General features: G+C 40.8%; 56 protein-coding genes, 1 tRNA gene and 3 pseudogenes (1 of these 60 running past the window's edge). 30 read left to right on the forward strand and 30 right to left on the reverse strand.

The window, feature by feature from the left end:
• Positions 1–436: 436 nt before the first annotated feature.
• Together V7K73_RS14500 and V7K73_RS14505 are read left to right on the forward strand one after the other, a co-directional pair.
• Positions 437–2110 (forward strand): alpha-amylase family glycosyl hydrolase, encoded by a 1674-nt coding sequence (locus V7K73_RS14500; protein WP_334881174.1) that lies wholly within the window; start codon positions 437–439, stop codon positions 2108–2110.
• A gap of 199 nt (positions 2111–2309) precedes the next feature.
• Positions 2310–3386, forward strand: coding sequence for a 3-deoxy-7-phosphoheptulonate synthase (locus V7K73_RS14505; RefSeq protein WP_334881045.1), 1077 nt, complete (start codon positions 2310–2312; stop codon positions 3384–3386).
• A 221-nt stretch (positions 3387–3607) separates the two neighbouring features.
• On the opposite strand, the pseudogene V7K73_RS14510 reads toward V7K73_RS14505, so the two are convergent.
• Positions 3608–3841 (reverse strand): annotated as a pseudogene (locus tag V7K73_RS14510) (BrnT family toxin); the annotation flags it as partial.
• Positions 3842–3977: 136 nt separating this feature from the next.
• Positions 3978–4481, reverse strand: coding sequence for a 2TM domain-containing protein (locus V7K73_RS14515; RefSeq protein ID WP_334881047.1), 504 nt, complete (start codon positions 4479–4481; stop codon positions 3978–3980).
• A gap of 267 nt (positions 4482–4748) precedes the next feature.
• Between V7K73_RS14515 and V7K73_RS14520 the strand changes: the two genes are divergently transcribed.
• Both V7K73_RS14520 and V7K73_RS14525 read left to right on the forward strand, forming a co-directional pair.
• The gene (locus tag V7K73_RS14520) at positions 4749–5465 is read left to right on the forward strand and encodes an ROK family protein (protein WP_334881049.1); all 717 of its coding nucleotides are present in this window, start codon (positions 4749–4751) and stop codon (positions 5463–5465) included.
• Positions 5466–5762: 297 nt separating this feature from the next.
• Positions 5763–6317 carry a peptidoglycan-binding domain-containing protein gene (locus tag V7K73_RS14525; RefSeq protein ID WP_334881051.1) on the forward strand — a complete coding sequence of 185 codons (555 nt, stop codon included), beginning with the start codon at positions 5763–5765 and terminating at the stop codon, positions 6315–6317.
• Between the two features lie 359 nt (positions 6318–6676).
• Here the strand turns inward: V7K73_RS14525 and V7K73_RS14530 are convergent, their stop codons facing one another.
• The 4 genes from V7K73_RS14530 to V7K73_RS14545 all read right to left on the reverse strand — a co-directional run bounded on the left by V7K73_RS14530 (position 6677) and on the right by V7K73_RS14545 (position 10738).
• On the reverse strand, positions 6677–9097 hold the full coding sequence (locus tag V7K73_RS14530) for a sucrose synthase (protein WP_334881176.1): 2421 nt from the start codon (positions 9095–9097) through the stop codon (positions 6677–6679).
• Between the two features lie 589 nt (positions 9098–9686).
• Positions 9687–9890, reverse strand: coding sequence for a type II toxin-antitoxin system RelE/ParE family toxin (locus V7K73_RS14535; RefSeq protein WP_334881053.1), 204 nt, complete (start codon positions 9888–9890; stop codon positions 9687–9689).
• 74 nt (positions 9891–9964) lie between these two features.
• Positions 9965–10099 carry a hypothetical protein gene (locus V7K73_RS14540; RefSeq protein WP_334881055.1) on the reverse strand — a complete coding sequence of 45 codons (135 nt, stop codon included), beginning with the start codon at positions 10097–10099 and terminating at the stop codon, positions 9965–9967.
• A 566-nt stretch (positions 10100–10665) separates the two neighbouring features.
• Positions 10666–10738: transfer RNA gene (locus tag V7K73_RS14545), tRNA-His, on the reverse strand.
• Positions 10739–10862: 124 nt separating this feature from the next.
• Here V7K73_RS14545 and V7K73_RS14550 point away from each other — a divergent pair.
• The 3 genes from V7K73_RS14550 (at position 10863) to cobA (V7K73_RS14560) (ending at position 12958) form a co-directional block, all read left to right on the forward strand.
• Positions 10863–11246 carry a DUF4359 domain-containing protein gene (locus V7K73_RS14550; protein ID WP_334881057.1) on the forward strand — a complete coding sequence of 128 codons (384 nt, stop codon included), beginning with the start codon at positions 10863–10865 and terminating at the stop codon, positions 11244–11246.
• Positions 11247–11431: 185 nt separating this feature from the next.
• On the forward strand, positions 11432–12178 hold the full coding sequence (locus V7K73_RS14555; protein ID WP_334881059.1) for a sirohydrochlorin chelatase: 747 nt from the start codon (positions 11432–11434) through the stop codon (positions 12176–12178).
• Positions 12179–12958 (forward strand): uroporphyrinogen-III C-methyltransferase, encoded by a 780-nt coding sequence (gene cobA, locus V7K73_RS14560; protein WP_334881061.1) that lies wholly within the window; start codon positions 12179–12181, stop codon positions 12956–12958.
• Between the two features lie 30 nt (positions 12959–12988).
• Here the strand turns inward: cobA (V7K73_RS14560) and V7K73_RS14565 are convergent, their stop codons facing one another.
• Complete coding sequence (locus V7K73_RS14565) at positions 12989–13609, reverse strand: hypothetical protein (protein WP_334881063.1); 621 nt, start codon at positions 13607–13609, stop codon at positions 12989–12991.
• Positions 13610–14016: 407 nt separating this feature from the next.
• On the opposite strand from V7K73_RS14565, the gene V7K73_RS14570 reads away from it, so the two are divergent.
• From V7K73_RS14570 to V7K73_RS14600, 7 genes are all read left to right on the forward strand, one after another.
• Positions 14017–15009: a homogentisate phytyltransferase gene (locus V7K73_RS14570; RefSeq protein ID WP_334881065.1), complete on the forward strand. Its 993-nt coding sequence runs from the start codon at positions 14017–14019 to the stop codon at positions 15007–15009.
• A 3-nt stretch (positions 15010–15012) separates the two neighbouring features.
• Complete coding sequence (locus V7K73_RS14575; protein WP_334881067.1) at positions 15013–15486, forward strand: tetratricopeptide repeat protein; 474 nt, start codon at positions 15013–15015, stop codon at positions 15484–15486.
• 273 nt (positions 15487–15759) lie between these two features.
• Positions 15760–17913: a hybrid sensor histidine kinase/response regulator gene (locus V7K73_RS14580; protein WP_334881069.1), complete on the forward strand. Its 2154-nt coding sequence runs from the start codon at positions 15760–15762 to the stop codon at positions 17911–17913.
• A 504-nt stretch (positions 17914–18417) separates the two neighbouring features.
• Positions 18418–19626 (forward strand): tetratricopeptide repeat protein, encoded by a 1209-nt coding sequence (locus V7K73_RS14585; protein ID WP_334881071.1) that lies wholly within the window; start codon positions 18418–18420, stop codon positions 19624–19626.
• 60 nt (positions 19627–19686) lie between these two features.
• Positions 19687–21324, forward strand: coding sequence for a uroporphyrinogen-III C-methyltransferase (cobA, locus tag V7K73_RS14590; RefSeq protein WP_334881073.1), 1638 nt, complete (start codon positions 19687–19689; stop codon positions 21322–21324).
• Between the two features lie 47 nt (positions 21325–21371).
• Positions 21372–21968 (forward strand): dephospho-CoA kinase, encoded by a 597-nt coding sequence (gene coaE, locus V7K73_RS14595; RefSeq protein WP_334881075.1) that lies wholly within the window; start codon positions 21372–21374, stop codon positions 21966–21968.
• 534 nt (positions 21969–22502) lie between these two features.
• Entirely contained in the window at positions 22503–22808 is a 306-nt protein-coding gene (locus V7K73_RS14600; protein WP_334881077.1) for a hypothetical protein, read from the forward strand.
• Positions 22809–22956: 148 nt separating this feature from the next.
• Here the strand turns inward: V7K73_RS14600 and V7K73_RS14605 are convergent, their stop codons facing one another.
• The 11 genes and pseudogenes from V7K73_RS14605 to V7K73_RS14655 form a co-directional block, all read right to left on the reverse strand.
• Positions 22957–23322, reverse strand: a complete 366-nt coding sequence (locus tag V7K73_RS14605) for a DOPA 4,5-dioxygenase family protein (RefSeq protein ID WP_334881079.1) — start codon at positions 23320–23322, stop codon at positions 22957–22959.
• Between the two features lie 208 nt (positions 23323–23530).
• A complete protein-coding gene (locus V7K73_RS14610) occupies positions 23531–24067 on the reverse strand; it encodes a universal stress protein (RefSeq protein ID WP_334881178.1) in 537 nt (178 codons plus the stop codon).
• 447 nt (positions 24068–24514) lie between these two features.
• Positions 24515–24742 carry a type II toxin-antitoxin system HicB family antitoxin gene (locus V7K73_RS14615; protein ID WP_334881081.1) on the reverse strand — a complete coding sequence of 76 codons (228 nt, stop codon included), beginning with the start codon at positions 24740–24742 and terminating at the stop codon, positions 24515–24517.
• 53 nt (positions 24743–24795) lie between these two features.
• Complete coding sequence (locus V7K73_RS14620) at positions 24796–25026, reverse strand: type II toxin-antitoxin system MqsA family antitoxin (protein ID WP_334881083.1); 231 nt, start codon at positions 25024–25026, stop codon at positions 24796–24798.
• Between the two features lie 17 nt (positions 25027–25043).
• Entirely contained in the window at positions 25044–25301 is a 258-nt protein-coding gene (locus V7K73_RS14625; RefSeq protein ID WP_334881084.1) for a DUF4258 domain-containing protein, read from the reverse strand.
• 233 nt (positions 25302–25534) lie between these two features.
• A complete protein-coding gene (locus tag V7K73_RS14630) occupies positions 25535–25777 on the reverse strand; it encodes an HNH endonuclease family protein (protein ID WP_334881085.1) in 243 nt (80 codons plus the stop codon).
• 26 nt (positions 25778–25803) lie between these two features.
• The gene (locus tag V7K73_RS14635) at positions 25804–26250 is read right to left on the reverse strand and encodes a DUF29 domain-containing protein (protein WP_334881087.1); all 447 of its coding nucleotides are present in this window, start codon (positions 26248–26250) and stop codon (positions 25804–25806) included.
• Positions 26251–26300: 50 nt separating this feature from the next.
• Entirely contained in the window at positions 26301–26654 is a 354-nt protein-coding gene (locus V7K73_RS14640; protein WP_334881089.1) for a hypothetical protein, read from the reverse strand.
• A gap of 88 nt (positions 26655–26742) precedes the next feature.
• Positions 26743–29373, reverse strand: a complete 2631-nt coding sequence (gene acnB, locus V7K73_RS14645) for a bifunctional aconitate hydratase 2/2-methylisocitrate dehydratase (RefSeq protein ID WP_334881180.1) — start codon at positions 29371–29373, stop codon at positions 26743–26745.
• A 322-nt stretch (positions 29374–29695) separates the two neighbouring features.
• Positions 29696–30181: pseudogene (locus tag V7K73_RS14650) on the reverse strand (DUF4351 domain-containing protein); the annotation flags it as partial.
• Positions 30182–30279: 98 nt separating this feature from the next.
• Complete coding sequence (locus tag V7K73_RS14655; protein ID WP_334881091.1) at positions 30280–30675, reverse strand: hypothetical protein; 396 nt, start codon at positions 30673–30675, stop codon at positions 30280–30282.
• 681 nt (positions 30676–31356) lie between these two features.
• Here V7K73_RS14655 and V7K73_RS14660 point away from each other — a divergent pair.
• The 3 genes from V7K73_RS14660 (at position 31357) to V7K73_RS14670 (ending at position 32358) form a co-directional block, all read left to right on the forward strand.
• Positions 31357–31677: a type II toxin-antitoxin system RelE/ParE family toxin gene (locus V7K73_RS14660; RefSeq protein ID WP_334881093.1), complete on the forward strand. Its 321-nt coding sequence runs from the start codon at positions 31357–31359 to the stop codon at positions 31675–31677.
• On the forward strand, positions 31670–31963 hold the full coding sequence (locus V7K73_RS14665) for a helix-turn-helix domain-containing transcriptional regulator (RefSeq protein ID WP_334881184.1): 294 nt from the start codon (positions 31670–31672) through the stop codon (positions 31961–31963). Before V7K73_RS14660 ends, V7K73_RS14665 begins: the two co-directional genes overlap by 8 nt.
• Before the next feature lie 140 nt (positions 31964–32103).
• Positions 32104–32358: a DUF433 domain-containing protein gene (locus V7K73_RS14670; RefSeq protein WP_334881095.1), complete on the forward strand. Its 255-nt coding sequence runs from the start codon at positions 32104–32106 to the stop codon at positions 32356–32358.
• Here V7K73_RS14670 and V7K73_RS14675 read toward each other — a convergent pair.
• The 3 genes from V7K73_RS14675 to V7K73_RS14685 all read right to left on the reverse strand — a co-directional run bounded on the left by V7K73_RS14675 (position 32355) and on the right by V7K73_RS14685 (position 34599).
• On the reverse strand, positions 32355–32732 hold the full coding sequence (locus tag V7K73_RS14675) for a four helix bundle protein (RefSeq protein ID WP_229462544.1): 378 nt from the start codon (positions 32730–32732) through the stop codon (positions 32355–32357). The two genes, V7K73_RS14670 and V7K73_RS14675, sit on opposite strands and share 4 nt — an antisense overlap.
• A gap of 305 nt (positions 32733–33037) precedes the next feature.
• Entirely contained in the window at positions 33038–33958 is a 921-nt protein-coding gene (locus V7K73_RS14680; protein WP_334881097.1) for a GUN4 domain-containing protein, read from the reverse strand.
• 107 nt (positions 33959–34065) lie between these two features.
• Positions 34066–34599: a hypothetical protein gene (locus V7K73_RS14685; protein ID WP_334881099.1), complete on the reverse strand. Its 534-nt coding sequence runs from the start codon at positions 34597–34599 to the stop codon at positions 34066–34068.
• Between the two features lie 192 nt (positions 34600–34791).
• On the opposite strand from V7K73_RS14685, the gene V7K73_RS14690 reads away from it, so the two are divergent.
• The 5 genes from V7K73_RS14690 (at position 34792) to V7K73_RS14710 (ending at position 40724) form a co-directional block, all read left to right on the forward strand.
• A complete protein-coding gene (locus V7K73_RS14690; RefSeq protein WP_334881101.1) occupies positions 34792–35109 on the forward strand; it encodes a 2Fe-2S iron-sulfur cluster-binding protein in 318 nt (105 codons plus the stop codon).
• 262 nt (positions 35110–35371) lie between these two features.
• On the forward strand, positions 35372–35548 hold the full coding sequence (locus V7K73_RS14695) for a hypothetical protein (protein ID WP_334881103.1): 177 nt from the start codon (positions 35372–35374) through the stop codon (positions 35546–35548).
• 67 nt (positions 35549–35615) lie between these two features.
• Positions 35616–36683 (forward strand): DUF3326 domain-containing protein, encoded by a 1068-nt coding sequence (locus V7K73_RS14700; RefSeq protein ID WP_334881105.1) that lies wholly within the window; start codon positions 35616–35618, stop codon positions 36681–36683.
• Positions 36684–37020: 337 nt separating this feature from the next.
• Complete coding sequence (locus V7K73_RS14705; protein ID WP_334881107.1) at positions 37021–37623, forward strand: CPBP family intramembrane glutamic endopeptidase; 603 nt, start codon at positions 37021–37023, stop codon at positions 37621–37623.
• Positions 37624–38138: 515 nt separating this feature from the next.
• Complete coding sequence (locus tag V7K73_RS14710; RefSeq protein WP_334881108.1) at positions 38139–40724, forward strand: GAF domain-containing protein; 2586 nt, start codon at positions 38139–38141, stop codon at positions 40722–40724.
• A 251-nt stretch (positions 40725–40975) separates the two neighbouring features.
• On the opposite strand, the gene purN is transcribed toward V7K73_RS14710, so the two are convergent.
• Positions 40976–41641, reverse strand: coding sequence for a phosphoribosylglycinamide formyltransferase (gene purN, locus V7K73_RS14715; RefSeq protein WP_334881110.1), 666 nt, complete (start codon positions 41639–41641; stop codon positions 40976–40978).
• A 24-nt stretch (positions 41642–41665) separates the two neighbouring features.
• Between purN and V7K73_RS14720 the strand changes: the two genes are divergently transcribed.
• The gene (locus V7K73_RS14720; RefSeq protein WP_334881112.1) at positions 41666–42547 is read left to right on the forward strand and encodes a carbohydrate ABC transporter permease; all 882 of its coding nucleotides are present in this window, start codon (positions 41666–41668) and stop codon (positions 42545–42547) included.
• 223 nt (positions 42548–42770) lie between these two features.
• Here the strand turns inward: V7K73_RS14720 and V7K73_RS14725 are convergent, their stop codons facing one another.
• On the reverse strand, positions 42771–43340 hold the full coding sequence (locus tag V7K73_RS14725) for a thermonuclease family protein (RefSeq protein ID WP_334881114.1): 570 nt from the start codon (positions 43338–43340) through the stop codon (positions 42771–42773).
• Between the two features lie 114 nt (positions 43341–43454).
• Between V7K73_RS14725 and V7K73_RS14730 the strand changes: the two genes are divergently transcribed.
• Both V7K73_RS14730 and V7K73_RS14735 read left to right on the forward strand, forming a co-directional pair.
• Positions 43455–44198, forward strand: coding sequence for a ferritin-like domain-containing protein (locus V7K73_RS14730; protein ID WP_334881116.1), 744 nt, complete (start codon positions 43455–43457; stop codon positions 44196–44198).
• 172 nt (positions 44199–44370) lie between these two features.
• On the forward strand, positions 44371–44712 hold the full coding sequence (locus V7K73_RS14735; protein WP_334881118.1) for a winged helix-turn-helix transcriptional regulator: 342 nt from the start codon (positions 44371–44373) through the stop codon (positions 44710–44712).
• Positions 44713–44755: 43 nt separating this feature from the next.
• Here V7K73_RS14735 and V7K73_RS14740 read toward each other — a convergent pair whose 3' ends face one another.
• A complete protein-coding gene (locus tag V7K73_RS14740) occupies positions 44756–45211 on the reverse strand; it encodes a cupin domain-containing protein (protein WP_334881119.1) in 456 nt (151 codons plus the stop codon).
• A gap of 295 nt (positions 45212–45506) precedes the next feature.
• Positions 45507–46286, reverse strand: coding sequence for a cysteine hydrolase family protein (locus V7K73_RS14745; RefSeq protein WP_334881121.1), 780 nt, complete (start codon positions 46284–46286; stop codon positions 45507–45509).
• A gap of 82 nt (positions 46287–46368) precedes the next feature.
• Between V7K73_RS14745 and V7K73_RS14750 the strand changes: the two are divergent.
• The 3 genes and pseudogenes from V7K73_RS14750 to V7K73_RS14760 all read left to right on the forward strand — a co-directional run bounded on the left by V7K73_RS14750 (position 46369) and on the right by V7K73_RS14760 (position 48872).
• Positions 46369–47790 (forward strand): annotated as a pseudogene (locus V7K73_RS14750) (amidohydrolase).
• A 186-nt stretch (positions 47791–47976) separates the two neighbouring features.
• Positions 47977–48303: a hypothetical protein gene (locus tag V7K73_RS14755; RefSeq protein WP_334881123.1), complete on the forward strand. Its 327-nt coding sequence runs from the start codon at positions 47977–47979 to the stop codon at positions 48301–48303.
• 350 nt (positions 48304–48653) lie between these two features.
• The gene (locus V7K73_RS14760) at positions 48654–48872 is read left to right on the forward strand and encodes a hypothetical protein (RefSeq protein WP_334881125.1); all 219 of its coding nucleotides are present in this window, start codon (positions 48654–48656) and stop codon (positions 48870–48872) included.
• Between the two features lie 42 nt (positions 48873–48914).
• Here the strand turns inward: V7K73_RS14760 and ribD are convergent, their stop codons facing one another.
• The 5 genes from ribD to V7K73_RS14785 form a co-directional block, all read right to left on the reverse strand.
• On the reverse strand, positions 48915–50126 hold the full coding sequence (gene ribD, locus V7K73_RS14765; RefSeq protein WP_334881127.1) for a bifunctional diaminohydroxyphosphoribosylaminopyrimidine deaminase/5-amino-6-(5-phosphoribosylamino)uracil reductase RibD: 1212 nt from the start codon (positions 50124–50126) through the stop codon (positions 48915–48917).
• A 216-nt stretch (positions 50127–50342) separates the two neighbouring features.
• Positions 50343–50942, reverse strand: a complete 600-nt coding sequence (locus V7K73_RS14770; RefSeq protein WP_334881130.1) for an MBL fold metallo-hydrolase — start codon at positions 50940–50942, stop codon at positions 50343–50345.
• 188 nt (positions 50943–51130) lie between these two features.
• Complete coding sequence (locus V7K73_RS14775) at positions 51131–51532, reverse strand: endonuclease domain-containing protein (protein WP_334881132.1); 402 nt, start codon at positions 51530–51532, stop codon at positions 51131–51133.
• Positions 51533–52635: 1103 nt separating this feature from the next.
• A complete protein-coding gene (gene modB, locus V7K73_RS14780; protein ID WP_334881134.1) occupies positions 52636–54438 on the reverse strand; it encodes a molybdate ABC transporter permease subunit in 1803 nt (600 codons plus the stop codon).
• Between the two features lie 337 nt (positions 54439–54775).
• On the reverse strand, positions 54776–55678 hold the full coding sequence (locus V7K73_RS14785) for a class I SAM-dependent methyltransferase (RefSeq protein ID WP_334881136.1): 903 nt from the start codon (positions 55676–55678) through the stop codon (positions 54776–54778).
• Between the two features lie 184 nt (positions 55679–55862).
• Between V7K73_RS14785 and V7K73_RS14790 the strand changes: the two genes are divergently transcribed.
• Both V7K73_RS14790 and V7K73_RS14795 read left to right on the forward strand, forming a co-directional pair.
• Positions 55863–57473 carry a hydroxysqualene dehydroxylase gene (locus V7K73_RS14790; RefSeq protein WP_334881186.1) on the forward strand — a complete coding sequence of 537 codons (1611 nt, stop codon included), beginning with the start codon at positions 55863–55865 and terminating at the stop codon, positions 57471–57473.
• Positions 57474–57580: 107 nt separating this feature from the next.
• Positions 57581–57671 carry the start of a DUF6464 family protein gene (locus V7K73_RS14795; RefSeq protein ID WP_334881138.1) on the forward strand. Its footprint extends 272 nt past the window's final position, so the window shows 91 of its 363 coding nt (coding positions 1–91); its start codon is at positions 57581–57583; its stop codon lies beyond the right edge, outside the window.

Below are 57671 nucleotides of genomic sequence, written 5' to 3' on the forward strand. Positions count from 1 at the left end.
AACTATCTTTTCTCGAAGCTCGACAGAGTATGACTTCATTTAAAGGTATTTATATTTTAATTTAGTGTACCTCATAACAGACGCAAGTGCTGTAAATCCCCCGAAGCAATGCGAGTCAGAAACCGTCCCCACAAAAGCACTCTTCATTACAAAACAAAATTTACGAATTACGAATTACGAATTAAGAATTACGAATTACGAATTACGTCTACCTACTTCTTATAGGCAGTAAGTGTACTAAATATAATCTGGATATTAGTTAAAAAATAAATTCTAGAAACAGTCAAAAATAGCCAAAAAGTAGTTATTTTTAGAAAATTTTTATAAGTTTTCATAAAATCATCCTTAAGATAGAAGCGCTAGTTAGAGAATTATTTCTCTAGAGTGATTTGTAAATTTAATTGAGTATCCGAAAATACTTATATCAACCCTTGGTATTACAAACAGTTCTATGGCAAAGCCGATTGAATTTAATTTATTTGCACCTTACAACAAAGGAGCCGCATTAATTGGTTCTTTTTCTGATTGGCAAGAAATTCCAATGGAGAAAGGTGATGATGGTTATTTTCGTACAAGTGTTGAACTAGAAGACGGCGCTTATAATTATAAATTTCGCATCCAGTCAAATTCATGGTTTTTTGAACCAGAACAATGGGTTGATGTTACAGACCCTTATGTAACTGATATAGATGAACAGAGTGGAAAAGATGATGGTGTTATCCGGGTAAAAAATGGTGAAAGGATTACCGATACTTATGTTTGGCGACATGATGATAAACCTTTACCTGCTGACCATGAATTAGTAATTTATGAATTGCATGTGGGTGATTTTTCTGGTGGAGAGGATGACCCTTATGCACGAGGCAAATATAAACACGTCATTGAAAAGTTAGATTATCTATGCGAACTAGGAATCAACGCCATTGAGTTGATGCCACTTAAAGAATATCCTGGTGATTATAGTTGGGGTTATAACCCTCGGCACTTCTTTGCAACAGAATCTAGTTATGGTTCTACTGCTGAGTTAAAAAAATTGATTGATGAGTGTCATGGTAAAGGTATTCGTGTAATTCTGGACGGTATTTATAACCACTCAGAAGCATCTGCTCCTTTAACACAAATTGACCACGATTATTGGTATCATCACGAACCTCGTGACCCTGATAATAACTGGGGACCTGAGTTTAATTATGAACATTATGACGAAAAATTAGATATTCATCCAGCGTGGAAATTTATTGGTGAAACAATCCGTTTTTGGATATCAGAATATCATCTTGATGGTATTCGCTATGATGCGGCGCGGCAAATTGCTAACTACGACTTCATGCACTGGATTGTTCAGGAAGCCAAAAAAACTGCTAGCATGAAGCCTTTTTACAACGTTGCCGAACACATTCCTGAAACTACCAGCATTACCAATGTAGACGGGCCAATGGATGGTTGCTGGCATGATAGTTTCTATCATTGCATTCTAGAACATATCTGCGGTGATATATTTGATTTAGAGCGTCTCAAAGATGTCATTGACTGCAAGCGCCAAGGCTTCTTGGGTGCCACCAATGTAGTAAATTACCTCACCAACCACGACCATAACCATGTCATGGTAGAACTAGGAAACCGTGAGATTTTTAACGAAGAAGCCTTTAGGCGGGCTAAATTAGGAGTAGCTATCCTAATGACTGCTGTTGGCGTACCTTTGATTTGGATGGGAGAGGAATTTGGTGAGTACAAACCTAAACAACCTGAATCATCCAAAATCGATTGGACGCTGTTAGGTAATGATTTAAATCGTAGTTTATTTGATTCATACAAAGGCTTAACCAACCTGCGTAAAAGCAATCATGCCCTTTACACAGAAAATATTGATTTTATCCACGAAAATCCAGAGGCAAAAGTATTAGCTTATACTCGTTGGAATGATGAAGGTTCTCGTGTAGTTGTAATTGCAAATTTCTCAGAAAACTTCCTAGCTGACTATCATGTTCCTAACTTTCCTAGCTCTGGTACATGGCACGAGTGGACAGGCAATTATGATGTCGAAGCTGGTGACGATGGCATCATAACTGACTTAGGACCCTACGAAGCCAAAGTGTTTGTATGGCAGTAATTATATACACTACTACTGAGGCGGTAGCCCAATAGTAAATCAAAAAGGGGAAAATATTTCCCCTTTTTCAGTTATTACCTTATTCATATACAATTGAGTGAGAAATTTGTCAAGCAAAAAATATAGCTATTTTAAATTTTCATCGGTTTGTGCTACACTTTTGATTTGAAGTGCGTAGTAAAATTGCTAGAGTATATCCATGCACAACAAATTATTTAATAGTAATATCGACAACGCTAAGATTGATATCGACAACGTTAACATTGAGAACGATCGCATCTTATTAACTCCTAATGAAGTTAAATCAAAATTACCTTTAACACAATTAGCCGAGCAAAGAGTTTTAGCATATAGGCAGGAAATAGAACAGATCCTAGATTTTCCGGATCGCCGAAAATTTATAGTAGTTGGGCCATGCTCAATCCACGACCCAAAAGCAGCGCTCGAATATTCCCAAAGGTTGAAAAAATTGGCCGAGCAAGTCCAGGATAAGCTGCTACTAATTATGCGAGTGTATTTTGAAAAACCAAGAACAACCGTAGGCTGGAAAGGATTAATTAACGATCCAGATATGGATGATTCTTTTAATGTAGAGAATGGTTTATTAATTGCACGGGATCTATTATTAAAAATTACAGAATTGGGATTACCTGCTGGTACAGAAGCACTAGATCCAATTATACCTCAGTATATAAGTGAACTAATTTCATGGTCTGCCATTGGCGCACGTACCACCGAATCACAAACTCACCGCGAAATGGCAAGTGGACTTTCCATGCCTGTGGGTTTTAAAAATGGTACTGACGGCAATATTCAAGTAGCTTTGAATGCCCTACAATCAGCTAGAAACCCGCATAATTTTATCGGAATTAATCAAAACGGACAGGTCAGCGTCTTTCAAACTAAAGGTAATGGCTACGGTCACGTAATTTTAAGGGGTGGTAGTCAGCCTAACTTTGATCCGGCAAATGTCAAACTGGTAGAACATAAATTAAAACAGGCAGATTTACCACCCAGAATTGTTATTGACTGTAGCCACGGCAATACCAATAAAGATTACAAATTACAAGGTGCTGTCTTAGAAAATATTATTCAGCAAATAGTAGATGGTAATACATCAATAGTTGGCATGATGCTGGAATCACATTTGTATGAAGGTAGTCAACCAATTACTGCTAAAGAAGAATTAAAATATGGGATTTCTGTAACTGATAAATGTATTAGCTGGGAAGAAACCGAAAAAATTATTTTGGCTGCTCACGAAAAACTTAAATAAATACCATAGTCTAGGTTTTTAGAGGCTTTGAATCTTACTCCCCAACGCTAGTCGGGCTTTGTCATTACCTATATATGACAATCCCCGCTTCGTTTTTATCCCCCCTCGCAATACAATTCCAAGGCTAATATATAGGCCGATCGCAGATTGGGAAGCTTGGTTATAGAATGAGTTGGGGTGAGCAAGCGATCGCTATTACCTAAAGGAAAGGCGATCGCATGTCAGTTAATTCGCTCTATTTTTGTCGCTTTTCTCGCGCTTATTATCCTGATCTGTTCGCCGCGCATTGTAAAGACAACCACGATCATTGAGCCATTTTCCGCTTCTCCAATTGCCCATTCTCTTTCTTCTTGCTCGGAATGCTTGGAGTCTTCCGTAAACAGGAGATAGGGATCGGCAAAAACTGTTACGGCTTCCTCAAATGTAATACCATGCTTAAGAAAATTAGACTCAGCTTTGTTGCCGTCTCACTCAAAGCGCATTTGATAGTATATACCAAAAATCTGTCCTCCAGTTATTTTATACTGGCTGATTGCCCAACTGAATTCTGACTGCTTCTGGGTGGGGGTAGTCTAAAGCCAAGCAAATCTATTAAGCCTGTAATGCCTTAAACCACTTATTTAAAACTGTGCTGATGGTTTTCTTAATCTGATGATTACGGCTCCACTTTTGGAATGCGATTTCATACTCTTCGCCTTTCATTTGAAAGGTATTCCAGATATCTAGTCCTACAGGCAATCCGCAGAATAGCAAAATGTACACCGACCAAGAAATTCCGCCACCAGTGATTAAATTTAGCAGTATAAAAAAGCCACTAAAAACTGCATAATTTCCTAGACGCTTTTGAAATCTTCTGATGCGGTAAGCGTCAAAAGCCTTTCGTTGTTGAACTTGTCCCTGTTGTACTAGCCAATCGCTTTCTGCTAATTTTAAAGACTCAGGTGAAATTTCTAACTCAGCAGCAATTTCTAATATCTGCTCATAAGAAAATTCTGTATCTTTGTCGTCAGCTTGACGAGCGATCGCTAATTGCAGAATTTGTTGGACATCATCTTGGCTATAAGAGCGAAGGCTCTTGGGTTCAAATGTCGTCATAATTCTTTATCTTATATTACTTTTAATAGAAATTTGCTGCCCGATAGATTTTAAGCACCTACTCCAGTACTATTTCCATTATTCTTAGATTAGCAAATCTATTAGTCATTGGTCATTAGTCATTAGTCATTAGTTATTCTCCCCCTGCTCCCTCATCTCCCCACTCCCCACTCCCCACCAATATAAAGACTCTCCAAACATCCAGATATTATAAAATGCAGCAGAGGATAATAACGAAGTAACAAGCACTAAGAAGGATGTAACTCAATGGTTGACGAAAATGGATCGATTCGTACCCTATCGGTAGATATTGGCGGTAGTGGCGTTAAGGCGATGGTTTTGGATATTACGGGGAATCCTGTAACGGAAAGGGCGCGTTTAGATACACCCCAACCTGCTACACCGGAGGTTGTAATTAATGCAATTGTTGTCTTAGCAGCCGCTCAAGGTGAATTTCATCGCGTTTCGGTAGGTTTTCCCGGTGTGGTGCGATCTGGAGTCACTGAAACTGCGGTAAACTTACATCCAGATTGGATCGGATTTGATTTGGAAACAGCATTATTAAAACATTTAAATAAGCCTGTACGGGTGATTAATGATGCAGACATGCAGGGGTTTGGTGCGATCGCAGGTAAAGGTGTCGAACTGGTGATTACTCTGGGTACAGGGTTTGGTTCAGCTTTATTTGTAGATGGTAAGCTGGTGCCGAATATGGAAATGGGACATCACCCGTTTCGCAAAGGAGAGACTTTTGAGCAGCAGTTGGGGCGTGCAGAGTTAGAAAAAATTGGTGATAAAAGATGGAATAGGCGTTTAGAAAAGGCGATCGCATCCTTGCAACATCTATTCAATTATGATTACCTTTACATTGGTGGCGGTGAAGCCGTGAGAGTGAATTTAGAGCTACCGTTAAATGTAAAACTCATCCCCAATATCGCTGGTTTATTAGGCGGTATTGCTTTGTGGCGAGATGAGAAAAGGTAAAAAATTTTTCAGTATCTACAACTGGGCGTACTAAGCGATGTCTAAGGGCGGCATATTGTCGCACTTTTTATTAAGGTGCTTGTTTCTGAATATTTAAAAATGATATAAAAATTAACACAGCTTAGGTAAAATAATTGCACAGACATTTATGTGTCAGCGCCCTGTGTCATTTTGTCATGCAGTAATCTAAATTATAGTTAAAATTTAAGACTGTGCAATAACGTTGTAGGCTTTTATTTTATTCAGGTTAAATTATGCGTTTTCCAAGAATACGACAAAGAAGTAAAATGAATTAAAATGACTGAAATTGGCCTGATGATGACGGACGTGTTAACAATAAGACAAGCATCTGGAGCCAATTTGCTACAGCAGCAATTAGTTCAGATGGAGAATGACGTAAACCAGTCAAAACAAAGTCAGTTAGAGATAACTGCTCAAGTGACACCACCTGAATTCATGCAGACAGATGGGATTTCTCAAGCTTATCCTTCTGCGATCGCACCAGAAAAAAAACATATACTTAAGAAAATCAGCAAAAAGAATCCAAGACTAGCTTCTTCTAGCTTAGGTGAATCTAATAAGTATTCTCACTCTGGAGGTAAAGTTGGTACAAAGGCTACAGGACAGTTCCAGAAGTTTAGTAGCCAACCTCTACCGACTCTTTATTTCGGTAGTTCTGGTATTGCTGTCAGAGCCTTGCAACAGCTATTAGTGACTAACGGTTATGGCGTTAGAGTGGATGGGATTTATGGCGCACTCACAGAGACAGCCGTTAAAGCCTTTCAAAATCAGCAGAATTTAGCAACCGATGGAGTAGTTGGTCAACAAACCTGGCGGGCGTTGACAATTTAGTTAGGAGTTAGGAGTTAGGAGTTAAGAGTTAGGAGTTAGGAGTTAGGAGTTAGGAGTTAGGAGTTAGGAGTTAGGAGTTAGGAGTTAGGAGTTAGGAGTTAAGAGTTAGGAGTTAGGAGTTAGGAGTTAGGAGTTATGAAACTTCGTATTATAATTCCTGATTCATTTATAAATTCAAATTATAGCGTCACTACATAGATAAAGCTTTTTGTCCAGAGTAAATTAAATATCTTTAGATACGCTTGTGTTAATCCCAAAATACTTTGTAGAGACGTTGCAATGCAACGCCTCTACATATCAAAAATGCTTAATCCAAGCGTATTGAGTTAAATATGGAACAGCTTATCCTTTCTAACTTATTATCGGTACTTGTGCTGCTCTAATAGCTGTTGCGCCCTTGGCTTGTAAATTAAATAGAACAAAGCCTCAAGATAACGTAATAAATCTTCCCTATTCTCCTTCGAGGTAAAGTTCCAGAAGCCATAAATTCGTGCTAATGATAACAGCTTACTAGTGTGAATTTTCCACGTATAGGTGCTGTAAACTCGGTCAATTCCTCGCTGTGAAATTTCATTCCAATAGTTAGGATTTTGTTCGCATTTTGTGATAAACTCCACAACTTTAGCGGCTGTTTCATCTAACTTTGTTGGGTTAATCAAAAAGCCATTAACCTTATCTTGAATAATCTCTAATGGCCCACCAAACTGTGTGGCAAAAGTCGGTAATCCTGAAACCATCGATTCTAAAATTGTCAAACCGAAAGCTTCAAATAAAGCTGGTTGTACAAAAATTCCCTGACGATCGGCAATAACTCGGTAAATTTCACCAGAATCAGTTTTAGTCAGGCGCACACCCAGCCAACGAATCTTTCCGTGGAGATTGTACTGCTCAATTATTTGGTAGAGTTTGATAATTTCGTCGCGTTCTTCGTTGTCGCCTGATTCTTCGACGCGCAATTTACCCGCCACCAAAATTAAATTGCAATGCTCCTGTAATTCTTTACTTTGACCATAACATTCAGCTAAACCTGTGAGGTTTTTGATGTGGTCAAGACGCGCCATTGAGAAGAGAGGACGCTTGTTAGGATCGTCGAGTTTGCCAAAGATTTGCGTGGAATCTTCCAGAATAAAGAGTGTTTCTGCAAGGCGTTGGCGATCGCTCTCTACTCGGTCTTTAGTTCGGGTGTAGGGGAAGTAATTATTTTCGTTTACTCCAGGCGGTACGACATTAAATTTGGGACTAAATAATTCAATGCCATTGGTCACATGATACAACTCCGGCATGGTGAAGCATTTATAAGACTCGTATTGTCCCACACTATCCGGTGTTCCTACAATTTCTTGGTAGGTACTGCTGACAACAAAATTGGCAGCATTCATGGCAATCAAGTCTGCTGTGAATTGCAAAGAAAAATGATATTTATCCTCTAATTCTTGCCAGTAGAGGTTACTGAACAAGTATTTCGATTTTTCCAAAGCATGGGCAACATTGCATTGGGTAACTTTCAGCCGTCGCGCCAGCAAGAATGCTACTAAATTCCCATCAGTATAGTTTCCAACTATTAAGTCAGGTGTGCCGTGGAATTCTGCCCGTAGTTCTCTTTCTGAATCAATGGCGAAAGTTTCTAGATAAGGCCAAAACTCAAACCGGGAAATCCAGTTTTGAGTCATGTTAGGATTAAATTCCCGTAAAGGCACTCGCAAAATCCAGGCATTTTCGGTATCGTGGACTTTTTCTAGCCGTTGATTACAAAGGGTGCCATCACTATTAGGAATCAAGCGGGTGAGAATAATTACCTTTGGCTCGACATTCAATTTCTCTAAACCCGCAAGCAAGACATCTTCTTGTAGCTGCTTCTCTAGGCTCTTTGCCTGGTCTAGGACGTAAACTACCTGACCGCCCGTATCGGGACGCCCCAAAACGCCCTCTTGCCCAAACCAACCGTGAGCTGACACCAAGACGATTTTAAAAATCATCGGGACACGAGAAATGAAGGCTTCTAGGGTCTGGGGATCGGCAGAATCAATCAATTCATCGAGAATATTTAAAGTTTCGCGCACTCGTCCTGCGGTGTTACCCCAACCCGGTTCAAAACCCATTGACTGTAATTGAAAGCGGAATTGTTCGTAAGGTTCATCATCGGGGCGATTATTAACAAAACTGATAGCTTTTTTAACTTGCTCGGAAAGTTGCTGCTGTGATTGAATGCGATCGTTAAGCAGCAGTTGTACACCGTTGTAGTGGTGCAGCCGCAAGAAATTCAATAAGCTGTCCAGCAATTGTTTAGAGTCTTGAAAGATTTGGCTGGATAGATAGCGGTTGAGAAATTGTACTCCCTTACCAATATTTTTGGGGTCGCGGATGACTGGAGTGTAGTCATAGAAAGGGCCGAAGTCCAATTCTAGCAGGTCGCCCTCGTTGGGATGATATTTGTTCACCAAGCGATCGCGCAGATCAAGCAAATCCTGCACCGTCATCGGCTCAATGCTCAAGTCTGATGTCAACCAATAAACTTCTTGGCTGGCAATCTTAGAACGGATGATGAAACAAAAGTTTGAGTCCTCCTGAATAATTTCTTGAGTATAATAAATCAGTTTGCCTAACTCAGAGGTAGTATAAAATTCATCGGGTTTCTGGGATTTTGAGCAATACTCACTATATACATTAAGGATATCGTTCCGCAGCAAGTACTTCTTCTCTTGTTGGCGTAATTCACTAAGAAAGGAACGTAAATCACTTCTTTCTTCACTATCTAAGACTGCTTGAAGCAATTCAGACATGGCAACTCCACTAGATAACGATGTTTGCATTGTTAATTTTCAAGGCGAGACAAATAAGCCTCCACCTTTTGTTAGACCACATATAAACACGAAATAACACAGATAAATTGTATTTATCTGTGTACCTACAAATATCAACTTTTCAGCAGGCACTAAAATCGTGTTCTTCTTTACCTAAAGTATCTATGGCTTAGTATTTTTGGATCTAACTAAAGGAATACAATTTTTATTTCTTTTGATAGAGGTTATGAAATCACTGCATTATTAGATTTAGCGTACAATCAATATGTCACGCCCTCAACTGCTTAATCTAATCCTTACTATATCATTTATTTACCTGTATCTGATTATCTGCATCTCCATAATGTCAAGATTTAGCTTACAAGTTCTGTAACACTTGTAAATCAATACTTTTTTAAATTTTTACAGGGTATTAATATTGATTTTTATAGTAAATATAGATGAGCTATTTTGCGACTTTGATCGTAGCTGAACTTATCGTAATTTGGTTAACAAGTAAGTATATTACTATTATCTATTTTGCCAGATTTGACACAAAAATTAATACTTTATCCTTTGAAAGTTAATACTAACGAGGTCTATTCTCTCGCCCGTGATAGAGGCGTAAAATAACAACTTCATCCTCAAGAATAATGTAGTGAATTATAAAACCGTATTTGCCAAAAGAAACTACAAGTTTTCTCAATCCTGCTATTTCATCTACAATCACGCCTCGACGAGGATTTTGCTGTAGACTCTCGGCTGAGGGACTGACAAATAAAAAAATACCCAAAAAACTGGCGAAAAAACTCTCCTCCTTATTCCTCTGTGTTCTCTGTGCCTCTGTGGTTCGTTTATTTGAGTAATTTATTTCTTGTCAGTCCCTGAAGAGACAATTGCTTGTACTGCGCGTACTGCTGCATCAGCATTAAGTAAGTGGGCGCAAATAATCATCACTGGCTCGTAGTTGCGCTTTAGCGCTAAAGCGCAACTACGAGACAAATACAGAGATTTTACTTTTCGTTACATAGTTTGGTTTTAAGTAGGTAGACGTAATTAAATAGGACTTACGCATCAAGTACGGAATGTAGGGGCAATTCATGAATTCCCCCTACGAGAAATCAAGGCTTTCAGCGCCTTGAAAGCGTAAGTCCTATTAAACATAAGATAAAAACCTGACCCTCAATCCCTCTCCTTACTAAGGAGAGGGAAGCCGGAGGCAGGGTGAGGTTTTGGGCCTTCTTGCTCAGTTCCTAAATTATTCGCCCATTCGGGCACACGGTTGTGCGCTACTCCTGAACCTTTGCATCGATAGGCTTCGAGGGACGTTTTACTGTGCTGAAGCATTTGGGCTTCAGTAAGTACTTTGAAAATTTAATGCTGCGTCTATCTCACCGCTTATATACATCAAGTTAATCTATAAGTAAATCTGATGAATAGTGGGTTTGCGACCTTTCCAAGTCTATGAACTCGTAGATGGCAGATCCTTGCTAAAGTAATGGTTATGAATGTCCACAACCACAACCAATCTTCTATGGGAACTTATGGCTCACTATTAAATTATGTAGGGCGAACGATGGGAATTGAACCCACGAATGGTGGTACCACAAACCACTGCCTTAACCACTTGGCTACGCTCGCCATTCAACAATTTGAATTATAGCAATAATTTGGCAAGCGATCAAGAGTTTTTTTTTAAGGAACGGACTCAGTTGATTTAGAGTCTCTCGAATTTAACAATTATAATGAATTTTACTTGGCAAACATGAAACCCTTAACTATCATTGCATATACTGGAGCAGCAGCAGGACTCGCCGCCTTGGGTGTGGCAATGGCAAAGACTAATCCTAGTCAGGTTGAGTATGAAGAATATGCAGTGCAACGGCTGACACAATACTTAAAAACCGATGTGTGCAAAAAAACTACCAATCTTATAGAAAATTTAATCCATTTTAATTGTGATAAGTTGGTTGACTCGGCTAACCCGCAAATCCAAGAAATTCTTTCCAAGACTACAGAAAGACAAAATTATATTATTTTTAGCATTTACCGTACAGATTTAAAAATAAACTCTTGGATACCTTCTTACAAATTTGAAACTGTGGGAGCTTTTGATCAATTTTATACTTACACTGCGGAAAAGCAATAAGGTAAGAAGATGGGGGAGCAGGAGGTGATAGTCAATTTGATTTTTGGAGGTTCGTATAAAAGTGATTAAGAATACTTCTGTTTAGTAATTGATAATAGTTTCAATAATTACCAGAGTAACTATTACCATCAGGTTAATATTAAGTAAAATATGATAATTAGTCACTGAGAGTTTAAGCTTTGCCGATGTCATCTGCCTATCTGCTAGTATCTCACGGAAGTCGCGATCGCCGCCCAGAAATTGCTATGCAGCAACTAGCAATGCTGGTATATAACAAATTGTCAGAAAACCACAACCCAGTAGATAGCACACATCTGGTTGGTATAGCTGCTTTGGAAATGAATCCTCTGCCTTTACACGAGCAGATTCAAGAATTTGCTAAGAGGGCTTTTTGCGAGGGGAAACTCTCTCAAAACCAGAATCGCCTCAAAATTGTACCGCTATTTCTGCTGCCGGGAGTGCATGTCATGACAGATATTCCCGCCGAAGTAGCACTAGCACAACAGGGTATTGGTCAGGATATTATGATTGAGTTGCAACCATATTTAGGCTCTCACCCCAATTTAGAGAAATTGCTGGCAAAGCAAATAGCTGCTATAAAAACAGAAGCATGGATTCTCTTAGCTCATGGTAGCCGTCGCCCAGGTTCTAAAGAAACGATCAAAGCAATGGCGGGGAATTTGTCAGCTGTGACTGCTTATTGGTCTGTCCCTGGTAGTTTAGAATCACGGGTGAAAGAGTTGGTAGCTGCTGGTTATAAAGAAATTGCAATTCTACCATACTTTTTATTCGCTGGTGGAATAACCGATGCGATCGCAGCCTCAATAGAGGAGCTAAAATTACAATTTTCTGCGGTGAATTTCCAATTGGCAAACCCTCTGGGAGCAAGTGCAGAATTAGCCGAGCTAATTTGGGATTTAACAGATAAATAGATGAACCGCACAGAAAAACAGGAGAATAAGTATTTGGGAAAGGTTTATTTAGTAGGTGCAGGGCCTGGAGATCCAGGACTAATTACCTTGAAGGCAAAAGGTTTATTGGAATGTGCAGATGTCGTTATCTATGATGCCTTAGTGAGTCCGCCAATTCTGGCAATGATTAATCCTCAAGCCGAGCAAATTAACGCTGGTAAGCGCAGGGGAAAACATTCGCTATTTCAAGAAGAAACAACTCAATTGCTGATTGAGAAGGCGCAGGATCATGCAATTGTGGTGCGGTTAAAGGGTGGCGATCCTTTTATTTTTGGTCGCGGTGGCGAAGAGATGGAAGAATTAGTCAACGCGGGAATCTCAACGGAAGTTGTGCCAGGTATTACATCGGGTATTGCAGCCGCAGCATACTCAGGTATTCCATTGACTCATCGGCTGTATAGTTCTTCAGTCATATTTGTTACTGGTCACGAGGCGGCGGGCAAGTATAGACCGCAAGTGAATTGGAATGCGATCGCTCACAGTTCCGAAACCATTGTAATTTATATGGGAATTCACAATCTCCCTTATATTGTCGAACAGTTAAGTGCCGCCGGGTTGAATTTAGAAACGCCTATTGCTTTGGTGCGCTGGGGTACGCGCCCAGAACAAGAAGAATTGATTGGTACTTTAGAGACAATTGTACAGCAGGTAGAGCAAACTGGATTTGGTGCGCCTGCGATCGCAGTCATTGGACAAGTAGTAAATATGCACAGTATTTTGTCTAGTTGTCGGCCAGTTTGATGGTTGGCGCAGATGTAAAATCCACTGTATTTAAGTTTCTCGAATCCAAAATGCCAATCCTCCAGCCCGGCCACGAGCGGCAATAAAATCTTCCGTCACTAAAAAGAAGCCAAAAAAAGGTAGTTTAGCTATGGGCTGGTTGTAAAAATCTTCTATTTTAACCTTACCAGAACGCATTGGTCTGTTATAAACAACACGACCAAACAGACTAATAACCATCTGGTTAAAGTCAAACGCCAATAAATTTTTCTTATTGAAATATTGCACTGGGCCTGTGAGGTTCAACAAAACTGGGCCAAATTCAACCTGATTACTAATTTCGCCCCTGTCTGAATCCTGTTCTAATGTGGCATTAAAGGAAACATGGATTGTTATAAACTTGGGTACATACAAACCCTTGCCTAATACAATTGTCCCGCGCTCTCTGACTTTTTTAGTGCCAGTGGCAAAGCAAAGTTGCCATTTGCCCAGAAGAGACTCAAACGGATAAGTTAACCGTTCCTGCTTGGTAGATTTTTCTGCTTGTAGCAACGCATTTACTAATATTTCAGCACTAGGGGGTGTGCCTGTCTGTCCTCGATAGGCAGTTGCAGCTTGCGATAGTACACTTACAAAGTCAAATGTGGCTTTAGATGTCAAATTAGCTGTCATAATTTAACTATTTATTTGTTTTTCTGATAGATTGTACCGTTATGGGGAGTACGAGTCGAGACTCGGGAAGAAGTATTTTCATGCTTGGGATCAAATTTTTTCGGGATAGAGCCTCTTTTATAAGGTAGATTGATTCTCTTGAGTAGCATGAAGACTGGCTGTGGCAAGGGTTTAAGCCGCCACTCCCTACAATGCCTCCAAAGCTTTGCCTCTTGTTAATGACCAAATTCTGTGACAATGGTTAACAATCTGACAATTTAGGTTATGTGGAAAAATTAACGCCAAACCTAACCCCCTGCCTCTTCGTTCAAAACTTCTCAACAACAAAAGAGAGCAGAAGTAAGGTTTTCTAAATACCGTGAAAAGTCAGGGTTAACAATAAGCCGGATACTGAATCTAAGGTACTCATGAGCCAGAGTTTTCAAAACAGCCCTTTGCCACGCAAACCCGTTCAATCATATTTCCATTGGTTATACGCTTTTTGGAAATTCTCTCGCCCTCACACGATTATTGGTACAAGTCTGAGTGTGTTGGGTTTGTATTTTATTGCCATTGCAATTAATAATCCTACTGATTCCCTATTCCCGTTCGGCTACGCTCACGGTAAGTTTACTCCCTATTCCCTACTCCCTGTCTTAGGTACATGGATTGCTTGTCTGTGTGGCAATGTCTATATTGTGGGGCTGAATCAATTAGAAGATGTTGATATTGACAAGATTAATAAGCCTCATTTACCGTTAGCATCAGGTGAGTTTTCCCAACAGACGGGGCAATTAATTGTCGCTTTGACAGGGATTTTGGCCTTAGTTGTGGCGTGGCTAACGGGGCCATTCTTATTTGGCATGGTAGCAATTAGTTTGTCCATTGGTAGTGCTTATTCATTACCGCCAATTCGCTTGAAACAGTTCCCATTTTGGGCAGCGCTGTGCATTTCTTCGGTGCGCGGCACAATTGTTAATTTAGGATTGTATTTGCATTATAGTTGGGTGCTGAAACAAAGCCAAGTAATTCCGCCTGTGGTGTGGGTGCTGACGTTATTTATCTTGGTGTTTACCTTTGCGATCGCTATATTTAAAGATATACCAGATATGGAAGGCGATCGCCTCTACAATATCTCTACTTTCACTATCAAACTCGGTTCGCAAGCTGTGTTTAATCTAGCTCTTTGGGTAATAACTGCCTGCTATCTGGGAATAATTCTGGTTGGTGTACTACATGTAGCCTCAGTTAACCCCATATTTGTGGTAATTACTCATTTAGCGCTGCTATTTTGGATGTGGTTGCGGAGTTTGGCGGTAGACTTACAAGATAAAAGTGCGATCGCTCAATTCTATCAATTTATCTGGAAACTATTTTTTCTGGAATATCTAATTTTTCCTATCGCCTGCCTTTTGGCTTAGACAATGCTAGAAACCTTTCCTACTAGTTCTATTATTGCTACTGTTGTAGTTGTTCTTAGTCTGTCAATTCTTGGCTATTTCGCTTGGAAAACCTTGATTACCTCAGACTTGTTTCAAAAAGGAATCAATCTTGCTCAAGCAAAAGATTACCAAGGTGCAGAAGCCGCGTTTCGTAAGGTAATTTCCCTCAACTCTACTAATGATGTGGTGCGCTTGTTTTTGGGAGATGTTTTAAACCAGCAAGGCCAAGTAGAGGAAGCAACAGAATTATTCCGGGAAGTGATTCGCCGCAGCCCCAAAAACCCTGATGCTTACTTGCGTCTGGCAAATATTCTCATGCAGCAAGAGCGAGAAGATGAAGCTGAAATTAACCTGCGACAAGCTAAAGATTTATTGCAAAAACAACGCCAACCTGAAAAAGCTAAAAAAATCACTGAACTGTTAGATAAAATGAGTGAGAAGTCCAATAAATCTTAAGTTAAGCTAAAATTACGGGGATTCAATTTCCCTGTTCTGTCTCCTAATTTTATTACCATTTTCCTCATGATGCTGAAAATGGTTTTTGTTTTGGAATTTTCTAGTTTCTGCCGTAATTGTGTCCGCAGGTTTCGCAAGTTTGACCACTGCCTTCGTAGCCCTTAAAATTGCAATTTGATGCGCTATCAGTTCCATAGGCATAATGAATTGATTTAGGGTTTAGAGGATGAAGGAATTTAGTAGATTCTATAGATTCAAAAAAAGAAAGTGTTTATGTCAGACATGATATCAGAATTGTGGACTAATTTTTTTACATCAGGATCATTTATTCCACATGGACACTGCTATCTATGGCAAACGAATTTAGTTTGGTTACACATATTATCTGATGCATTCATAGCACTAGCTTATTACTCGATTCCAGCTACAATCTTCTACTTTGTCCGCAAGCGGCAGGATTTGCCCTTTTATTGGATTTTTCTCCTCTTTAGTGGATTTATCGTAGCTTGCGGCACCACTCATTTAATAGAGATTTGGACGCTTTGGCATCCAACCTATTGGGTGTCGGGGTTTGTCAAAGCAGTAACTGCAACAATATCCGTAATTACAGCAATACAACTTGTACCTCTAGTTCCCCTAGCACTGGCACTTCCTAGCCCAGTTCAATCAGAACAAGCAAATCAAGAACTTCAAACACAAATAGCCGAACGCTTACGGGTAGAGGAGGAACTACGAAAATACCAGAATCACCTTGAAGAAATGGTTGCTGTTCGCACCAATGAAATTACTCAAACCAACGAGCAATTACAACAAGAAATCCTTGAACGCCAACGCATCTTAGAAATTCTTCGACAAAGCGAAGAACGCTACCGTTACTTGGCTGAAGCAATTCCTCAACTTGTATGGACAACTAATGCTAACGGTGAATGTGAGTTTTTTAATCAAAATTGGTGCGAATACACTGGGCTAACATTAGAGCAATCTTTGGGTTCTGGTTGGTTGGCTGCATTGCATCCAGATGATATCCAAAAGGCTGATGAAGTTTGGTCTAATGCTGTAAAAGATAGCACGATATATAACAATGAATATCGCTTTAAACGGGCTTCTGATGGCTCTTATCGTTGGCAGCTAGCACGAGGTTTACCGCTCAAAGATGAGCAAGGTATTGTAGTGAAGTGGTTTGGAACATGTACAGATATCCACGAACAAAAACAAATACTTGAAGAACGGGCGCATCTGCTGGAATTAGAACAAATAGCACGAGCTAAAGCAGAAACAGCCAATCGAATTAAAGATGAATTTCTGGCCGTCCTCTCTCACGAATTACGCACTCCACTAAACGCAATTCTCGGCTGGTCAAAGTTGTTGCAAATCGGCAGGTTAAACCAAGCAAAAACATCTGAAGCACTAGCCACAATCGAGCGGAATGCTACTTTACAGGTTCAACTCATTGAAGACTTGCTAGATATCTCCAGAATTTTACAGGGCAAACTGACACTGGATATTACCAAGATTAATCTAGAGTCTACAATATTATCCGCACTACAGACAATGCGTTTAGCGGCAGAAGCAAAGTTGATTGAGGTAACTACAGTATTTGAACCCCTGATGGGACAAGTTATGGGCGACTCTACTCGTTTGCAGCAAGTCGTTTGGAATCTTCTTTCTAACGCTATCAAATTTACACCCAAGGGAGGAAAGGTAGAAGTACGACTAAAGCAAGCTAATGGCTATGCTCAAATCATAGTTAGCGATACAGGTAAGGGAATTAGCGCTGAGTTTTTGCCATTCGTGTTTGATTACTTCCGCCAAGCAGATAGCACCTCTACGAGAAGTTTTGGTGGATTAGGACTGGGATTAGCAATTGTGCGTAATATCATCGAGATACATGGCGGGATTGTCAGAGCAGATAGCCACGGTGAAGGCAAAGGGGCAACATTTACTGTTAGTTTGCCGCTTCTGCAAGATGAAAGCCCAAACCTGACGGATGAACAAAACTATCCAGTATTATTAACTCCTAAGTCTTTACCTCTCGCTGGCGTTCGGGTTTTAGTTGTCGATGATGATGCTGATTCGCTAGATTTTGCTGCTTTTGTATTAGAGCAAGATGGGGCTTTTGTTATCGCTTTATCTTCTCCTAATGAAGCATTACAAACCTTAGCAGAGGTAAAGCCAGATGTGTTAGTTAGTGATATTAGTATGCCTGATATGGATGGCTATATGTTCATCCGTCAAGTGAGAACTTGGACACCAGAACAAGGTGGACAAATTCCAGCAATCGCCTTGACTGCTTTTGCGAGAAACGATGACGAGCAAGAAGCACTAAAAGCTGGGTTTCAGATGCATTTAGCCAAGCCTTTTAACCCAGAAAAATTAATTGCAGCCATTGCTGAACTTGTTGAAACAAAAATGTCAGCAATTACCTAAAAAAGGATTTTTTACTTTTAATTAAAGCCTCAGCTATTGTGTACAAATGGACAATTATATGAGATTAGACTTGTATCAAGTTAGGTTAATCACTTATAATTCCTGGTAGAACTCCGCCAAAGGTACGCTTTTACTCCCCTCCTGGCAAGCCTACTGTGTATACACAAGTCGAAAAATTCTCTACCCACATTTTTGTCAGAGTGAAACTGTCACACAGACAGGCAATCCCGCCCAGAACTGAAGTTCAGGGCTGATAGCGAAAGTCCACTCAAGTGGACTGAATTGATCGTTTAGCCCACTTGAGTGGACTTCAGCTATGGAACTTGGAATGAATTCCGAGGCGGGATAGAAAAGCAGTGCGAGATTTATTAATAAAGATATGGTTGCAGCAAGACTTGTGTGGTATAGTATAGCACCGCAAACAGGGAGGGTCTAGGGTGTTTTTATGATGGCAATTAGCCGCACTCGATATTATATGTAAACCAAGCAGATAAGGTAATAAAAATGCTGAAAAACAAGAATCTAATGGTAGCAGCTATTATCTGCTTGTGTTTGAGTAATGGGAATACTGCCTTTGGCAAAGATATTGGCGTTGTTTTATCAAAAATTCCCAGTTCAAATCAAGCAGCAGTTGCTAACTTTGAGCAAGGAACCAATCTCTACAAAAAAGGAGATTTCAAAAGAGCAGAGGCGGCTTTTCGGAAAGCAATTGAACTAGAACCGAACTTTGCCGAAGCTTATATTGCTTTGGCAAATACTCTCGACGATCAAGGTAAACCAGAAGAAGCGATCGCACATTACAAAAAAGCGATTAGCCTTGATCCGAAAAACTCTGGAGCATACTTTAATTTGGGTTTGACTTTAGCAAGACTCAATCAGTTAGAAGCGGCGATCGCACAATATAAAAAAGCTCTTAGCCTTGATGCCAACTATGCAGACGCTCATTATAACTTAGGAAATGCTCTCTACGCTCAAGGCAAGCTAACAGAAGCAGCCACCGAATATACAGCAGCTATTCGCCTCAAACCCAATTATGCCCCAACTTACACGCGTCTGGGAAATGCTCTCTACGATCGAGGTGAGCTAGCAGAAGCAGTTACTCAGTACAAAAAATCCATTAGTTTTGATCCCAAATATGCAGAGGCTCACTATTACTTAGGGAACGCCTTGTATGCTATAGGATTGCCAACAGAAGCAATCGCCGAATATACAGCAGCGATTCGCCTCGCTCCAAAAAATCCCGCAGGTTATAATGCCTTAGGAAATATTCTCTACGCTCAAGGCAAACTAGAAGAAGCGATCGCACATTACCAAAAAGCCATCAGCTTCGATCCCAACTATGCAGACGCTCATTATAATTTAGCAAGCGCTTTTTACGCTCAAGGCAAGCTAACAGAAGCAATCGCCGAATATACCGAAGCAATTCGCCTCGATCCCAAACATGCACAAGCTTATACAGGTTTGGGAAATGCGATGGACGATCAAGGTAAACCACAAGAAGCGATCGCACATTACAAAAAAGCCATTAGCCTTGTACCTAATGATGCATTGACTTACTATAATTTGGGGATCGCTTTGGGAAGAGAACAACAGCTAGAAGAAGCGATCATTAATCTCAAAAAAGCCAGAGAGTTATTCCAAGCTGAGGAAAACAAGGAGATGGTTGAGCAAATTGATCAGCTAATCGAAAAAATGAATATCCGAACGAATTGAATAAAGGGGATTGGGGACTAGGAAAGAAGCACAGGAAGAATAACTATTGACAAATGACAAATGACTAAGACTCAAGAAAAGGGTAAAGTTTACCTCGTAGGTGCTGGGCCTGGAGATGTGGCATACCTGACAGTAAAAGCTTACAATCTCTTAGCTAATGCTCAGATTTTAGTTTACGATGCCCTGGTAGATGCTCAATTATTGCAGTGCGTACCGCCTGATTGTTTGAAGTTAGATGTTGGGAAACGCGGTGGTAAACCCAGTACAACCCAAGCTGAGATTAACAAGTTACTGGTAAAGCATTGCCAGCAAGGGAAACAAGTTGTACGGCTAAAATCAGGCGATCCGTTAATTTTTGGGCGTTGTACTTCCGAAATTGAAGCGCTCAAAGCATCTGGTTGTGATTTTGAACTAGTCCCAGGAATTTCCTCAGCCCTTGCAGCACCTTTGTTAGCAGGAATTCCCCTCACAGATCCGGTGTTGAGTCGCACTTTTGCAGTGCTTACTGCTCATGAACCAGAAGTTTTAGACTGGGAGGCACTCTCACGGCTAGAGACACTGGTAATTTTGATGGGAGGGCAACATCTGCCAGAAATTGTACATCAACTGGTGCGACACGGGCGATCGCACTTAACACCCATTGCCATCATCCGTTGGGCAGGAACTCCTCGTCAACAAATTTGGACAGCGCAACTGGACAATATTGTAGAACAAACTACCGAATTATTCCTTTCTCCAGCAGTAATTGTTATTGGCCAAGTTGTTGGGCTACGGAAGTACTTAAAACCTGAGAATATATATCTAGACGAAATTATCACGCGGGAGCCTGAAGAAAGGTATTCCCAGGTTCCGGCTGTGAACGAGAGTATTTTTATACCCCAATCTATGTTAAGTAACTTACCCTCATCTCTGACTCTGCGTGGCAAAACAATCTTAGTAACACGTTCAGTTGGACAATCGAGCCAATTTAGCGATCGCCTGATCGCATTAGGTGCAACAGTCATCGAAATGCCTACCTTAGAAATCGGCCCGCCCTCCAGTTGGGAAGCTTTGGATAATGCGATCGCTCATTTATCTGACTTCGAGTGGTTAATTCTCACTTCTACCAATGCCATAGACTACTTTTTTGAAAGGCTAATCGCCCAAGGTAAAGATAGCCGGGCCTTAGCTGGTGTCAAAATTGCCGTAGTTGGTGAGAAAACAGCCTATTGTCTCAAACAACACTCTCTCCAACCAGATTTTATTCCCCCCAATTTTATTGCCGATTCTTTAGTAGAAAATTTCCCAGAGGATTTGTATGGTAAAAAGGTTTTATTTCCCAGAGTTGAAAGCGGTGGCAGAGAAATTTTGGTTAAGGAATTAACTCTCAAAGGAGCAACGGTGATAGAAGTTGCCGCATATCAATCTTGTTGTCCGACTGGTATTCCACCAGAGGCACAGTTAGCTCTCCAAAACCGCAAGATAGATGTGATTACTTTTGCCAGTTCTAAAACTGTGCAATTTTTCTGTGAACTTACTAACAAGATATTTTCCGACAATGATCCTAGTCAATTATTAGAGGGCGTTTGTATTGCATCTATCGGACCTCAAACTTCCAAAACGTGTCATTTTTTATTCAGGCGTGTGGATGTAGAAGCCCAAGAATATACTTTAGATGGTTTAACCCAAGCATTGATAACATGGGCGACAAATTGTTAGATGAGGGAGATGAGGGAGAATAACTAATAACAAATGACTAATGACTAATGACAAAACGTATAATCGGCTTAACTGGAGGTATTGCTACAGGCAAAACCACTGTCACTAATTATTTGGCTAGCACTTATAAGCTGGCGATTCTGGATGCAGATATTTATGCTAGAGAGGCAGTATCTTTGGGTTCGCCTATTCTTGGTGCGATCGCTCAACGTTACGGCGAACAAATTTTATTGCCAGATAGCAGCCTCAACCGCCAAAAGCTAGGCGAAATTATCTTTAATCGTCAAGATGAACGCAACTGGATAGACAATTTGATTCATCCTGATGTGCGCGATCGTTTTGAGGAAGCGATCGCCCTATCTTCCTCACAAACACTAGTGTTAGTAGTACCTCTATTATTTGAAGCTGGGATGACTGATTTAGTTACAGAAATTTGGGTAGTGCGTTGTTCACAAGAGCAACAGCTACAAAGATTGATACAACGAAATCATTTAAATAGAGAACAGGCACAAGCCAGGATCAACAGCCAATTATCTATCGAAGAAAAAGTGGTTAATGCAGATGTCGTTTTAGATAACTCTTCCACCCTAGAAGTACTACTGAAGCAGGTTGATGTAGCTCTAAAAAGCACAAGTAGAGACTAGATCATATTTATCTTCAAAAATATACATAGACGACATTCTCAAGACATAAAAGTTTTATAAATTTTAAGATTATCTAGTTAAGCAAAAGAATGTCATCTCTGACCTATTCTTGTCCAATAATTCGGTGATTTTACAGTTGAAGCTGCAATTGGTCGTACTGTAAATTTAAATAGTTGTTGGACAAAAGATATCATGGAGTAAATTCAAACATTAATTCAAACATTAATTCAAACATTAATTCAAACATTAATTCAAACATTAATAACTAAAAATTAAGATTTAAGAAAAAATAATTTAAAATTATTTATCTTCTTTTAAAATTATTAAGCACCTTCTCAACGAACTTCTTAATTAGACATGGGATGAGAAATTGCCTTTATTAGCTGTCAATGTGGTTAATTACTAACTAGATTGTCCACCTGTTCAATTCTGGATTGGTGATTGAAAGGAATTGAGATTCAGTTAGAGTCCAGAACTCTTCGTTATAGATTTTTTCTTGGGGAAAACTCACTTATGTCTTTGATCAGGACAAATATGAACTTAAGTTTTAGCTTTTTAAGTAAGTTAGCCCTAGTTAACTTTCCAGCAAAGGAATTAAAAAAGAAGCATAAAATACACGATTATAGCCAACTAGTTTGTGGAAGCGACTACGTATTTGAGCGCCTCAATGAAGGAACGATCGGATATATGACTGGAATCGGGAAAGGCATTAAACCCTGCGATCGCATTATTTTACGAGAAGCTTATGAATCTTATCAATATCAAGTTGAGGAAGTTGATTATTACTCAGATCCGTCCGATATGTGGATAGCTTTACTCAAGCAAGTGGCAATTGACTAAATATTAAAGTCAATATAATTCATAATTCATAATTCATAATTTAAATTTGGTTCAAGGTCAATCGGTTTCACATTCCTTAAAATGAATTAACATAAAAAGTTATACACCCTAGTCCAGAACTTTTACCCAATAAAGTGGGCTGATTCTCTTAATTAGATAAAGTTGAATTAAGCTGTCGAAGAAACTCAATATTCAAATCTAGCTTTTCTCCTAACCATAAAGAATGAACCGCGTGGTCAGCCACAGCATCGCCTGTCTCAGGGTGGACAAGAATATCCAATCCCTCACGATTAAGCATTAACCAGGGAACGACTTTCTCAAATTGATTTGGTAAGAAAGCAACTTGATACATTCCTTTTGGGTGAGGGCCAATGGGCTTGTCAAACCAGCGTCCAAGTTGCACTTCAAACCTAGCGCCCAATCCTTCACGTACACGCGCCGCTACATCCCGACTCGCGCAATCGAAGTAAACATGAGCGTGAAAACCAGCGATATGGATAGTATCTTCTTTCATAAATCCACTTTCGATCTCAACTATAATTTTGGGTAGCGGACTTTTTCTTTCTCACTGAAGCGATGTCTACGGCGGGCTATTCGGTGTCGCTCAATTTTAGTCCACTACAGTGCGGTTAAGGATCGGTTGTGGAAATTGAGAGAAGTAGTTAGCCGAAAATCAACCAAATTCAGAGTTTGGCTTGCTCAGATTTATTCAATGTTAGTAGTTAGTTAACACTTAAAGTGCTTGTAGTTTCTTTGACAACTTCATGTGTTTTAGGAGTAACTGAAAGATGCACAACATGTACCGTACAAGGAGCATGGTGAAGAACATAGTTACTTACACTACCAAGAAATAGTTCCATCAGCCCAGAACGACCCCGACGCCCCATCACAATTAGGTCAGCATCATAACTATGAGCAAAATCACAAATGATGCGACCAGGATTACCAATATTTTGTGTAAATTCCGCAGTTACACCTGCTGCGTTAGCTTGGGCGCAGAAAGATTGCAACATCTGGATTCCTAAATTTTTAAAGGTATCCCACTGCTTTTGGTATAACTCGAAGTTTTGACTGCTCAATCCTGGGTAGTAGTCAAAATTAGACAGTATAGGTACGTAAGGACTACCTTCTTCTTCGGGAGATAGGACATGCACTAGCATTAAGCTAGCTTGTGTTAAATTTGCTAAACCCAACGCTTCTTTAAAAACCTGTTGTCCTACTTCTGAGCGATCTAATGCAACTATAATTTTTTTAAACATCATATAGACCTCCGATTTCATTGGTAAAGGGTCTTTACGGTTTCTGGTTTCCAAATGCTGGATTGTCAAAAATGACTAATCCCTCAACTATGTTTAGCCACTTGTGAATTTTAAATTACTTAAAGGTTTTCGCCCTATGTTTATGTTTATAGCAAAACAATTTGAGGAATTTGTGAAAAAAACATTTATCTTTAATTACGAAGAAGTCTTATGTTTTATAAAATACATTCCTTGCACAGTATTTGGTGTTTTTTCAAAGGCGAGTCTCTTGATATACTAAAAGTATGGTATAATTTTAAGCGCTTTAATATCTTTCACAAAGCTGGGTAGATATTAAGACTATTTCGTTTTGATTTTCCTGATTGAGAATATTAAGCAATGTCTATGATGGCCTATTCGGCGTCGCAGTTTGACATAAACTTTTTTCAGCTTGAAGATTTATCATACTTATTCAGTGTCTTCTACTGCCAAAAACTCATCTAATTCTTCTATAGTGAGTGAAGGATAGTAAATATTAGCTTCGATTTTATAGACTGACAAAAAATAGGCGATCGCTTCATTAAGTTGCTTGATTGCTGCTTCTTGATTTACCCCTTGTCCTACCAGTCCATTTTCTAAGCATAAAGCAACCCAATAACCCGCACTCTTTCGCAAAACTGTTGTGTAGAAGTCCATAAATGTGTATTAGTGAGAGAATAGCTGAAGTAATATTTAATTTTGGCAATTATTCACGATCCAAAACTAGCCACTTCTACAGGACGTTCAACAGCTAATTCTTTACGGTTAGTTTTGATTTGTTCAATTTTGTGAAGGGTTTCAGCAGTTAAATAAGTTTCGCCGCAATCAGCACAGGTTATCACTGGAATATTTTCTATTACTAGCAGGTCTTTACCTTTACCATAGGTTCTAGTAATTTGGCGGATTTTTACACCTTCGCTTCCACAAATATCACACAGCATTTGCCGCTTTCCTGGTATTAGGGTATGTATACAGTAATGATAACAAGTTTTCCAGTTAGACTTAGCTTTGCAATTATTTCGACTTCCCCTGCATCAAGAGTTAAACCTCTGATACGATATTTAGATTCTGCTGTCACTTTATCCTTTTGACGTTCCAGTATTTCGCCTGTAAGGATACCTTGTTCAATGTCATAGATTGTTAGATTATCATCGCTCATTTCTTCTTCAGCATGTAGCGTCATTAGATACTGACGAGAAGAAACTTTATCCCGCATTCGTTGCAAAATCTCATCGAACAAGGTAGTAATCTCAGACGAATTAGACTTTAATAGTTTACAGCGATTGCATCCCTAATTTACTAAGTGCGATCGCATAGATTGACCTCTCCCCCAACCCCTCTTTGAAGCGGAGAGGGGAGCCGGATTTCTCCCCCAACGCTAGCAGGGAAGGGGGTTGGGGGGTTAGGTCTGTGTGCAAAGTGCGAAGGTGCGATCGCATACAATTTCTTTTATCGAGGCCATACTTTAATCGCCATATTAGCTAAATATTCAGCACGCCTTTTGATTTCCTCTTCATTCCAGACATCTACATTTCGGAAATACTGATTTAAAGTTACATTATTAGCCCTTAAAATTTTCAATTTTTCCTCAAAGGGTTTGTTAGACAATTCAGAGTTATATTGTGTTAGGGTGAGATTACCCAAAGTGTGAAGCCATTCCTTATGGTCTTTGTTATAATTTGCGCCTAACATTATAAGAATTCATTCCTTCCTCCAACTTAATAAGTATTCTTTAAGGTTTCTTCTAATGTAAACGGAGATTCTTTCGGAAAGAAATTTAATTTAATCCCTGTTTCATCAGATGCTTTAAGACGAGCTTTTTGATAACAATTTTCAAATACTTCTGCAACTAGAGGTTGCAAACTGGGACTATCTTCTAATAATGTATCAATACAGATACGTTGTTCATAAATGGTACTGCGCCAACTTTCACTACGTTTTTCTGGTTGATATTGCCATTTCAGTAAGTGCATTAATAGGACAATTAATCGATTTTTTAATTCGCGTTTTTCACTTCTCCCCATGCTTTCAATTTCTTCAATTAGATTAGGTATATCTATTTGATTAAAATTATTGTCTTTTAACTGCTGGGCAATTGTTTGTGTCCACAAGTAAAAGTCTTGTTCATAAAGGTTTTTTTCATTTATAAAAGATGGACTTGTCATGATAAAAACTCAAGTTAAATGACTGATACAAATTTTTAGGAAAGTTAACGTTAGTTGATTTTATGATGAATGTAATCAACAGCAACTTTAACTGTAGCAAACTCTAAAAAAATATCATCAGGAAAGTCAATATCTTCAAAGTTTACAATTAATTCACCACATATTACATCAGCATTTAATCCACCTGTTTCTCCTACCATTACTGGTTTGTAAAAATAATATTGACTATCCTCCGCCTTAAAATGAAGAACATGGCTAACATAATTATTACTAGACCAATACAGTCGCTCATCATAAATTTCTGACTGAAACAAGGGAAAATCGAAGGTAATTTCTTGTTGCTCAATTTTTATAACTTCAGCAACAATATCTCTAACTTTCTCAAAAATTTCTTGATATTCCATAATTAATGATTACTCATAAGGATTTTTATTTTTTCAATTTTTTATATTTAAAGTTAAGGTGAGCTAAAAAAGCCCACCCTAATCTAAATTAGACCAATAAAGCCTGCTCCTCTTTAGAAATCACGCGCCCTTCATCCTCAAAACCGACGATTTGATCAAAGTTTAAATACCGATACAAATCATCGGCAAAAGGATGAATTCGACTGGCCACAATATCCAAATATTCCTGCACTGTGGGGAGGCGTCCCAGCAGCGCACAAACTGCGGCTAATTCTGCTGAACCAAGATACACTCGCGCATCTTTACCCATGCGATTATTGAAGTTGCGGGTAGAGGTAGAAAACACTGTTGTCCCATCAGCAACTCGCGCCTGATTACCCATACACAAGCTACATCCGGGCATTTCTGTCCGCGCACCCGCAGCCCCAAAAACGCTATATACACCTTCTTCTTTAAGTTGGTATTCATCCATGCGGGTTGGTGGTGCTATCCAAAGGCGAGTTTTTACTTCACCCGCGCCTTCCAAAACTTTCGCTGTTGCCCGATAATGACCGATATTTGTCATACAAGAACCGACGAATACTTCTTGTACTGGATCATTAGCAACTTCCGATAATAATTTAACATTATCTGGGTCATTAGGAGCCGCAACAATTGGCTCTTTGATTTCGTTCAAATCAATTTCAATTATTTCGGCATACTCAGCATCGGCATCGCCTTCTAATAACACCGGATTTGCTAACCATTCTTCCATTTTCGCCACACGGCGCAACATGGTACGCGGATCATGATAGCCCCGTGCGATCATATTTTTTAGTAGCGCTATATTAGAACGCAGATATTCAGAAATTGTCTCTACACTCAGCTTAATTGTACATCCGGCACAAGAACGCTCGGCACTCGCATCGGTGAGTTCAAAGGCTTGTTCAACTTTTAAATCTGGCAAACCTTCGATTTCCAAAATTCGCCCAGAGAAGACGTTTTTCTTGTTCTGCTTGTCTGCTGTCAGCAAACCTTTTTGAATTGCTACGTAAGGTATGGCATTCACCACATCCCGCAGGGTGACACCTGGTTGCAATTCACCTTTAAATCTTACCAATACTGACTCTGGCATATCTAAAGGCATGACACCCAAGGCGGCTGCAAAGGCCACTAACCCAGAACCGCCGGGGAAGGAAATACCCAAGGGGAAGCGGGTGTGAGAGTCGCCGCCAGTTCCCACGGTGTCGGGTAACAGCATCCGATTTAACCAAGAATGGATGATACCATCACCGGGACGGAGGGCGACACCGCCACGGGAGGCGAAAAAGTCGGGGAGTTCGTGATGAGTCTGGATATCTACTGGTTTGGGATAAGCAGCAGTGTGGCAGAAACTTTGAACCACTAAGTCTGCACTGAAACCAAGACAGGCGAGTTCTTTCAATTCGTCACGGGTCATCGGGCCTGTGGTATCCTGGGAACCAACGGTTGTGATGATGGGTTCGCAGGATGTGCCGGGACGCACACCAGGTAATCCGCAAGCTTTACCTACCATTTTCTGGGCTAGGGTGTAGCCTTTGCCTGTATCAAAGCCTTGCTGAGGACGGGTAAAGACTGTACTGGGTTCTAAACCAAGTGCAAGACGAGTTTTGTCGGTGAGGGTACGGCCGATAAGTAGGGGGATGCGTCCACCTGCGCGGACTTCATCGAGGATGGTATCAGGTTTGAGGGCAAAGGTGGAAATGACTTCGCCTGTTTCGTTTGTGATTTCGCCTTTGTAGGGATGGATGGTAATTACCATGCCGGTTTCAAGTTTGGTGACATCGCACTGAATAGGCAAAGCACCGGCATCTTCTGCTGTGTTAAAGAAGATTGGCGCGATCGCACCACCTAAAACATAACCCCCAGCGCGTTTGTTTGGCACAAAAGGTATATTATTTCCTGTATGCCACAATACTGAGTTGATCGCAGATTTACGCGAGGAACCTGTACCAACTACATCTCCCACATAAGCTACAGGATGCCCTTTCTTTTTCAACTCGGCTATGGTTTGCAAACTTCCCGGTTGCCGTGACTCTAACATCACTAAGGCGTGTAAGGGAATATCTGGGCGAGTTGTGGCGCTTTGGGCGGGGGATAAGTCGTCGGTATTGGTTTCGCCAGGAACTTTAAAAACGGTGACAGTAATCGCTTGTGGTACTGTGGGACGAAGGGTAAACCATTCCGCTTCCGCCCAAGAGTCTATCACCCGCTTGGCGAAAGGATTGGTTTTTGATAATTCTAAAACATCGTGGAAGGCATCATATACCAAGAGGATTTTGCTTAAGGCGTTGGCGGCGTAGGCGGCGATGGGTTCTTTTCCTTGTCCACCCATTACCAGAGGTGTTTCGGATGAGTCTGAGACGGATACGGTAGGCCATTGCAGCAAATCGATTAAAGATTGCACATTATAACCACCTACCATTGTCCCTAACAATTGTACCGCTTCTATGCGCGAAACTAAGGGACTGGTGATTTCTTTTTTGGCGATCGCGGTGAGAAATCCAGCTTTGACATAAGCTGCGGGATCTACACCAGGAGAAACGCGATCGCTCAATAAATGCAATAATATATCCTCTTGACCCTTTGGCGGATTTTTCAGTAATTCACATAATTCTGAGGTTTGCTTCGCATCCAATGGTAAAGGGGGAATACCGAGTGCTGCTCTTTCGGCAACGTGTTTACGATATTGTTCTAGCATTTTTATCTTCTCCATTGGGATGTTCTCCCTTCAATTATGAAATATTTTTAGGCAATACTCGGCTATAAAAGTTTAGCTTACTTTTATGATGAAAGCCTTACTGGTAATCGGTTATTAGCAATGTTTTTTATACTGAAGGTTTAAAAAGTATGAGGCGAATAGAATTCGCTACTAGACAAACTCTCGTCCACCTCCGTGGACTAAGAGGAAATCAAGGATTTTTAACTCAGGTTGGTGGGTTTTGTATTTCGACTCCGCTCAACACAAGTCTGTATAGCCGCGACTTTTAGTCGCCAGGTGTAGTAATAATGAATTAGATTGATTATTGGTTTAACCAAGTTTCTAAATCAGCAACACTAGACAAATCTAGCAATGCCTGTCCTAAATTATCTAATTGTTCAATGGATAAACCGGGAATTCGCTCAATTAATGATGCATCAATTTCACCAATACGGCGATTTAGTAGACGCAGTATTAAGTCTTGTTTTCCTTCTTCCCTACCCTCTTCTTTGGCTTGTTCTCTGTCTCTTTGATAAAGTGGTTCTAGTCGCATAATTAACTCCCTATCATCTGCTTCTAATTCTTGATTTACTCTCAAGTTTTCGCGCGAGTTGTAAACTAATTCGAGAGTTTGTTTCTGGTATGGATAATCTAATGGTAACGCTTGCAACTCGATAATTGCTTGTGACTGCACATTCCCTCTTCCTAAAAGCCTCAACCATAATATCTCTGCTGTTTGGGGTAGTTGGTGTATCGCTACAATTGTTGTCCGCAACGCATCTGGTAGAAAATACACTCCCGATAACCAATTCGTAATGAAATAGATCCCCCACTTGTCAAAGAAGTCGGGGATCTGCTGGACACTTTGAATTTTCACAGATACAGACGCGATTAATCACGTCTCTACTAGGCGGTTATTGCATTTTCATCTGATGTTTTATCTGTGTTAGACTTTAAGCGTGTCAATCTGCTTTTACGAATACGATCGCTGTCTCGAACGCCACCTGCAAGTTCATATTCATTGCTGTTTTTGCCGTACTTGAAACCAACCCCCATCAGCATTTTGTCTGAAACCTGATTTAAGGTTTTTTCCATCTCATCCAACTTTGTTTTAGAAGAGTCAATCATAGCTATAGCAGCGTTATAATCATCAAGCATATTGTGAAAATTGTCTATTAATTGAGTCAGGTTTTGCAAGTTGTAAGTATCATCAAACTTGATATTTTGATCGATAGCTTTCAGTCCGGCAACTCTAAATTCAGCTTTTTCTAGAATCCGGGAACTACGTTTTTTGCGAGACATAAATTTATACAGATATTAAAGCTTTACAGAACTATTTTGTCTCAATTAATCTGTATTCTGGATCAGCAAAAAGCGCAGTCTTTTAGTAAAAGTTTTTATTTATGCCCGTATTTTCTCGGATTTTAATTATTAAAGGTTAATTTTCACCAAAATAACTAACATTATGTTTAAGCAATAGACAATAGCCCACAGCATTGCTCATTAGTCAACTTAAGCCTGGGCGAATGGAATTCGCGGCTACACAGGCAAAGTCCGCCTGCGCGGACTAAAGTCAAATTAAGGGTTAGAAACCCACGGAGGTGGGTTTTGTTTGTATAGACGCGGTTTATAACCGCCCGTTTCCCGTTAAGTTGACACTTATGAGCATTGCTGTGCCTCTACAAATGGTCTGTATTCTATATCAACAGCGATCGCTTTAACTTTAAGCCTTAATATTGTAACCTTAAGCCTTTATGTTCTAGCTTATCGGCTTAATGTTGTAACCTTAAGGCTTTATGTTATAACCTTAAGCCTTAATATTGTAACCTTAAGCCTTTATGTTCTAGCTTATCGGCTTAATGCTGTAACCTTAAGAGTCAATATTGTAACATTGATGACTAAAGTTTGTTGGTGAGTGCAATCATCGCTACATAGTGTATATTGTTAATTTACAGCGATCGCAGAGCTTAAAAAGATTCCAATATGGAAGCTTCACCAAAGGAGATCAGGAATTATTTAAGGATTGATGGTATAAATCCTTTCTCTGAGTGGTTTGACTCTTTGCGCGATATTAGAGCTAGGCTTGACCGAGTAGAAGCAGGTAATTTAGGTGATTGTAAATCAGTTGGTGATGGAGTTTTTGAACTGAGAATAGACTACGGTTCTGGCTACCGCATATACTTTGGACAGCAAGACTCAACAGTTGTTATTCTTTTGTGTGGTGGTGATAAAAGCACTCAAGATAAAGATATTGCTAAAGCCAAGGAATATTGGGAAGACTACAGGAGTAGAGATGATGCCTAAAAGTACAAGCTATCATGAAAAACTGATTCAAGACTTAAAAAATCCACTAGAAGCCGCAGCTTATATCGAAGTTGTTTTAGAAGAAGGCGACCCAAAAATGTTGAGTAAGGCGCTGAAAAATGTCATAGAAGCGCATGGTGGAATTGATCGGCTTTCTGCACAAGTCAAGGAAATCTATAATAAACTTGATCAGATGCTATCAGATAAAGGCGAAATTGAGTTTTACAGTCTAAATTCTTTGTTGGATACTTTAGGGTTACATTTGGCAGTGACAGTAAAGCCATAATTCCAGTTTTTTATTATTGAATAATGGCGATCGCTCTTGAGTGTTTACAATTAAAATGCGTAGGTGTAACTCAACCTAAGCATCGCATTCAATCCAGTCTGTGATACATTAACAGACATACTGCCAAAAATCTCAATAGTATGACAACTACTACAAACTCTCGCTATGTTATCCGACAGCCTGATGTTTTATCAGGTGAACCGATTATTAAGGGAAGTAGAACCCCTGTGAGAGCAATTGTTGAAAATTGGCGTTTAGGTATTAGACCAGAAGAAATTCCGCTACACTTACCTCATTTAACCTTAGCGCAAGTCTTTGATGCTTTGAGTTTTTACTTAGATAATCAAGCAGAAATTAAAGCAATTCGCAATTCGCAATTCGCAATTCGCAATTAACTAGATAGGTTGCCGTTAATTTTATCTTTGATTTTTCGGGTAGAAGCAACTAGAATTTTACCAATTTCTTTAGTTTCTTGGAGAAGAGACTCAAATTTATTTTTTTCAACTAATTCCGACTCGATTAATATTTCTAGCCAATATTCAGTTTCTCTTTCTTCCTTAAGTGCAATTTCCAATTTGTGAAGGAAATCTTTATTGGATTGAGCAGATTGAGCTTCTCTGACATTTGCACCAATGGAAGTACCACTACGTAGTAGTTGATTTGATAATGTTCGGCAAACTCCAGGCTTTTCATCTAAGAAACTACAAGCTTTCACTATCCTGATTGCCAAGGCTTTTGTTCTATCACTAATAGAAATATTTTGATTCATACATTTCAGTCTGAATTAATAATATTTTTCACCAGACTTAAAGCAATTCGCAATTCGCAATTCGCAATTTGTTTAGAGTAAAATAAATAACATTTAATTTAACAAACTTTAGGGATTTAAGTCCCCTGCCTAATAAGGGCAGCGCGTTTTGTGTAGGAGTCTAAATCCCCGTCACAAAACGTAATTGCGTTAGCGTAGCCCATTGCGAATTGCGAATTGCACCGTGCCAGGTATCGGAATTCTGAAATGTTGATTCTACCGTGCATTTGGGGTTGGTAATAAATCTTTATAAATATCGGAAAGCCTTAGATGTTACAGTTTACAAGTCTCGATGCGAGAGAAGAGAACATCCTCAACTTACTCATCCCCCCCCATCCCCCTCTAGGGAGGTGTCCTCTTGGGGAAGAGGTATCAAAAGTAACTTTAGAGTAAGAGATCCAACTTCTTTCCACTCTCCATCCTATGCGATCGCCTAACTTTTCCCAGGCTTCTTCGTAATACTTGCCGTCAACTTTACCGCCAACGCTCAAGTAAATTTCCTTCTGGACGCTGAAGCCAAAGTGTGCATTGCTGTATTTTACCCATAAGCGGTCAATTGTGCGTAAGTCAGTGCAAGGAAAATTTAAGAGTTCGTCTGAGGTGAACCAGTCGCCATCTTTTTTACCTACAGCCTGAATCATCACCCGATAGGTTTCTTGGTCGGCTTCCTTCCAGTTTTGTGCTGCTAGTAGGTCGCGCAGTCTGGTGTAGTTTATGCCTTTTTCTGAGGATAGCTCATCTGTTTTAGGCGCTGTCGGCTGAATTATGGGCGTTGTCCCTGGCTTTTCCCCAGTAATGCCCCACATCAACTGTCCCATCGGTTCAGGATTCTGTAAACGGAAATCCACCCACATTAAACCCTGGAGAAATACAGGTAGTACTGGCTCTTGTGGTGCATCTGCCAAAAGTACGGGAATAACTGGACATTTTCTCTGAACAAATGCTCGTATAAAAGCTTTTATCTCTTGATCTTGCCAAGGGCCAAATCCTGAATTACCTACAAAAACAGCTGCTGCTTGAATCTGGTTTATCTGTTCGTCTAAGGAATCTTGCCAAGAAAAACCAGGACGTAAATGCCAAATATCCAACCAAGGTGAAATTCCGCGTTGCTTTAGTTGTTCTGCAACTTGGATAACCGCAGGTTTATCCTTGCTGTTATGACAAAGAAAAACATCAAATTTTTCCATTAGTTATACCAATTCTCCAAAATGAGGCAACAGATGTAAATCAGGAACCTCTTGCTGTATCTAAATTTCTTAATTGCGAATTGCGAATTGCGAATTGCGAATTGGTATCACTCCTCCACCCCGGCAATTTTTGCTAAAGCCTTAGCGTAATCTTCCAACCCACCGCGCAAAACTTCCAACTCACTTCGCAACTTGGGTTCCTCCGACCAACTCTGCTCGTGTTCCTTGGGACTCACCCCCACAGGTCGTCTAGCTTCCCACGCTTGCAACAACGGATGCCATTTAGCCAAAAACGGCCTTAACCCATTATTCAACACTGCGATGCCTGCGGCGGGCTGCGCCAACGCAATTCCCCCCACAGAATCACGAGAAGCCCCCACATCAGGCCCGGCGGCTTTGAGAACTTCGCGGGTTGTACCAAATAAACTATAAAGAGAGTTCATCGCTTCTCGTACCAAACCCTGGTCAACTTCCAAAGCTTGTACAGCAATGCGTGTAACCAATTCCACATACAGCGACCAAGCCGCCTTCTTTTGTGTGGTGTCAACTTTCCAAGCCATCGAACCAATGCCAAAAGGCAGACTTACAGATACAGTCTCTAAAGAAACGCGATGCCTACGGCGGGCTACGCCTACGCGCATATTTATAGTGAGCAAATTTAACTAATTTATTTGTGTATTATATAGTAAATAATGTTACTAATATACAAAATGCTTAGAATCAGTTGCGATAATTGTTACTCTTTAACCTAAATTTTTATAGTAACATCTGGATATTTTTAACTAATTCAGATACACTCATAAGTTTGTCCGTTGCATCACCTTATTTTGTATATGCCAAAAATTTACACCGTAGAAATTCATCACCAAGGCAAAATTCATACCTTGGAAGTTCCTGAAGATAAAACTATTTTATCAGTTGCCGATGCTGCTGGTTTAGAATTGCCAAGTTCTTGTAATGCAGGTGTTTGCACAACTTGCGCCGGTCAAATAAGCCAGGGAACTGTGGATCAAACTGATGGTATGGGCGTGAGTCCAGATTTGCAAAAGCAAGGTTACGTATTGCTTTGTGTTGCCAAACCCCTTTCTGATTTGAAACTTCAGACAGAAAAGGAAGACATAGTTTATCAGCTACAATTTGGCAAAGGTTAATAATTAGTAAACAGTTATCAGATGATGTTTGTAAAGCCCTGGCGACTAGAAGTCGCGGCTACACAGACAAAACCTGCCTCCGCAGGTTAACAACCCTTAATTTTTTCTTAGTCCACGGAGGTGGACTTTGTTTGTCTAGTAGCGAATTCTATTCGCCCAATACTTTTAAAACATCCTCTCAGTACTTTATAAATAACATAACTATTTCATAGCAACTGATATCAGTTATTCTAGAAAGTACAAATCAACAGGATATACCAAGATGACGACTCATTTTATTACCGCAGAAATTGATTTACAAGAAACTCCCGCAGAATTATTAGAAGTAATTGAAACAGAGTTGAAGAAAGAAGGGGAACCCCTACGTTGGGCAGTTACCTCTGTGGATGTTGAGGAACAAAAAGCTACAGTTGAAGCCGTTGTTACGAGACGCGATTAACCCTTGTCTCTACAATATTTGATGGCTTGTGATTCATCAACTCATAACTCAGCACTCATAACTTAAGATGAATCGTCCATACACCGCTATCTTAATTGTACCAACTGGTGTTGGGGCTGCCATTGGGGGTTATGCAGGAGATGCTTTACCTGTTGCCAAGGTTATAGCACAGGTTTGCGATCGCCTAATTACTCACCCCAATGTCCTTAATGGCGCTTCTTTGTACTGGAACCTTCCAAACACTTATTATGTTGAAGGTTACGGGCTTGACAAATTCGCTTCTGGATGCTGGGGTTTGCGTCCAGTCCGCACTAATAAGGTAGGTTTGCTTTTAGACCAAGCGATTGAGCCAGAGTTGCGGCTACGACATATACAAGCAGCCGATGCAGTTAGAGCAACTCTAGGATTGACCCTAACAGATTATGTAATTACTGATGCCCCATTAGATGTAGAATTACGAACTACAGCATCAGGAGCTAGTTGGGGAACAATTGGTAACCCAGATAGTTTATTACGGGCGGCTGAGATATTAATTAAAAAAGCGGGGGCAGAAGCGATCGCAGTTGTTGCCCGTTTCCCCGATGATATAGACTCAGAAGCAGTAGAGAAATATCGCCACGGTGAAGGTGTTGATCCTTTAGCGGGTGCAGAAGCCGTAATTAGCCATTTGTTAGTACGAACCTTTCAAATTCCTTGCGCCCATTCTCCCGCCCTTTTGAGTGAATCTCCCCAACCAGATTTATCACCCCGTTCCGCCGCCGAAGAATTGGGCTATACCTTTTTGCCGTGCGTCCTTGTCGGATTAAGTCGTGCGCCCCAATTTATAATAGACAAAAGACAGATTGCATCACAGCAAGAAGATATTTGGGTAGATGAAGTAGATGCTGCGATCGCACCTGCAACTGCTTGTGGTAGCAGTGCCTTACTGAGTTTAAGCCAAAAACGATGCGAAATAATTACAGTAGAAGAAAATAAAACTCTAATAAAAGTTCCTCCCCAACCGTTGGGGATCAAATCTATACAGGTAAACTCATATTTAGAAGCAGTGGGTGTATTAGCAGCACACAAAGCAGGTATTAATCCCTCCGCTCTCCGTCCCAAATTATTACCTTTGCAGCCACTAATTAAAAGTTAGGAGTTAGGAGTTAGGAGTTAGGAGTTAGGAGTTAGGAGTTAGGAGTTTGGAGTTAGGAGTTTGGAGTTAGGAGTTTGGAGTTTGGAGTTAGGAGTTTGGAGTTTGGAGTTTGGAGTTAGGAGTTAGGAGTTAGGAGTTTGGAGTTAGGAGTTATCAAATGCTTCCCTTACTTCCCCTGCTCCCCCTGCTTCCCTTACTTCCCCTGCTCCCCCTGCTTCCCTTACTTCCCCTGCTTCCCCTGCTTCCCCTGCTTCCCCTGCTTCCCCTGCTTCCCCTGCTCCCCCTGCTCCCCTGCTCCCTCATCTCCCTCATCTCCCTCATCTTCCCCTAAAAACCCGTGATTGAACAACAAAAGAAAGAGCCAGAAATTCCATACCTGACGCGCATCCAAGTACTTGGGGCGATGGGAGCGACTGCAATCATTTTGTTAATAGTCGCCAAACTTTCGTTATACCTTGGCAACTTTTCCCTATTTTCTTGGGACTTGAACCAAAGAGAGTTGCTCTTAGGTGTAGGGTTAGGATTCGCCATCACCGCGTTAAGTGGCGTAGCTTATCGCGTTTGGACTGCTTATCGTAAAAGTGCAGATTATTATCTAGAAGTGGTACTGAAGCCCTTAGCCTTACCGGACTTAATTTGGCTGGGGTTACTACCAGGGTTGAGTGAAGAATTATTATTTAGAGGTGTAATGCTGCCAGCTTTAGGCTTAGATCATGTGGCTGTTATTATATCCAGTCTTTGCTTTGGCATCTTGCATTTTAGCGGTTCTCAACAATGGCCTTATGTGATTTGGGCAACAATTGTCGGGATGATATTCGCATATAGTGCTCTGCTCACGGGCAACTTATTAGTGCCGATTGTCGCTCACATTATTACCAATTGGATTTCTAGCTATTTCTGGAAAATGTCGCAATTACGGCAATTAAAAAATAAATTTTGAGCTTCTAGGAATAGTGCTTAGGCGTAGCCCAACCCAGGCATCGCACACTGAGCTAATAGTCCCTAAAGGACTCAATAAATCTACTGCTGCGCTTTCTGTTGGGCAGGAAGCCTACACTACACTCAAAGACTCAGTGTAGGGAGTTCACTCAATTAGACTATAATACATACATTTAATATCAATTCACGAAAACTCTGATACGTCATATAGATAGATTTTCGTAGGGTCATGGCATTAGCCATGCTCTGGCCAATGTATTTATATCATTATTAAACAATGGTGTAAATCTTAACTCTTTCCCGCACTTCGTGCCGCTACGCAAAACTAAAAAAAGCCAGTAGTAAGCTTCTCTTTTGTTAAGAGCCTTAAAAAGTAACGAAAGCGTTATGAGCCATGACAAAGGTTAGTCGCTTAAAATACCCCTGAAAGCCAGTCCTTGTTTAAAAAGTTTTGTGTAGAATTTGGTGGAGAGGTTATTTACTTGATTCTCAATTGCAGCAAACCAGGTTTGATTTATGAATCAGTCTTTTTCTCAAAACCAAGCAAGACGAAATCGTGAACCAAGGCTGACGGGGGGCCAAAAATGGAGTTTAAAAACTAAAGCAATTGTTTGGGCAATAAGCATTAGTATTCTTCCTGTGGTTGCAATTGGAACAGCTACTTACTACTACGGCATTAATTTAATTACCAAACAAATACCGCAAATAAGACTTGAGAGTGCAACAAGTTCAACAGAAACTGAACTTGCTCTACAGAGACAATTGTTACTCTTGTTAACTGGTATGGGAGTAACAGCAATTTTAACAGGTGCGATCGCTGTTTTTGTGACTAATCGAGCTATTAGTCGAGTCAGCAAAGCTGCTGCCATTTCTAATAGTATCAAAAATAAGCTACGTCCAGACAGTGAATATACTCAATATTTCATCGCTAGCGAAGATGAATTAGTAATGTTAGAGAGAAATATAAACTTATTCACAGAACTGCTTTCAGTTTTGATAAAGGAGAAAGAAGCCGAAGCTGATTATTCCCAATTATTAATTAAAATTACGCGATGGGTTCGAGAATCATTCAATGAAGAAGATGTTCTCAAAACTACCTCAGAAGAAATTCGTAAAGCTTTAAGCATTGACCGCGTAACAATTTTTTGCTTCAACTCTAACTATAACAATGGAACCTTTATTGCAGAATCAGTTGCACCTGGTTTACCGAAAATTTTAGGGGTTACAGTCTCTGAACCTGGGTTTGAAGCAGGGTATATAGACAAATATCAGAATGGTTCCATCCATGCTATTGATAATATTTATCAAGCCGATCTCAGCGCTCATGATATTGAGTTGCTAGAGCAATTTGCTGTCAAATCTAATTTAGTAGCACCTATTCTCAAAGGCAAACAGCTATTCGGTTTATTGATTGCACATCAGTGTTCTAGAATTCGCTTTTGGCAGCAGTCTGAGATTGATTTGTTCGTTCAGATAGCTATACAAGTAGGATTCGCCCTTGACTACACTAAACTTCTAGAACAGGTTGATACAAAGGCAGATAAAGCTCAGGTATTTATCGAAATTACCCGCAGCATTCGGCAATCGCTCAACGAAGAAGATGTCATTAAAACCACCGTGGAAGAGGTTCGTAAAGCATTAAGTACTGACCGAGTGCTAGTTTATAGCTTTAGCGCTAATTGGTCTGGAACTGTGATTGCAGAAGCAGTGGTTCCAGGTTATCCCAAAGTTTTGCGGTCTGAAATTCAAGACCCATGTTTCGCTCAGGATTATGTAGAAAAGTATCAGTCTGGTCGCGTTCAAGCCATAAATAACATTTATGAAGCAGGTTTGCGTGATTGTCATATTAACCTGCTGGAATCCTTTGCTGTGAAAGCAAATTTGGTCGCACCCATTCTCAAAGATCAACAGCTATTTGGCTTATTAATTGCACATCAATGCTCCAGACCCCGTGATTGGCAACAGTCTGAGATTGATTTATGTGCTCAAATAGCGATGGAAGTGGGATTTGCTCTCGACAATGCAAGACTCGTGCAACGAATCGAGGCTGAGAATGTGCAAAGTCAATTGCTGGCGGATACTATCGGTAGCATTCGCCAATCGCTCAACGAAGAGGATGTCCTCAAAACCACTGTAGAAGAAGTTCGTAAAGTACTGGCTACTGACCGAGTGATGGTTTATAGCTTAAATGGTGATTGGTCTGGAACTGTGATTGCCGAATCAGTTGTTCTCACCTACCCAAAAGTTTTACGATCTGAAATCGAAGACCTCTATTTTGGTCAAGGCTATGTAGATGATTATCAGTCTGGTCGCGTTTTAGCAGTAAATAATATTTATGAAGCCGGTTTGGCTGATTATCACATTAGCCTGCTCGAATCTTTTGCTGTCAAAGCAAATTTAGTTGCTCCCATTCTTAAGGATGAACAGCTATTTGGTTTATTAATTGCACATCAGTGTTCCAAACCTCGTGATTGGCAACAATCTGAGATTGATTTATTTGGCCAAATAGCGATGCAAGTAGGATTTGCTCTCGACCATGCAAGACTCCTGCAACGAATCGAAGCTGAAAGTAAGCGAAGTCAGTTACTGGTGGATATTACCCGCAGTATTCGCCAATCGCTTAAGGAAGAGGATGTCATCAAAACGACTGTAGAAGAGGTTCGTAAAGGGCTGAGTGTTGACCGAGTATTGGTTTATAGCTTTTACGCTAATTGGTTTGGAATTATAATTGCTGAATCAGTAGTTCCAGGTTATCCCAAAGTTTTGCGGTCTAAGATATACGATCCATGTTTTACTGAAAATTATATAGAAAAGTACAAGTCTGGTCGTGTTGTCGCAATAAACAACATTTATCAGGCCGGTTTGGCTGATTGTCACATTAAACTGCTCGAATCGTTTGCTGTGAAAGCAAATTTAATAGCACCCATTATCAAAGATGAGCAGCTATTTGGCTTGTTAGTTGCACATCAGTGTTCTAGCCCCCGTGATTGGCAACAGCCTGAGATTGATTTATTTGCCCAGATAGCTATGCAAGTAGGATTTACTCTCGATCATGCTAGGCTTTTACAAGCGTATCAAGCTACTGAAGCGAATGGTGAATAGCTTTGTAAAAGAGGCAAGGGGGCAGGGAGAAAGTCAAAAGCGCAGGTTCTTTTTCCCCTTTTATCCCTGCCACCTGTCCTTTGTCGTCTTTCCCCCTGCCTCGATATAATTTCCTTAACCCAAGTGTATTGGGCTTAGGAATCAGAATTAAATAAGATCAAATTTATGTCCGACAGCTTACCTCACCCTCAATCCCTCTCCGATATATTGGAGAGGGAAGCTAGATAATTGATGAAGTTTTGCATTTGTATTTAATCCACGTTCCTTAGTGTAGTTTTTGACGAAGAAGCTGCTAGAGCGATCGCTAATGGTAAAATCTGATGTTCCTGAATTTGAATCCTGGCGTGGAGTGTTTCTGCTGTATCATCCGGCAATACTGGTACTGCGGCTTGCATTAATATTGGGCCACTGTCCATTTCTAAACAAGCTATATGCACTGTACAACCAGTAATTTTTACCCCAGATGCCAAGGCTTGCTCTACAGCATGGATTCCCTTGAAACTAGGTAACAAACTAGGATGGATATTAATAATTTTATCAGGAAAGGCATCGATAAAAACTGATGTTAATAATCGCATCCAACCTGCCAAAATCACCCATTCCACATTGTAGTGCTGCAATGTCTGCACAATTTTCTGATCAAACTCTTCTCGGCTTTGATAGTTGCGATGATTTAATAAAACAGCTTCTACACCTCTTTTGGTTGCTTTTACGGCTGCTTTCGCTGAAGGGTTATTGTAAATTAAAACTTGAATTTGAGCATTTAGCTGCCCATCTTGGATAGCTTGGGCAACTACATCAAAATTGCTGCCGTTCCCAGAAGCCATAATTCCCAGTTTTAAAGGGGCGACTTGTTGGCAAATATCGCTAGTGCTGGGAGAAACCAAGCTAAGGGTAGAATCAGGGCGGAGGGTCATAACAGCTAAGAGGGTTAATAATAGATGCAAAAAAAATATACTAAGTCGTGGTTGGATAATGATACAGTAGCCGCCTGGATTTTTCTCACACCAGCACTAATTTTACTAGGCATTTTTATTATTTGGCCGATCGCCTATTTGTTCTACCTCAGTTTCACTGCTGGTAGTTTCACTCTAAAAGGTATTTATTGGATAGGCTTAAAAAACTATTGGCGCTTGCTACTTAACCCCGACTTCTGGCAAGTTGTGGGTAACACCTTTTATTTTACTGTTGCCACGATCATTCCCAGTTTAGTTATCTCTTTAGGATTAGCAGTTTTATTAAACCGCTCCATTCCTTTGCGGGGCATTTTGCGAAGTGCCTATTTTCTGCCTTCAATTATCTCACTTGTGGCAGCCGGTTTAGGATTTCGCTGGCTGTTTCAAACATCAGGGCCAGTTAACGGACTTTTAGATTTTTTCGGCATTCAAAATATACCTTGGCTAGGAGACACATTTTGGGCAATGCCGGTAATTATTTTAATGAGTATTTGGAAAGAACTCGGTTTCAATATGGTAGTTTTTTTAGCAGGGTTGCAAGCAATTCCTCCCAGTCGTTATGAAGCAGCAGATTTAGATGGAGCAAATGCTTGGCAACAATTTTGGTATATTACTCTGCCGGGATTGCGCCCTACTGTGATATTTGCAATCATCACTACCGCGATTTTTACATTGCGGAGTTTTGAGCAAGTTTTTGTGATGACTGGCGGTGGCCCACTGAATTCGACTAATTTGCTGGTTTACTACATTTATCAAGAGGCTTTTGGCCAATTTGATTTTGGTTATGCAGCAGCCGCCGCAACGGTGTTACTAGGAGTTACACTGGTACTCGTTTATTTGCAACTGCAAACTTGGGGAGAGGAGTAGGGGAGGCAGGGGGGCAGGGGGCTGTGAGGCTGCGCTAAAGCTTTTTAACTTCTTTCTTTCTTTCTTTCTTTCTTTCTTTCTTCGTGTCCTTTGCGTGCTTTGCGGTTCGTTTTTCTTATACTAAAAATATGTAGCGCATCTTCATACAGAATTGGTATAAATCATTCCGCAAATATGCTATGCCAAAAAATGTACTGCATTCAATTAAAAACAGCTAGAGTTTTTACTTTTTCTTATATAGACTGCGATATTCCCAAGGATTCACAAATTTAGTATCGCTCCAAACACCAAGCCGTTGCTCTTTGGCTTCAGCTTCAGCTTGTTGAACTAAGTCTTTGCTAGGACACTTATTTAAATAGGGACGATACACTTTTGCTAAACCTTCTCGCAACAATACTTGTTGTACAAAAGTGCCATTTTTTAAACGAACTTCAGCAATTTTACGCCCATAGCGATCGCTATCGGTGATATTCAAAGTGACGCGATCGCCTCCTTGTTGTACCAGTTCTTGTACCCGTTCTTGGGCTTTTACACCCCAAGTAAATTGATTGCGATCGCTATTGCGTTTACTCTGCTTTTCTTTGTTAGTATGAGCTATTTCTGGCGCATCTACACAAGCAAAACGCACGGTAATATTTTTGCCATCGGTATCTTTCACTACTATAGTATCGCCATCACTCACTCGCTCAACAGGTTCTCCAGAAGTACCGATAAAACGATTGCAGCCTATCAAACCCAAAATTATGATAGTTGCACAAAACCAAAATCGCATCGGCTTAGTTAATTTCTCCATCCAAACTTACCTGCATTACCTCTGTGGGATGATAGTAGCAAAATGAAAAGATATATTTGTTAACCGTTGACATAATAAGAATTGTAACCTTCCAATTGTCTGCGGGAATTTCTGATGAACTTCTTGACTCACGTTCTGCATCTAGCTGGTTCAGGTGCCTTTGCCTATTACTCTGCTGCTCAAATTCGTGATTCTAAAACCCGCCCCAACATCCTTGCGGGGTTTCAGTTGGCCGAATCTGGCTCAGTGCCATTTTTATCTGCACTTAGCGATCGCGCATCTGCCGAAGGCGATACATGGCTAGCCGAAAAACTAGTAAAACATGCATCAGATGAAACTAGGCATGGTCAAATTTTTGCCCACGCCTTACAACAGATGAATAAACAAGTTATAGATTTCAAGCGTCAACCCCAAATCACATCCACAAAAAAATCACAACAGCGTAGTCCCTTTTTCGCGGCATTCTTTGAAGGCTACACCCAAGAACAGCTAAAACCGGCTGTGATTGATTGGGATGTGTTTATGGCTAGCACATACATTCTAGAGTTAGATGCTAGTAAAGACTTTGCCAGAATGGCGAAAGTATTACCTGATAACGAATCAACCGCTCGTAACTTGAAGTTAGGAATGCTTTCTATTGCCCAAGATGAAACAGGACATGCTGCTTATCTCTATGAAGCGATGATGCGACGAATGTCTGCTAGTAAAGTGCAAAAACTTGTAGATATGTGGCGAACCCGCAAGGTAAACGCCTTGTTGGCAATGGTTGGCGGTATTCTCCAGCCTAGCGGTGAAACGCGATCGCTAGTCCAGGATAGTGCGCCGTCGGAAATCGATTCTGAGTTGGTAGCTACGTAATTGATAGATATTTTTGAGTATCTAATCTTCAAAAAATTTAGGCAAGATAAAACCAAACTATGTAACGAAAAGTAAAAACTCTGTATTTGGCTCGTAGTTGCGCTTTAGCGCTAAAGTGCAACTACGAGCTAGTAATGATTATTTGCGCCCACTTACTTACTACAAAAAAACTATGAAAGCTGAAGCAGAAAACCAGCGCAGGCTGACTTGTGAGGTAGAAACTACCCTAAAGGTGATTGGCGGACGCTGGAAAGTTTTAATTATTAGAGAATTAATGACTGGCATAAAACGTTTTGGTGAGTTGCAACGGGCTTTACCTGGAGTTACGCAAAAGGTGCTAACCGAGCAACTCAGAGAAATGGAACAAGACGGCATTATTCATAGAGAAGTTTATCCCCAAATTCCACCTAAGGTAGAATATTCTCTAACACTTTTAGGAGAAACTTTGCAACCAATTCTCTATGCTATGCATGAATGGGCTGTTCAACATTTAGCGCAAACAAATCAGCATTAATATTGCTCCTTGTTCATCTTGGGTAACACTTAAGTTCATTACTTTAACAGGGCATCAAAGCATCATATCTCCCTAGCACTGCCATATCTTCTGCATCTAACTCCGCCGGAATCCCACTGCGAATCAATTCCGAAAAGTCTTCATTGGGAACCATAACAGTCAAAGTGTACAAGCGAGTAGAACCAGTATTTTTAATCAAATGAGTCCCAGTGGGAGGCACTAATAAACTATCTCCAGCTTTGATCGTGGCACTCTTGCCGTCACATATAGCGATCGCTTCCCCTTTGAGGACAAAAAACATTTCCACTGCCCACTGATGGCGATTTGGGGGTGTTTGTCCACCAACATCGAAAATTTCTATACAGCAAGTCAAGGAAGTATTAGCATTTGTCGAATCGAAGATAATTGCTAATCGATTCGAGGCATCGGCACTGATGCGATATACTTGGTAATCTTTGCTAGATTTTATAACCGGAATTACACAACGAGTAGCGGACATTTATTTATCCCCTCTAAAATTATCGATGGGTATGAAAATTCTTAAAATCCGAGTCGTGAATCACATAATTTTAGATTTTAAATTTTAGATTTTGGATTGAGCTATTACACCGTTCGCGTAGCGTTCCGCAGGAAAGTCCAAAATTTAAAAAAGTCTGAGAGCAAGCGAATTTAAACGCTAGAACAAATCTAAAATCTAAAATTATTGATCGAATAAAGAGCATTAATGCATGGGATCAATCTAAAATCTAAAATCTTCGACTGAGCGTAGCCGAAGTCCAAAATCTAAAATTGATTCACTCCTCACCATGATGCAGCGCTGTTAAAATCCCTTGGGAGTCAGTGACAAAACCGAAGCATTGTTTGACATTGTACAATGTTGCCAGCCAACAATATTCAGGAGAAGTGGTAGCGGTACAATCTTTAAGTAACACGCAGTCATATCCTAAGAAGCTGGCATCACATAACGTAGTTAGCACACATTGATCCGCATTAACACCAGCAAAAAATAATGTTGTCTTTCCTAGATTCCGCAAGATACTATCTAAGGGGGTATCCCAAAATCCGCTCATGCGGTATTTGTCCACACAAATATCTTCGGGAATTTTTTCTAGTTCGTCTACTACTGCTGCGGCCCAACTACCTGCCATAAGTACTCTAGCACCATTGCTTGGTAGTGGATCGCCCAATCCCACACCCTCCCCTGTGGGATTATAGACGTGGCGCGAACTAGCACTAATATTGAGCAAGTCGGCACGATTTCCCCAATTTATCCAAATTACCGGAACACCAGCTTCACGCAGTTCTGGAAGTAAGTTGTTCAAAGGTTCAATAGGCTGACGCGCTGGAGTTACGTCTACGCCGATATGCGCTAACCAGCCATCAGGGTGACAGAAGTCGTTTTGCATATCAATGACGAGAATAGCAGCTTTTGCCAAGTCTAGGCGCAGGGTTTTAGTTTCTGTTGATAAAATAAAGGGTTGTGGCGCTTTTTGAGGACGAGTGATATCTGCGATCGCATCATTCACTATCCACGCATTTGGTGCAACTCCCAATGTCCGTAATGGTAAATTCATAAGATTACAATACTTGACACCATTTTCTATTTTGTAACTTGAAACTTAGTTTAAAAGACGATTACTTAAATTTTGGTTAAATATGGTAAATTTCACCATCCAGAATGTTTTGATTCCTCTCAGTGATGATTATGCAACGGTAGATGTACAGATTATAGATGGTGCGCTCGCAGCGATGTCTACGACCGGCTCCGCCTACACCCCCAATCTACAAGCAATCGGCACTGTTATAGATGGCAAAAATAAGCTGCTGCTACCTGGCTTTTTCAACGCCCACACCCATTCATCCGAGATGTGGCAGCGAGGAATCATGTCAGTTTTCCCTTTAGAATTATGGTTGGCGGAACTGTATGATTTTACCCCCCTCGATCCCGAACAAGTTTATCTAAGCGCCTTGGGTACTGCGGTGGAAACCCTACTTTCTGGCGGGACGAGTGTAGTAGATCACCTGGTGTTAATTCCCGGACTTGAGTTAGAAACGATCGCCATTGCCACTCGCGCTTACACAGAAGTAGGAATTCGTGCCTTTATCGCCCCCTTAATTCAAGATGAATCCCTCAGCGCAGGTATGCCATCTGGGAAATCAGCCCAAAAGCATGAACCTTATTTTCGCTCAACTGCGGCAACATTGGAAATCATCGAAGAAGCGGTAAGGCAGTTTCATCGCCCGGATCAGGGTATAAATATTTTAGTTGCACCAACAGGGATTCAATTGTGTACTGATGCTTTATTTCAGGGATGTACTGAGTTAAGCGATCGCTATAATCTTTGTCGTCACTCCCATTTACTCGAAACCAGAGCGCAGGAAAAACTCGCCCAATAAAAGTACGGTTGTACTGCTGTGGAACATTTGAAAAGAATCGGATATTTGAGCGATCGCACAACACTTGCTCATTGCGTGTGGTTAAATGATGCTGATATCGCCATCCTTGCCGAAACTCAATCTACAGTTGTTCATAATCCCTTAAGTAATTTGCGTTTAGGCAGTGGCATCGCCCCAATTTTAAAATATCGCCAAGCTGGAGTAAATGTAACTTTTGGTTGTGATGGTGCTTCGAGTAATGACTCTCAAGATTTGCTAGAAGCTATCAAAATGGGTTCTATCTTACATAATATTACAGACTCAGATTATCAACACTGGATTACACCTAGACAAGCTGTAGAAATGGCATCCTTGGGAGGTGCAAAGGGACTGAATATAGCAGACAAACTCGGTTCTCTTACTGTGGGTAAACAAGCCGATTTGGTACTTTATGACCTCACAAATTTATCATTATTACCCCGTACAGATCCGATTGGCTTATTAGTCTTAGGTCGTCCTACCAATGTTGTTGATAGTGTTTGGGTAAATGGCAAGCAAATTGTTGCCGATGGTAAAGTTACCACAATTAACGTTGATGAATTGCGACAAGAATTATTTAATCGCAGTCAATGGCAGACAAAGCGCAAGTCTGAAACCGTCGCCCAAATTGAGGCTCATTATCGCACAGTTATGGGGTTGTGAAAGACAAAGAAATACAGAACTGCGGAAACCTGTAGAAGAATTTCCTGAACCCTTTAAGCGATTAAGTGGAGATCATCGAGAAAATTTACTTTGCATCTACAAAGAAGTGTTAGCTGATTCTTCAGTCGAGTTCCCTAAAGCTTGTATTCGTCCAAAAATAAATTCTTCTCGCATCAACAAAAATTGATGTGTTTGCTAGAATATCGCGCAGACGCTGAATGCCAAAGGAAGTACCTGTATGCCAATTTCATTACCCTTAGCCCAGAATTAGAAGCATTACTACGTGAGTTAGCCACTCGCCAAGGTCAAGATGTTAGTCTTGTAGCGTCTGAGTTGCTTACCAGTGTCCTAGAGTGGGAAGTACAAGAATCAGAGGAAGCTATACAGGGGATTCAACAAGGATTAGATGATTTTGAGGTAGGACGGTTCCGGTCTTTTCATGAGTTTGCCCAAGAACAGCGTCGCAAGTATAATTTGCTTGGTGAAAATCCTGAGGAACCCAACACCACCTAACAAATCACCGCACCCCATCGCCTAGTAATCTCCAATCCAATATTGCGTAGGTTTTGTCTGAAAAATAACTCTAATGTAGGTTGGGTTAAGGAACGAAACCCAACATTTTCAAGACTTTGTTGGGTAAGACTTAAGTTCAACCCAACCTAAAAATTTTCCAAACCTATGCAGTAGCGATCGCCAATCCCCATTTTCAAAACTGAGTTTCAAATTCTTAACCTTCATAAAGTTATAAATAGCATTATTAACTTTTTAATAATACTTGTCTCAGCTTCTACATTCATGTCGTCAAGTGCGATAGTAATTGTGTAATCTAAAGACAGCAAAGCTAATTATTTAATTGAGGTCTGATGACTCCTAAAATCATGCGTCAGCTTTGGTCAGTGGTTGAAACTGCCCAAGCCAAACTCCTCTTACAACTGGATGATGCTAGCTTGGTGCAGTGGTTAATAAAACAAACCGAAACGCAAGTCTTGTTAGATTCTAACGAAACTGATTTTCTGTGCCACTACATTCAATCTCGGCTAGCCCTTATACGTGATATTGCCCATGAACGTCAGTATTCATGATAGCAAAATCACGATGAATTGATTAATAGTCAAGTATTTTTACTATTGACTATTGGCTTTTTGGGGAAAATAACCTTCCACTAAGCAGTCAGAGCCGACTACACGCCAACGAACACGTTCTAAAGACAACGCCTCAGTCATGGTAGTAAAACCTAAATCGCCCACAGGTGTGGGAGCAATGCTACCACCAATGATTTTTGGGGCAATAAATGCTAAAACTTTTTGCACTGCTCCTTGAGCGATCGCACTTGCAGCTAAGGTTCCGCCACATTCCCACAAGACGCTACAAAAACCCCGATCATACAAGTACGCCATTGCCTTATCTGGTGTAAGTGATGTTAATTCCACCACCTCCACCCCCTGCTTGAGCAACAGTTCTTGGAGGTTGGGGTTAGCACCCTTCTCTGTCAATACCAAAGTTGGAGCATCCGCAGTTTGCCACAGATGGGCATTTTCCGGTAAGTTGAGATGGCGACTCATAACCACCCGCAGGGGTTTATGTGCCTCTACCTGACGGGTGGTTAAATAAGGATTATCTTGTCGAACTGTATTACCGCCGACAATTATTGCATCGCAAGCCGCCCGCAACTGATGTACTTCACTGCGGGCTTCTTGGCTTGTTACCCAGGTGCTGTGTCCAGAGGTAGTAGCAATTTTGCCGTCTAAAGTCATGGCATATTTTAAAATTCCTAAAGGTCGTTTGTAGAGAATGCGATGCACAAAAGCTTCATTTAGCTGATGACAAGCTGATTCTTCTACTCCTACCAACACCTCGATCCCCGCCGTACGTAAACGGGCAATACCGCCTCCCGCTACCAGGGGATTGGGATCAACCATACCCACGACTACTTTTGCTACCCCTGCTTCGATCAATCCTTCTGAACAAGGGGGAGTCCGGCCGTAGTGATTGCAAGGTTCTAGTGACACATAGATTGTTGCACCACGAGCGCGATCCCCTGCTGCCCTCAAGGCAAACACTTCTGCATGAGGCTCACCTGCACGAGGATGAAACCCCTCGCCGACAATCTCGCCATCCTTGACAATCACCGCTCCCACTAACGGATTTGGCGAAGTCCGTCCTAAAGCGCGGCGAGCAAGTTCCAAACACCGCAGCATCATGCGAGAGTCAAAGTCACTTCCGATCTTTTCGTTTGGTGGTGAATTCAATCCAACTGCTGACTCCACTAGATGTATATCCTGAGTGTAATTTGCTAAGGAGGCATCTGCTTGAGCGACTACTGGGGAATTATCCATAATTTTAGGCAACACTGTAAATATTCTGCACGCGATCGCACAGCCTTTTCACAGGAGAATCGCGTTTTGCTCAGGGTAATTAAATAGAGTTAAATTCAGGCGTTATTATTTAGCTGTATCAATCTGTAATATTTACAATTCTTCTTACAGCCTTTTTGATCTATTTGAATCACAATCTCCTGTAGGGTAGCACAGCTAGCTGTGCTACCCTAGCATTTATAGCGTCGCTACAAGTTCCTTTAAGCGATCGCGTCCATCGCGGAAGACGGGCCAACCATCCCCCACCAGCACTGCTTCTACGCGACTCAGTTCTGCTAACCTGCGAACAGAAGCAATAGCCTCCTCTCGATTCAGAAGCTTGTCATCTGGCAATATAGTTAAGCTACCTGCTTTCCGCGCCCTGACTAAATCCCCTGTGATCAAAGTCGTCTCTTCCAGTAACAGAGCCAATTCACCAGGAGTTTTCGAGCCTTGGAGTTCAATTACTTTTAACCCAGGTACGAACTCTTCACCATCAGACAGCCAGCGATCGCAAGGTATAGGGAAAGTGTCTTTTTCTGCCACAGGACCAGCTATTTTAGCATAGGTTTGATCGGCAATTTCTTTACTTGCCCTGACATGCTCAGAATTCGTCAGCACAATCCAAACCACACCACCGAGGGATTTGAGATGATTCCAATCATGGTTTGATAGGGCTACTGGGTCAATCAAGATGTTGCCATCTGGCCGAATCCAGGCAATCCCATTGAAATCAATATTTCTTGCCGGATTGAAATTAGACCAGCTATACAGATCGGGACGGTGCAAAGATTTCATGATGATTCTGGATCAGTACTTCAGTAATTGACTATTAATATCAATAATTAAGTATATAGATAATAAGGTTGCATTCCCTCTGAATCTGGAATTTCACTATACTATGTAGTCAATGATGCCATAGCGCAGCAGGTCTAACATCCCGCCATTTTCCAATTCTTGGCACAGTTGGAGGGGAACTAAAAAATTTACTCCCCTCTCCCGGAATCGGGAGAGGGGCTGAGGGCTAATGCAGCCTGAAGAATCAGAGATAAAACTTTTTCTAACTGTTGCATAACCTCTTCATTTTGGAAACGCAAAACTTTATAATCGTAAGTTTCTAAATATTTTGTTCTGTCTGCATCATAGTCTGTCTGATTATCATGAATTGCTCCATCTAACTCAATGACTAGTTTGCAAACTGGACAGTAAAAGTCAAGAATAAAATGTCCAACTGGGTGCTGACGGCGGAACTTGAAGCCACCTAGTTTACCTGCTTTTAAAGCCTGCCATAGTTGCTTTTCAGCTGGCGTGAGTTTTGTCCGTAGTTGTATAGCTGCGGCTTCTATTTCTGGTGTAGTACCTCGAATTCTAGCAGATGATTTGGGCATGAAATTTTGAACCTTGATTTTGGGTGTGTCTAGGTTATTTTGCCCTCGTCTGCTATTTTTTCCCTCACCCCCTGCCCCAATACTGACTGCGGGAGAGGGGATGAGAGAAATCAAAATTTTCTCTTTAATTCAGTTTAAGCAAAGAGTCAGCCCCAACTCTATAAAACCGGCAAGCTTTCTTACTTTTTCCGTTCGAGATATTAAAAACTCCAAGGTAGACTCATCAACTGTAATATATTGGAAGCCAGCTAACTCACATTTTGCAGCAGATAACTGGAAGTTACAGCTACACAGACATATTAGATATCTTGTACCAATGCAAAACTTGCCCTCATCCCCCAACCCCTTCTCCCAAGTTTGGGAGAAGGGGAGCTAATTTCAAAATTCCTTTGCCAAGTTTGGGAGAAGGGGAGCTAATTTTAAAATTCCTTTGCCAAGTTTGGGAGAAGGGGAGCTAATTTTAAAGTTCCTTTCCCAAGTTTGGAACAAGGGGAGCTAATTTTAAAGTCCCTCTCCCAAGTTTGGAACAAGGGGAGCTAATTTTAAAGTCCCTCTCCCAAGTTTGGAACAAGGGGAGCCAATTTCAAAGTCCCTCTCCCAAACTTGGAACAAGTGGAGCTAATTTCAAAGTCCCTCTCCCAAACTTGGAACAAGTGGAGCCAATTTCAAAGTCCCTCTCCCAAACTTGGAACAAGGGGAGCTAATTTCAAAGTCCCTCTCCCAAGTTTGGAACAAGGGGAGCTAATTTCAAAGTCCCTCTCCCAAGTTTGGAACAAGTGGAGCCAATTTCAAAGTCCCTCTCCCAAGTTTGGAACAAGGGGAGCTAATTTCAAAGTCCCTCTCCCAAACTTGGAACAAGTGGAGCCAATTTCAAAGTCCCTCTCCCAAACTTGGGAGAGGGATTTAGGGAGAGGGCAAGGATTCATGTAAGAAGTCTATTGATTGCCATAATCATCTTATCCTCTCTGCACCTCTAAGCTTCTGTGTGGGATAAATCATCCCGCTACCATAGAATACCCAACTATTTATTGTGGAGTGGACATTTTACCCTATAATATTGGAGCAATTTTTGAAACTTCCCTATGTCCCGTATATCTCTGCGTTCATTCCATCAAAATCAACCGCAGAGGATCTAAACGCACATACCAAGGGAAAGGTTGGTCTTTCATAGTCGCCCATTTTTCTTTGAAGACTTCAGCTTGCAGATGATAGTCTTGAGAATTCTTGCCAGCCGAATGTAGTTTGAGAAACAACGTCATCCGGTGAGGCGTTTCACTTGTTCTTACTAGCCAGCAGGGAAAGGTATTTTCCTGTGATGAGTCTTTGGTAAAAATGAACTGATGGGCGCGAATACCGATGTGGGATAATTCACTTTTGACAGGTTCAATTACTTGCAGAGTACAACCCCAATCGATCGCTTCCACCTGTTGTGATGACTGAGCAATAAGGCGGGAGAAGTTTTTGCATCCGGTAAGTTGGGCGACACTCACAGTAGCTGGATGCTGGAAAATATCATGTTTGCTGCCATAATGAACGGCTCTACCATGCTCCAATACCAATAGATTCGGGCAAATCCGATAAGCTTCTTCCATATTATGGGTGACAAATAGAGTCACACCTTGATAGCCAGCAAGAGTTTCTGTCATTTGCTGCTCTAATTGACTACGCAGATGGGTGTCAAGTGCCGAAAACGGTTCATCTAAAAGTAATGCTTCCGGTTGACTTGCTAATGCTCTTGCCAAAGCTACCCGTTGTTGTTGCCCTCCAGAAAGTTGGTGCGGATAGCGATCGCCTAATCCCTGCAACTGCATCGCTATTAGTTGCTCCTCTACTTGCACTCTAATACTCCCAGCAGATAGTTTTTTAGGCAAGCCAAAAGCGATATTTTGCGCCACACTCATGTGTGGAAACAGAGCATAATTCTGCACTAAAAAACCAATGCGGCGATCGCGGCTGGGTAAATTAATTCCTTGTTCTGAGTCAAACAGAACTCTCCCATTTAAAACTATCCGCCCTCTTGTCGGCGTTTCTATCCCCGCAAGGCAGCGCAAAATCATGCTCTTACCTGCACCAGAACCCCCCAATAATCCCAACGGTTGCTCATCAGTAGTAAAAGCAACTTTTAAATCAAAACTAGGAAGTATTTTTTCAATGTTGACAAACAATCCACCAGATTCAAAGCTAGAGTCCAACGGATAAAGATTTTCTCCCCCTGCTTCCTGCTCCCTGCTCCCTACTCCCCCTTTCTTTTCCCTCAATTCTTGCCAGAAGTTGACTGCAATAATTCCAGATAGAGAAATTACCATAATTGCGATCGCCCAGAACCACGCCTCATTCATCGCTCCCCCTTCCACAGCAAAATAAATCGCCATTGGGATTGTCTGCGTTTGTCCTGGAATGTTACCAGCTAACATCAACGTCGCCCCGAATTCTCCCAAAGCACGGGCGAAAGCGAGCATTGTGGCGGCTACAATGCCAGGTAATGCTAGGGGAAAACTGATGCGCCAAAAGATTGTGGCTTCAGTTGCACCAAGGGTTCTGGCTACTCGCAGCAAATTACCATCTATTTGTTCAAAAGCTCCCAATGTAGTTTTATACATTAAAGGGAAAGAAACTACGGTAGCTGCGATCGCAGCACCATACCAAGTAAAGACGATGGTGAAGTCAAAAGTCTCCATGAGTTTCCCTACAGGGCCATTTTTGCCAAAAAATAGCAGCAACAAGAAACCGACAACCGTAGGTGGTAAAATCAGTGGTGCAATAAAGATACTCTCAATCAACGATTTACCTTTGCCACGATATCCCAGCATCCAGTAGGCAGCAGCGATACCCAAAAAAAATGTGATAAATGTAGCAAGTAATGAAGTTTTGAGTGATATCCAAAGAGGCGATAAATCCAATGGCATAGTTGCAAAGCGAAGAATTAGCTCAACTAATCCTTAATTTACCAACTTTAGTTAAAACATGTTGGTAAAAGTTGGTAGATTACATTTATTGCAAAAATAAAAGCACAACCAATATTGTTGTGCTTCCGTAGTTCCTTTGTATTCTAACAATTCAGGCTATGTGGAAAAGCTAACGATTAACCTAACATCCTAATCCTCTTCCCAATGCTCTAAGGGAGAAAATAAAATTCAAAGTCTCTCTCCTTAAAGGATGAGAGAAATAGAAGTGAGGTTTTCCAGTTCGCGTGAAAAGTTAGGTTTGTATTGATTTCATTGTGACAAAAAAATACTTTCTTAATTAGTCCAGTTGAGTGCTATAGGCGCTAAAACCATAAGCCAAAGTTTCTTTTAAAGCATCTGATGGCTTAAGGCTTCTATTGATAGCATTAGCAAACGGCACTGGAATTGCTTTAATTGTTTCCGGCAAAATTGCATATTCTTGCGTTGGTTCGACAGTGTATTGGGGACACTTAGCCTTCATCCCAGCAGTCGCTAACATATCATTTATTTCAGCAGATGTATATTGCTTGAGATAAACTGGATTTCTTACAAATGGATTCAGCCTTCTGATAAAATTATGGATAATATGAGAAGGACAAGACTTGTTGTGAAAGGAATGATTAAAAACGAAAATTCCACCAGGTTTTAGTACGCGAGATATATCAGCCAGCAAATTTCTTAATTGTGCATCTGGGATATGCATAAAAACACAATTAGAAATTACCAAATCTATAGAATTATCTTCTAAAGGCAATATTTCAGCCGAATTGCAAATTAAGTTAAATTCAGCTTCAGGAAAAAAATTGTATTCTTGTTTAACCTTGATTAACCGTCGTAATAAAGGTTCAGAAATATCAATCCCATAATATTTTTCGCATCTCAAATTTTTCGCTTTAGATAGATGTAAAGGTGCGCGACCATAACCACAACCAATCTCTAAAATAGAACCAACAGATTTATTCAATGGAAATTTGTTCCAAGTACCTCCAGGTGTGCCAGTTAACAGAGTGTAATCTTGTTTTATGGGCGATGTATCTGCAAGTTTTTCAACTTTTTGGGAACCATAGTATGTTTTACCAATTGCGTCCCATCTTTTTTTATGTTGAGTATTATTCAATTGTTCATAGTCGGTCGGAAAATAAATTCCATCTCGTAATTCAAAGTCATTCAGACTGAATTTTTCATTTGCTAATTGAGTCATTAGGATTATTCCTCATGAATAGTCAAGTCTGTTTTCTGTTATACTCTTAACTCAGCATTAACCGCAAGCGATTTTTACTGAATTGCTCTACGTTAGCCTTTCTTAAAGTCTATAACTGTTTTTGTTCAATGGAATATGGTTCGTAGGGTAGCACAGCTATGCTACCAAAGCGGCTATTGTATCCATTGCCGCAGGGTACGAAAACCGTTGTAATAGCAACCTGCCGCCCGATCAGAACACAAGTTCGTATACATTAGTTGATATGCAACAATCGGAGGCTGGGATGCAAGAAGGGTCACAACAAAAACGGGTGGTAGTTGTAGGTGCTGGTTGGGCTGGTTTAGGAGCAACCTACCATTTGGCAAAACAAGGCTATGATGTGACGCTTCTAGAAGCAGGCCCCTATCCCGGTGGACTGGTGGCAGGTTGGCAAACAGCCGCCGGGAAATCTGTTGAAGCTGGCATTCATGGCTTTTGGTATCCTTACAAAAATATTTTTTCCCTAATCAATGAATTAGAAATTAATCCTTTTACTACTTGGACTCGTTCTTCGCAATATTCGCCAGCAGGTTTGGAAGTTGAATCACCAATTTTTCAAGACTTACCCCGGCTTCCCTCGCCACTGGGAACTTTTCTCTACACTCAATTTAAGCGGCTGCCACTAATTGACCGTCTCAGCGCCTTACCTTTACTTTATGCTGTTGTTGATTTTGATAATTCTGATGCAGCTTGGCGACGCTATGATTTTGTAACTGCTCGTGAATTGTTCAAAGATTTTAACGTTTCTTTCCGACTTTACCGCGATGCTTTTGAACCAATGTTATTAGTGGGCTTGTTTGCCCCTGGTGAACAATGTTCAGCCGCCGCAACTTTAGGAATGCTTTACTTTTTTATTCTGGCTCATCAAGCAGATTTTGATGTAGTTTGGTGTCGAGGAACTGTTGGAGAAAAAATATTTCGTCCTTGGGTGGAACGTATCGAAAAAGCTGGTGCGCGAGTATTACCCAAACGCCGAGTTACAGACTTAATTGTTGATAGCAATCATCGAGCCAAGGGTGTGGTTTGCGGTGATGAAGTAATTGAAGCAGATGCGGTTATTTTTGCAGTTGGCATTGCGGGGATGAAGAAAATTGTCTCAACTAGCCCTAGTTTACAAAGTCGTGAAGAATTCCGTAATTTGAGCAATTTAGGAGCAATTGATGTTTTAGCAACGCGACTATGGTTTGACCGCAAAATTGATATTCCTCGTCCTTCTAATGCTTGTTTTGGATTTGACCAGAGTACAGGTTGGACGTTTTTTGATTTGAATGCTCTACATGATGAATATCGGGATGAGCCAGGAACAGTAATTGAAGCTGATTTTTATCACGCAAATCAGTTTATGAGTTTGAGCGATGAGGAGATTTTAGCAATAGTTCAGGGTTATTTAGCAACTTGTGTACCGGCGTTTCGGGAGGCAAAGATAATTGATAGTAGTGTAATTAGGCTACCTCAAGCGGTAACTCATTTTGCACCTGGTAGCTATCGTTATATGTTGCCAGCTAAAACAAGTTTTGAAAATGTGTTTATGAGTGGGGATTGGATTGTCAACCGTCATGGTTCCTGGTCACAAGAAAAGGCTTATGTTACTGGTTTGGAGGCGGCGAATTTGGTGGTGTCTTATTTAGGTGAAGGTCAGCCATCTGAGATTTTAGCTGTAGAAGAAGATGAATTGCATATCCAAGTGGCGCGATCGCTCAACCAAACTTTGCGTGACTTGGGCAAATCTATCTTACCTGAATTTTGGTTGCCCTAATTCGTAGGGATGCAAAGAGTTAATCAATAATTCTAATCTAAATTCGGTAAGCTAAAGAAAGCTATTGCGATACCATGCTTATAATGTAAATCAAATCACATAAGCTTATGGAGCCAGACTCTTTACAAACCGAGGTGATTCTGACGCATCCGCGCGAGTCCCTCGGTAAAGTGCAACTTGATTGGACACCCCAACCCG

The sequence above is a fragment of the Nostoc sp. genome (assembly GCF_036916975.1).
In the GTDB taxonomy this organism is placed as follows: domain Bacteria; phylum Cyanobacteriota; class Cyanobacteriia; order Cyanobacteriales; family Nostocaceae; genus Nostoc.

Bases quoted from the DNA above. Each gene is read 5' to 3' on its own strand.
- V7K73_RS14505 (WP_334881045.1), top strand. From the start codon at position 2,310: ATGCACAACAAATTATTTAATAGTAATATCGACAACGCTAAGATTGAT.
- V7K73_RS14515 (WP_334881047.1), bottom strand. From the start codon at position 4,481: ATGACGACATTTGAACCCAAGAGCCTTCGCTCTTATAGCCAAGATGAT.
- V7K73_RS14520 (WP_334881049.1), top strand. From the start codon at position 4,749: ATGGTTGACGAAAATGGATCGATTCGTACCCTATCGGTAGATATTGGC.
- V7K73_RS14525 (WP_334881051.1), top strand. From the start codon at position 5,763: ATGACTGAAATTGGCCTGATGATGACGGACGTGTTAACAATAAGACAA.
- V7K73_RS14530 (WP_334881176.1), bottom strand. From the start codon at position 9,097: ATGTCTGAATTGCTTCAAGCAGTCTTAGATAGTGAAGAAAGAAGTGAT.
- V7K73_RS14550 (WP_334881057.1), top strand. From the start codon at position 10,863: ATGAAACCCTTAACTATCATTGCATATACTGGAGCAGCAGCAGGACTC.
- V7K73_RS14555 (WP_334881059.1), top strand. From the start codon at position 11,432: ATGTCATCTGCCTATCTGCTAGTATCTCACGGAAGTCGCGATCGCCGC.
- cobA (WP_334881061.1), top strand. From the start codon at position 12,179: ATGAACCGCACAGAAAAACAGGAGAATAAGTATTTGGGAAAGGTTTAT.
- V7K73_RS14565 (WP_334881063.1), bottom strand. From the start codon at position 13,609: ATGACAGCTAATTTGACATCTAAAGCCACATTTGACTTTGTAAGTGTA.
- V7K73_RS14570 (WP_334881065.1), top strand. From the start codon at position 14,017: ATGAGCCAGAGTTTTCAAAACAGCCCTTTGCCACGCAAACCCGTTCAA.
- V7K73_RS14575 (WP_334881067.1), top strand. From the start codon at position 15,013: ATGCTAGAAACCTTTCCTACTAGTTCTATTATTGCTACTGTTGTAGTT.
- V7K73_RS14580 (WP_334881069.1), top strand. From the start codon at position 15,760: ATGTCAGACATGATATCAGAATTGTGGACTAATTTTTTTACATCAGGA.
- V7K73_RS14585 (WP_334881071.1), top strand. From the start codon at position 18,418: ATGCTGAAAAACAAGAATCTAATGGTAGCAGCTATTATCTGCTTGTGT.
- cobA (WP_334881073.1), top strand. From the start codon at position 19,687: ATGACTAAGACTCAAGAAAAGGGTAAAGTTTACCTCGTAGGTGCTGGG.
- coaE (WP_334881075.1), top strand. From the start codon at position 21,372: ATGACAAAACGTATAATCGGCTTAACTGGAGGTATTGCTACAGGCAAA.
- V7K73_RS14600 (WP_334881077.1), top strand. From the start codon at position 22,503: ATGAACTTAAGTTTTAGCTTTTTAAGTAAGTTAGCCCTAGTTAACTTT.
- V7K73_RS14605 (WP_334881079.1), bottom strand. From the start codon at position 23,322: ATGAAAGAAGATACTATCCATATCGCTGGTTTTCACGCTCATGTTTAC.
- V7K73_RS14610 (WP_334881178.1), bottom strand. From the start codon at position 24,067: ATGTTTAAAAAAATTATAGTTGCATTAGATCGCTCAGAAGTAGGACAA.
- V7K73_RS14615 (WP_334881081.1), bottom strand. From the start codon at position 24,742: ATGGACTTCTACACAACAGTTTTGCGAAAGAGTGCGGGTTATTGGGTT.
- V7K73_RS14620 (WP_334881083.1), bottom strand. From the start codon at position 25,026: ATGCTGTGTGATATTTGTGGAAGCGAAGGTGTAAAAATCCGCCAAATT.
- V7K73_RS14625 (WP_334881084.1), bottom strand. From the start codon at position 25,301: ATGCGGGATAAAGTTTCTTCTCGTCAGTATCTAATGACGCTACATGCT.
- V7K73_RS14630 (WP_334881085.1), bottom strand. From the start codon at position 25,777: ATGTTAGGCGCAAATTATAACAAAGACCATAAGGAATGGCTTCACACT.
- V7K73_RS14635 (WP_334881087.1), bottom strand. From the start codon at position 26,250: ATGACAAGTCCATCTTTTATAAATGAAAAAAACCTTTATGAACAAGAC.
- V7K73_RS14640 (WP_334881089.1), bottom strand. From the start codon at position 26,654: ATGGAATATCAAGAAATTTTTGAGAAAGTTAGAGATATTGTTGCTGAA.
- acnB (WP_334881180.1), bottom strand. From the start codon at position 29,373: ATGCTAGAACAATATCGTAAACACGTTGCCGAAAGAGCAGCACTCGGT.
- V7K73_RS14655 (WP_334881091.1), bottom strand. From the start codon at position 30,675: ATGTCTCGCAAAAAACGTAGTTCCCGGATTCTAGAAAAAGCTGAATTT.
- V7K73_RS14660 (WP_334881093.1), top strand. From the start codon at position 31,357: ATGGAAGCTTCACCAAAGGAGATCAGGAATTATTTAAGGATTGATGGT.
- V7K73_RS14665 (WP_334881184.1), top strand. From the start codon at position 31,670: ATGCCTAAAAGTACAAGCTATCATGAAAAACTGATTCAAGACTTAAAA.
- V7K73_RS14670 (WP_334881095.1), top strand. From the start codon at position 32,104: ATGACAACTACTACAAACTCTCGCTATGTTATCCGACAGCCTGATGTT.
- V7K73_RS14675 (WP_229462544.1), bottom strand. From the start codon at position 32,732: ATGAATCAAAATATTTCTATTAGTGATAGAACAAAAGCCTTGGCAATC.
- V7K73_RS14680 (WP_334881097.1), bottom strand. From the start codon at position 33,958: ATGGAAAAATTTGATGTTTTTCTTTGTCATAACAGCAAGGATAAACCT.
- V7K73_RS14685 (WP_334881099.1), bottom strand. From the start codon at position 34,599: ATGCGCGTAGGCGTAGCCCGCCGTAGGCATCGCGTTTCTTTAGAGACT.
- V7K73_RS14690 (WP_334881101.1), top strand. From the start codon at position 34,792: ATGCCAAAAATTTACACCGTAGAAATTCATCACCAAGGCAAAATTCAT.
- V7K73_RS14695 (WP_334881103.1), top strand. From the start codon at position 35,372: ATGACGACTCATTTTATTACCGCAGAAATTGATTTACAAGAAACTCCC.
- V7K73_RS14700 (WP_334881105.1), top strand. From the start codon at position 35,616: ATGAATCGTCCATACACCGCTATCTTAATTGTACCAACTGGTGTTGGG.
- V7K73_RS14710 (WP_334881108.1), top strand. From the start codon at position 38,139: ATGAATCAGTCTTTTTCTCAAAACCAAGCAAGACGAAATCGTGAACCA.
- purN (WP_334881110.1), bottom strand. From the start codon at position 41,641: ATGACCCTCCGCCCTGATTCTACCCTTAGCTTGGTTTCTCCCAGCACT.
- V7K73_RS14720 (WP_334881112.1), top strand. From the start codon at position 41,666: ATGCAAAAAAAATATACTAAGTCGTGGTTGGATAATGATACAGTAGCC.
- V7K73_RS14725 (WP_334881114.1), bottom strand. From the start codon at position 43,340: ATGGAGAAATTAACTAAGCCGATGCGATTTTGGTTTTGTGCAACTATC.
- V7K73_RS14730 (WP_334881116.1), top strand. From the start codon at position 43,455: ATGAACTTCTTGACTCACGTTCTGCATCTAGCTGGTTCAGGTGCCTTT.
- V7K73_RS14735 (WP_334881118.1), top strand. From the start codon at position 44,371: ATGAAAGCTGAAGCAGAAAACCAGCGCAGGCTGACTTGTGAGGTAGAA.
- V7K73_RS14740 (WP_334881119.1), bottom strand. From the start codon at position 45,211: ATGTCCGCTACTCGTTGTGTAATTCCGGTTATAAAATCTAGCAAAGAT.
- V7K73_RS14745 (WP_334881121.1), bottom strand. From the start codon at position 46,286: ATGAATTTACCATTACGGACATTGGGAGTTGCACCAAATGCGTGGATA.
- V7K73_RS14755 (WP_334881123.1), top strand. From the start codon at position 47,977: ATGTGTTTGCTAGAATATCGCGCAGACGCTGAATGCCAAAGGAAGTAC.
- V7K73_RS14760 (WP_334881125.1), top strand. From the start codon at position 48,654: ATGACTCCTAAAATCATGCGTCAGCTTTGGTCAGTGGTTGAAACTGCC.
- ribD (WP_334881127.1), bottom strand. From the start codon at position 50,126: ATGGATAATTCCCCAGTAGTCGCTCAAGCAGATGCCTCCTTAGCAAAT.
- V7K73_RS14770 (WP_334881130.1), bottom strand. From the start codon at position 50,942: ATGAAATCTTTGCACCGTCCCGATCTGTATAGCTGGTCTAATTTCAAT.
- V7K73_RS14775 (WP_334881132.1), bottom strand. From the start codon at position 51,532: ATGCCCAAATCATCTGCTAGAATTCGAGGTACTACACCAGAAATAGAA.
- modB (WP_334881134.1), bottom strand. From the start codon at position 54,438: ATGCCATTGGATTTATCGCCTCTTTGGATATCACTCAAAACTTCATTA.
- V7K73_RS14785 (WP_334881136.1), bottom strand. From the start codon at position 55,678: ATGACTCAATTAGCAAATGAAAAATTCAGTCTGAATGACTTTGAATTA.